Genomic DNA, 55,576 nt, shown 5'->3' with positions numbered 1-55,576 from the left:
GCTGGTGTACCTCGGCAGCGGGGACGTGCTGACGTACGACCCGGTGATCGCGGACCTGGAGCGGGTGGAGCGCAAGCTGCTCGCGCTGTGGGAGGCGATCCGGGAGGCGACGGAGTCGGGTGACTGGCGGCCGCGGGCGACGAAGCTGTGCGGGTGGTGCGATCACCAGGAGGTGTGTCCGGAGTTCGGGGGGACTCCCCCGCCCTATCCCCTGGTCGTGGTTCCGCGTCCGGTGGGGGCCGGGTCGGGGTCCGGGCGCGACGGGGTGGGCGGTGAGCGGGCGCCGGCTGATCCGCGGGCGGTGCTCCCGGCGGATTCCTGATCGTCGGGTCAGGGCAGAATGGGCGGCGTCCGCCGAAGCCGTCCGACGAATACGAGGTGACCTCCGTGGCGATCCGCGTCCTGCTGGTCGACGACCAGCCACTGCTGCGCACCGGTTTCCGGATGATCCTGGAGGCCGAAGGGGACCTGGCGGTGGTCGGTGAGGCCGGGGACGGTCTGCAGGCGCTGGACCAGGTGCGGGCGCTGCAGCCGGACGTGGTGCTGATGGACATCCGGATGCCGCGGATGGACGGGGTGGAGGCGACTCGGCAGATCACGGGTCCGGGGCGGGACGGGCCGGCGAAGGTGCTGGTGCTGACCACCTTCGACCTGGACGAGTACGTGGTGGAGGCGCTGCGGGCCGGTGCGAGCGGTTTCCTGCTCAAGGACGCGCCCGCCAATGAGCTGGTGCAGGCGATCCGGGTGGTCGCGGGGGGTGAGGCGATGCTCGCGCCGAGCATCACGCGCCGGTTGCTGGACAAGTACGCCGGTCACCTGCCGTCCGGCGAGGAGAGCCGGCCGAACTCGTTGGGGACGCTGACGGAGCGTGAGGTCGAGGTGTTGAAGCTGGTGGCCCGGGGGCTGTCGAACGCGGAGATCGCGGCGGACCTGTTCGTGAGCGAGACCACGGTGAAGACGCACGTGGGGCATGTGCTGACGAAGCTGAGGCTGCGGGACCGGGTGCAGGCCGCGGTGTACGCGTACGAGAGCGGTCTGGTGCGTCCGGGCGCCACCCCTTAGGGCCGGGCACGGGGACGGGCCGGCAGCCGCGTGGAGCGGTTGCCGGCCCGTCGCGCGTGGCTCAGCCCTTGCTGATCTCCCAGAAACGGAAGACCGTGGAGGCGTCCAGCGACCACTGCAGGCCGTTCACGTTCTCGCGGGTCACGGCGTACTGCTTGCCCTGCCACAGCGGGAGGATCGGGACCTCCTCGGCGACGATGTCCTGCAGGCGGTTGTAGTCCATGTTCGCCGAGGTGCGGTCGGACTTCGCGGAGGTCGACGGGATGATCGTCCCGGTGATCTCCTTGTTGTCGTAGTTGTTGCGCAGCACGTTGTCCGGGCCGAAGAACGGCTGGGTGAAGTTGTCGGCGTCGGGGTAGTCCGGCACCCAGCCCTTCACGTACACGCCGTACTTGCCGTCCGCGATGTCCTTCTCGTACTGCTCGAACTCGACGGACTTCATGTCGGCCTCGAAGAGGCCGCTGTCATTGAGCTGCTTGGCGATGACCTGGAACTGGTGGTCGGTGGAGGGGCCGTAGCGGGACGGCGTGGAGTACAGGGTCAGCTTGATCTTGCCGTTGATGCCGGCGGCCTTGAGGACGGCCCTGGCCTTCTCGGGCTGCGGGCTGCCGCCGTAGCGGTCGAAGAACGGCGTCGTGTGTCCGGCGATGCCGGCGGGGACGATGGAGTACAGGGGGGTCGCGGTGCCGGCGTACACGTCCTTGACGAGCGCTTCGCGGTCGACGAGGTAAGCGATGGCCTTGCGTACGGGGAGCTTGCCGACGACCGGGTCGCTCACGTTGAAGACCATGTGCTCGACCTCGGCGCCCGTGCCCTGGACGACGTCGACCTTCTGGTCGCCGGTCCTGACGGCGGCGAGGCCGGCGATGTCCTTGGCGGCGAGACCGCGGAAGGCGAAGTCGACGTCGCCGCTCTCCAGGACCGTCTTGAGGGCGGCCTGGTCGCCGTTGAAGAACTTGAGCGTGACGCCGGTGTTCTTGGCCTTGGCCTTGCCGCTGTAGGACTTGTTGACCGAGAAGCTGGCGCTCTTGTCGCTGAACGCGTCCAGCTTGTAGATGCCGGAGCCGACCGCCTTGTTGTCCGTACGGAGCTTGTCGGCCGGGTACTCGCGGTGGTCGACGATGGCGCCGGCGCCCGAGGCGATCTTGCTCGGGAAGGTGGCGTCGGAGTTCTTGAGGCGGAAGGTGACGTTGTTGTCGTCCGGCGCCTCGATGGTGTCGATCGACGACAGCATCACGGCGGGGCCGTTGGCGTCGTTGATCTTCAAGGTGCGCTCGAAGGAGAACTTGACGTCCTTCGCGGTGAGGCTGTTGCCGTTGCTGAACTTCAGGCCGGGGCGCAGGGTGCACTTGTACACCTTGCTGTCACCGCCCTCGAAGGCGCAGGACTGCGCGGCGTCGGGCTCGGGGGTGGTGCCGCCCTTGGGGAAGGCCATCAGCGACTGGAAGACGTTGTTGAAGAGCAGCCAGGAGCCTGGGTCGTAGCCCGAGGCGGGGTCGGTGGACTTCACCTTGTCGGATATGCCCATGACCACGCCCTTGCCGCTGCCGGCGTTGGAGCCATCGGTCGAACCGCAACCGCTGAGCAGCGCGGCGGCGGTGGCTGCGCCGAGCGGGGCCGCCAGCCACTGGTTACGTCTCATCACGCGAACGTCCTTCTCAGTCTTGACGAATCGTTGCGCCGGCCTGCGACTTCCGCTGCCGGTTACCGCCGGTCTCAGCCGCTGACACCTCGGCCGAGCTCCCACAGCTGGAGGTCGGAGATGGCGTTGACCGACCACTCCACTCCGGTGATCCCGTCGCGTGCGGCGACGTACTGCTTGCCCTGCCACAGGGGCAGGACGGGTACGTCCTCGGCGACGATGTCCTGCATCTCCGTGATCGCGGGGGCGGCGACCGTACGGTCGACCGCGCGCCGGGACTCGGGGATGAGTTTGGTGCGCACCGTGGTGTTGGCGTACGGCGTGCCCAGGAAGTTGTCCTGCTCCAGGAACGGGGCGAGGAAGTTGTCGGCGTCGGGGTAGTCGGGGAACCAGCCGAGCCCGTAGGCGGCGTGGTCGCCCTTCTTCTGCGCGGGCCGGAATTCGGCCCACTCGCTGCCCTGGACGGTGATGTCGAAGAGCTGGGTGGAGTTCAGCTGGGCCTTGAGGGCCTCGAACTCGGCCGCGGTCCCGTCGCCGTAGTGGTCGCTGCTGTAGTTCAGCGTCAGCTTGACGGGGGTCTTGATGCCGGCTTCCTTCAGGAGTGCGGCGGCCTTGGGCGTGTTGGCCTCGCCGTACTTGTTGAAGAAGGAGTTGACGTGGCCCGGCACACCGGTGGGGACCAGGGAGTACAACGGCTGCGCGGACTTCCCGTAGACCTTGGAGATGAGGGCGTTGCGGTCGACGGCGGCGGCGAGGGCCTGCCGTACGGACTTGTCCTTGACCACCGGGGCCTCGGTGTTGAAGCCGAGGTAGCGGATCTCCAGGCCGGGCATCGGGACCAGCTTGACGCCCTTGGGGGGCCTGGCGGAGAAGTCGGCGATCTGCGAGGGCGACAGGGTGCGGGAGACCATGTGGACGGAGCCGTCGGCGAGGGCCTTGCCCACGGCGGCGGAGTCCGGGAAGGTGCGCAGTTCGACCTTGCTGTTCTGCAGCTTGAGGTCGCCCTTGTAGTTCGGGTTCTTGCTGAACACGGCACGCACCAGGCGGCCGTCCCTGACCTCGGGCTTCATCGTGTACGGGCCGGAGCCGTCGACGGCGAAGCCGGGGCGCAGCTTGCCGGCCTCGTAGTGCTTCTCGCTGACGATGCCCGCCGCCGGGGTGGAGAGCTTGCTCGGGAAGGTCGCGTCCGGGGTCTTCAGGTGGAAGACGACGGTGTCGGCGCTCTTGATCTCGACGGTGTCGAGGGTGGAGAGCAGCGAGGACGGGCCGTTCTCGTCCTTGATGGCGAGGACGCGGTCGATGGAGAACTTGACGTCCTCGGCGGTGAGCGGGTCGCCGTCGGCGAACTTCAGCCCGGGGCGCAGCGTGCAGCGGTAGCTCTCGTTGCCGGTGTCCGTGAAGCGGCAGTCGGAGGCGGCTTCGGGGACGGGCTGGCCGCCGCCGCGCGGGGTGTGCATCAGCGTCTGGACGGTCTGGCGCAGGATGTTCCAGGCGCCGGCGTCGTAGGCGTAGGCCGGGTCGAAGGGGGCGGGAGCGAAGTCTGCGGCCTCGAACCGGTCGGTGGTTCCGACGACGATCGCTCCGGATCCGGCTCCTCCGCCGCTCGCGCTGCCGCAGGCGGCCAGCGCGGGGGTGAGCAGTCCGGCCGCAGCCGTCAGCACCATGGTCTTGCGGTTCATGCTGGAAGTACTCCCTGTAACCGGCACTTGCTCAAAGCGGCGTAAAGGGCACTTCGCGGCGGTCGCCCGTTCAGGGCGGAACGATCGGGCCGGTGATGTGACGATCGGTCCACGCCGGACCGGCACAGGGGTGTGTGTCCGGGTCGGCTGAGGTGCGGCGCAGTGCCTTCGTCGACATTAGTGGCCTGGGACGGGATGGCTTGAACTGGCAGGACTCGGGACGTAATCGCACGGTGATGGGAGCGGACCGTGTGTTCGCGTGAGGGTTCGCGCAGATGGGGTCAGGAGCTGATCAATGCGGACACAAGGGAAGGCGCCGGGGCCTGCGGATCGTCCCTTAGGGGGCTTTTGGGGTGACCAAGGTCACCCTGAACAATCGCCCCGGAAAGGATGGAATTTCAGCCTCCGGGGCGTCCGGCGGAAGATCCTCCCGTAGGACCCTGAGGCCACCGTGTTCCGTTCGGTACGGAGCGTGCGCGAACAGTGAGCAGCGCGTGGCCGCGTTCCGGGGGCGGCGACGCTCAGTTCAGCGGGCTGATGAGCGAGCGCAGGAACGCGAGGTCGACGTCCTCCAGGGAGCCGACGACCGTGCGTCCGGGGGCGGGGGAGATCAGTCCGACCGAGGGGACGGCCACGACCCGGCAGCCGGCGGCCTCGGCGGCGGCCACGCCGGTGGCGGTGTCCTCGATGACGGCGCAGCGCGAGGGGTGCGCGCCCAGAGCCTGGGCTGCCAGCAGGTACGGGTCGGGGTGGGGCTTGGTGCGCGGCACCTCGTCCCCGGCGACGGTGAGGTTGAACCGGTCGCGCCCGAGGGAGAGCAGCACCCGGTCGATGACGCGGCGGTGCGAGGCGGAGACCAGGGCGGTGGGCACGTTGTGCCGGGCCAGCTCGGTCAGCAGCCGCTCGGCGCCGGGCATCAGCGGAACCCGGTCGGCGATGCGCGCCTCGAAGCGCTCGTTGAGCAGCACGCTCAGCTCGCCGACGGTGATGGCGGCGCCGGTGGACTGGATCAGGAAGGCCGCGCTGCGGCTCATGGGGCCGCCGACGACCACGTCCCGCCAGGACTCGTCGAGCCGGTGGCCCAGCTCGCCGAAGACGTCGACCTCGGCGTCCCACCAGAAGCCCTCGGTGTCGACCAGCGTGCCGTCCATGTCGAGCAGCACCGCCTGGAGGGCGGAGTCGTCGGCCGTACGGGCGACGGGGGCGGGAACGGTGCTCGTCATGCGCACACCTCTCGGAAGGGACGAGAAGGCCGGTCACCTCTTCCCCGCGGACGTAACCGGGGGAACAGGCGACCGGCCTGGATGGGACCGACAAGTGTACGTCGGTCCGGGTCAGCGTGCGTTGAAATACTTCGCTTCGGGGTGGTGAATCACGATCGCGTCGGTCGACTGCTCCGGGTGGAGCTGGAACTCCTCGGAGAGGTGGACCCCGATCCGCTCCGGCTGGAGGAGGTCGGCGATCTTCGCCCGGTCCTCCAGGTCGGGGCAGGCGCCGTAGCCGAGCGAGAAGCGGGCGCCCCGGTACTTGAGGTCGAACATGTCCTCGACCTCGGAGGGGTCCTCGCCGCCGAATCCGAGCTCGGCGCGGACCCGGGCGTGCCAGTACTCGGCCATGGCCTCGGCCAGCTGGACCGACAGGCCGTGTAGTTCCAGGTAGTCGCGGTAGGAGTCGGCTTCGAACAGCTTGGCCGTGGCCTCGCCGATCCTCGATCCGACGGTGACGACCTGGAGGCCGACCACGTCGGTCTCGCCGGACTCCTCCGGGCGGAAGAAGTCCGCGAGGCACAGGCGGCGGCCGCGGCGCTGGCGCGGGAAGCTGAACCGGGTCCGCTCGTTGCCCTGCTCGTCCAGGATGATCAGGTCCTCGCCCTTGGAGACGCAGGGGAAGTACCCGTAGACGACCGCGGCCTCCAGGAGGTTCTCGGTGTGCAGCTTGTCGAGGAGGCCGCGCAGCCGCGGGCGCCCCTCGCTCTCGACGAGCTCCTCGTAGGTCGCACCGCCCGCGCGGGCCTGCTTGAGGCCCCACTGGCCCTTGAAGAGGGCTCCCTCGTCCAGCCAGGAGGCGTAGTCCTTGAGCGGGATGCCCTTGATCACGCGGGTGCCCCAGAACGGCGGGGCGGGGACGGGGTTGTCGACGGCGACGTCGGAGCGGCCTCCCGCCTCCTGCGGCTCGTCCACCTGGTGCACGGGCGTGTCCCGCTTGGCGACGCGGCGCTGCTTGAGCTCGGGCAGCGAGGCCCCGGGGACGCCGCGCTTGACGGCGATGAGGGCGTCCATGAGGCGCAGGCCCTCGAAGGCGTCGCGGGCGTAGCGGACCTCGCCCTCGTAGATCTCGTGGAGGTCCTGCTCGACGTAGGCGCGGGTGAGGGCGGCGCCGCCGAGGATCACCGGGTAGTCGGCGGCCAGCTTGCGCTGGTTCAGCTCCTCCAGGTTCTCCTTCATGATCACGGTCGACTTCACGAGGAGGCCGGACATGCCGATGACGTCGGCCTTGTGCTCCTGCGCGGCTTCGAGGATCGCGGAGACCGGCTGCTTGATGCCGATGTTCACGACGTTGTAGCCGTTGTTGGTCAGGATGATGTCCACGAGGTTCTTGCCGATGTCGTGGACGTCGCCGCGGACGGTGGCGAGCACGATCGTGCCCTTGCCCACGTTGCCGTCGGCGTCGGCGACCTTCTCCATGTGCGGTTCGAGGTAGGCCACGGCCGTCTTCATGACCTCGGCGGACTGGAGGACGAAGGGCAGCTGCATCTGGCCGGAGCCGAACAGCTCGCCGACGACCTTCATGCCCTCCAGGAGGGTGTCGTTGACGATGTCGAGGGCCGGTCGGGTCCGCAGGGCCTCGGCGAGGTCGGCGTCCAGGCCGTTCTTCTCGCCGTCGACGATGCGGCGCTGGAGGCGCTCGTCCAGGGGCAGGGCGAGGAGCTCCTCGGCGCGGCCGGCCTTGAGCGACGTGGTGTTGACGCCCTCGAAGAGGGCCATCAGCTTCTGCAGCGGGTCGTAGCCCTCGGTGCGCCGGTCGTAGATCAGGTCGAGGGCGGTGCCGACCTGCTCCTCGTCGAAGCGGGCGATCGGCAGGATCTTGCTCGCGTGGACGATGGCCGAGTCCAGTCCGGCCTTGACGCACTCGTCGAGGAAGACGGAGTTCAGCAGGACGCGGGCCGCCGGGTTGAGGCCGAAGGAAATGTTGGACAGGCCCAGCGTGGTCTGGACCTCCGGGTGGCGGCGCTTGAGCTCGCGGATCGACTCGATCGTGGCGACACCGTCCTTGCGGGACTCCTCCTGGCCGGTGCAGATCGTGAACGTCAGCGTGTCGATGAGGATGTCCGACTCGCGGATCCCCCAGTTGGACGTCAGGTCCTCGATGAGGCGTTCGGCGATGGCGACCTTGTGCTCGGCGGTGCGGGCCTGGCCCTCCTCGTCGATGGTCAGCGCGATGAGCGCGGCGCCGTGCTCCTGGGCCAGCCGGGTGACCTTGGCGAAGCGGGACTCCGGGCCGTCGCCGTCCTCGTAGTTGACCGAGTTGATGACCGCGCGGCCGCCGAGCTTCTCCAGGCCGGCCCGCAGGACGGGAACCTCGGTGGAGTCCAGGACGATCGGCAGGGTGGAGGCGGTGGCGAAGCGGCCGGCGAGCTCCTCCATGTCGGCGACGCCGTCGCGGCCCACGTAGTCCACGCACAGGTCGAGCATGTGCGCCCCCTCGCGGATCTGGTCGCGCGCCATCTCCACGCAGTCGTCCCAGCGGCCCTCCAGCATGGCCTCGCGGAACTTCTTCGAGCCGTTGGCGTTGGTCCGCTCGCCGATCGCCATGTACGAGGTGTCCTGGCGGAACGGCACGCTCTGGTAGAGCGAGGCGGCACCGGGCTCGGGCCGCGGGTCGCGGGGGGTGACGGCCGTGCCGCGGACCCGCTCGACGACCTGGCGCAGGTGCTCGGGGGTCGTGCCGCAGCAGCCGCCGACCAGCGAGAGCCCGTAGTCGCGGACGAAGGTCTCCTGGGCGTCGGCCAGCTCGGGAGCGGTCAGCGGGTAGTGGGCGCCGGCCTTGGTCAGGACGGGCAGGCCCGCGTTGGGCATGCAGGACAGCGGGACGCGCGAGTGACGGGCCAGGTGGCGCAGGTGCTCGCTCATCTCGGCGGGGCCGGTCGCGCAGTTCAGGCCGATCATGTCGATGCCCAGCGGCTCCAGCGCGGTCAGCGCGGCGCCGATCTCCGAGCCGAGCAGCATGGTGCCGGTGGTCTCGACGGTGACGGAGCAGATGAGCGGGACGTTCAGGCCGAGTGCCTCCATGGCGCGGCGGGCGCCGATGACGGAGGCCTTGGTCTGCAGGAGGTCCTGGGTGGTCTCGACGAGCAGCGCGTCGGCGCCGCCGGTGAGCAGGCCCTCGGCGTTGATCTGGTAGGCGTCACGGATCTTCGCGTACGTGATGTGGCCCAGGGTGGGCAGCTTGGTGCCGGGGCCGATGGAGCCGAGGACCCAGCGCTGCTGTCCGGTGGCGGCGGTGAACTCGTCGGCGACCTCGCGGGCGATGCGGGCGCCGGACTCCGAGAGCTCGAAGTTGCGTTCGGCGATGTCGTACTCGGCGAGGGCGGCGAAGTTCGCGCCGAAGGTGTTGGTCTCGACGCAGTCCACGCCCACGGAGAAGTAGGCCTCGTGCACCGTTCGGACGATGTCCGGGCGGGTGATGTTGAGCACCTCGTTGCAGCCTTCGAGCTGCTGGAAGTCCTCCATGGTGGGGTCCTGCGCCTGGAGCATCGTTCCCATGGCTCCGTCGGCCACGACGACTCGGGTGGCCAGCGCCTCCCGGAGGGCGTCGGCCCGGGTCTGGGGATCGGCGGGCGGGTTCGGCAACGAGGCCATGGATGTGCTCCCTGGGATGCGACGGCTGTCGGCTTTGCACCCCCTCGGTGTCAAGGGTGCACGCGGTCAGGGTAACCGCGGGGCCCCCGCCCCGGGGCGGGTGTCCCACGTGGCGGACTGCATTCTGTGGCGGGGGTCCGTCGGCGGTCGCCGGGGCGACGGTGCGCCGAAGACCGGACCAAGTCTGCACGAGGTCGGCATCGACCGATAGTGTTCAGCATTGTCGAACTACATCTGTCGAACCACATCCACCTGGTCAGTACGGACAGAACGTCAGCAGGAGGCTGCACGATGGCACGGAACATCCAGTCGCTCGAACGAGCAGCTGCGATGCTGCGGCTCCTGGCCGGCGGTGAGCGCCGGCTGGGACTCTCCGACGTGGCCTCCTCCCTGGGACTGGCCAAGGGCACGGCGCACGGCATCCTGCGCACGCTGCAGGCCGAGGGCTTCGTGGAGCAGGACCCGGCCTCCGGCCGCTACCAGCTGGGCGCGGAGCTGCTGCGCCTGGGCAACAGCTACCTCGACGTGCACGAACTGCGGGCCCGCGCCCTGGTGTGGACCGACGACCTGGCCCGGGCGAGCGGCGAGAGCGTGTACGTGGGCGTGCTGCACAAGAGCGGGGTGCTGATCATGCACCACGTGTTCCGGCCCGACGACAGCCGCCAGGTGCTGGAGGTGGGGGCCATGCAGCCGCTGCACTCGACCGCCCTGGGCAAGGTGCTGTCCGCCTATGACCCGGTCGCGCACACGCAGGCCGTGGAGGTGGAGCGCGAGGCGTTCACCCCCCGGACGGTCACGGACGCCGCCGGCTTCGAGGAGGTGCTGGACCTGACCCGGGCCCGCGGCTGGGCCTGCGACGTCGAGGAGACCTGGGACGGCCTCGCCTCGGTGGCCGCGCCCATATACAACCGCCGCCGGATGCCGGTCGGCGCGGTGGCCGTCGCGGGCGCCGTCGAGCGGATCTGCGGCGAGGACGGGGAGCCCCGTGCGGCCCTCGTGGCGTCCGTGCGGGACTGCGCGCGCGCTGTTTCACGCGATCTCGGCGCGGGCCGGTTCTAGACCAGCACAGACCGTTCTCGGCCACACCTTGGCCGCATTCTGCCCACTTTTCGCCATATCGCGGCTATGGGATGGCTTGATTTGGTCGATCGCACCGCGCGGTAACGATCCGACACTTTGGCCCGACCAACCCTTGACGCGTTCTTCACCTGGGCGGAAAACTGCCGTTCATCGGTCGGCATTGTCGAACACCTACCGGCAATACGCGTTAGGGTGTGACAAGGCCAAGGACCGGTGCAGCACTCACCGAGTGCGCGGACCCACCGGAGGGACCCGGTGTCCGCCCACCCCTGTAAGGCAAAGGAGTCGCGGGTGTCCAGCTCCGACATCTTCATCGGCGAGACCATCGGTACCGCCCTGCTCACCCTCCTCGGTGGCGGCGTGTGCGCCGCCGTGACACTCAAGAGCTCCAAGGCCCGCAACGCGGGCTGGCTGGCCATCACGTTCGGCTGGGGCTTCGCCGTCCTGATCGCGGCTTACGTATCCGCGCCGCTCTCCGGCGCCCACCTCAACCCGGCGGTCACCGTCGGCATCGCGGTCAAGGACGGCGCCTGGGGCGACGTTCCGGTCTACTTCGCCGGACAGCTGCTCGGCGCGATGCTCGGCGCGGTCCTGATGTGGATCACCTACTACGGCCAGTTCCGCGTGCACCTGTCGGACCCCGAGCACATACGTGACGCGAAGCTCGGTCCCGAGGACCCGCACCCGCACGACCAGGCCGGCCCGGTCCTGGGCGTCTTCTCCACCGGCCCCGAGATCCGCAACGTCGTGCAGAACCTGGCGACCGAGATCATCGGCACGGCCGTCCTGCTCTTGGCGATCCTGACCCAGGGCCTCCAGGACGACGGCAAGGGCCTCGGTGTCATCGGCGTCCTGATCACCTCCTTCGTCGTCGTCGGCATCGGCCTCTCCCTCGGCGGCCCGACCGGCTACGCCATCAACCCGGTGCGCGACCTCGGCCCGCGCATCGTCCACGCCCTGCTGCCGCTTCCCAACAAGGGCGGCTCGGATTGGGGATACTCCTGGATCCCGGTGGTCGGCCCGCTCGTCGGTGCCGCCCTCGCCGGTGGTCTGTACAACATCGCGTTCGCCTGATCAGCATCGGCAGGGATCGCAAGATCCGCACCGCTTCCCTGATTCCGCCTACTCACCAGACCTGCCAGGAGCAGCCATCATGACCAGCAGCACCGGCCCCTTCATCGCCGCGATCGACCAGGGCACCACCTCCTCCCGCTGCATCGTCTTCGACCGCGACGGCCGCATCGTCGCCGTCGACCAGAAGGAGCACGAGCAGATCTTCCCGAAGCCGGGCTGGGTCGAGCACGACGCCACCGAGATCTGGACCAACGTCCAGGAGGTCGTCGCCGGCGCCATCACCAAGGCCGCCCAGGACATTCCGGGCTTCACCGCCGCCGACGTCAAGGCCGTCGGCATCACCAACCAGCGCGAGACCACCCTCCTGTGGGACAAGAACACCGGCGAGCCGGTGCACAACGCGCTGGTCTGGCAGGACACCCGCACCGACGCCCTGTGCAAGGAGCTCGGCCGCAACGTCGGCCAGGACCGCTTCCGCCGTGAGACCGGCCTGCCGCTGGCGAGCTACTTCGCCGGCCCGAAGGTCCGCTGGCTGCTCGACAACGTCGAGGGCCTGCGCGAGCGCGCCGAGGCCGGCGACATCCTCTTCGGCACCATGGACTCGTGGGTCATCTGGAACCTCACGGGCGGGGCCCAGGGCGGCGTGCACGTCACCGACGTCACCAACGCCTCGCGCACCATGCTGATGAACCTGCACACCCTGGCCTGGGACGACAAGATCGCCGAGTCCATGGGTGTCCCGCTCAACGTCCTCCCGGAGATCAAGTCCTCCGCCGAGGTCTACGGCCACGTCAAGGACGGCGTGCTCGCCGGCGTCCCGGTCGCCTCGGCGCTCGGCGACCAGCAGGCCGCGCTCTTCGGCCAGACCTGTTTCGCCGAGGGCGAGGCGAAGTCCACGTACGGCACCGGCACGTTCATGCTGATGAACACCGGCGACAAGATCATCAACTCCTACAGCGGCCTGCTGACCACGGTCGGCTACCAGATCGGCGACTCCAAGCCGGTCTACGCGCTGGAGGGCTCCATCGCCGTCACCGGCTCGCTCGTCCAGTGGATGCGCGACCAGATGGGCCTGATCAAGTCCGCGGCCGAGATCGAGACCCTGGCCTCCTCCGTCGAGGACAACGGCGGCGCGTACTTCGTGCCGGCCTTCTCGGGCCTGTTCGCCCCGTACTGGCGCTCCGACGCCCGCGGCGTGATCGCCGGCCTCACCCGGTACGTCACCAAGGCACACATCGCCCGTGCCGTCCTGGAGGCCACCGCCTGGCAGACCCGCGAGATCACCGACGCCATGACCAAGGACTCGGGCGTCGAGCTCGCGGCCCTCAAGGTCGACGGCGGCATGACCTCCAACAACCTGCTGATGCAGACGCTCTCGGACTTCCTGGACGCCCCCGTGGTGCGTCCGATGGTCGCCGAGACCACCTGCCTCGGCGCCGCCTACGCCGCCGGCCTGGCCGTCGGCTTCTGGCCGGACACCGACGCCCTGCGCGCCAACTGGCGCCGCGCGGCGGAGTGGACCCCGCGGATGCCCGCCGAGCAGCGGGACCGCGAGTACAAGAGCTGGCTCAAGGCCGTCGAGCGGTCCATGGGCTGGGTCGACGACGAAGACGCCAGCTGACCGCACGGCCGGCGCAATCGACGAGTAAGTAGGAGTCAAGGGATATGAGCAGCCTGCAGAGCGTTCCCGCACTGGGTTCGCACCCGACCGCCGGCTCGAACGCGAGCCGTGCCGAGACCCGTGAGCAGCTGGCCAAGGCCACGTACGACCTGCTCGTCATCGGCGGTGGAATCCTGGGCACCTCGGTGGCCTGGCACGCCGCGCAGTCGGGTCTGCGGGTCGCCATGGTGGACGCCGGCGACTTCGCCGGCGCCACCTCCTCGGCCTCCTCCAAGCTGGTCCACGGCGGTCTGCGCTACCTGCAGACCGGCGCGGTCAAGCTGGTGGCCGAGAACCACCACGAGCGCCGGGTGCTGGCCAAGGACGTGGCCCCGCACCTGGTCAACCCGCTCACCTTCTACCTGCCCGTCTACAAGGGCGGTCCGGTCGGCGCCGCGAAGCTGGGCGCCGGCGTGTTCGCCTACTCGGCGCTCTCCGCCTTCGGCGACGGCATCGGGAAGGTCATATCGCCCGCCCGTGCCGTCGCCGACAACCCCGGTCTGAAGACGGACAACCTCAAGGCCGTCGCCGTCTACTACGACCACCAGATGAACGACTCCCGCGTCGCCGTCATGACGGTCCGCGCGGCCGTCGAGTCCGGCGCCGTCGTCCTCAACCACGCCGAGGTCACCGGGCTGCGCACGACGCGGGGCCGGGTCACCGGCGCCGAGCTCAAGGACCGTCTGGACGGCAGCGAGTTCGGGGTCGACGCGCGGGTCGTGCTCAACGCCACCGGCCCGTGGGTGGACCACCTGCGGCGCATGGAGGACAAGCACGCGATGCCGTCCATCCGCCTCTCCAAGGGCGCGCACATCGTGATGAAGCGCAAGTCGCCGTGGAAGGCCGCCATGGCCACCCCGATCGACAAGTACCGCATCACCTTCGCGCTCCCGTGGGAGGACCAGCTGCTGCTCGGCACCACCGACGAGGTCTACGAGGGCGACCCGGCGGACGTGCGCGCCACCGAGTCCGACATCCAGCAGATCCTGGACGAGGCGGCGTTCTCGGTGAAGGACGCCGACCTCGACCGCTCCCTGATGACGTACGCCTTCGCGGGCCTGCGGGTGCTGCCCGGCGGCCCCGGCGGCGTCGAGAAGGCCAAGCGCGAGACCGTCGTCTCCGAGGGCGCGGGCGGCATGCTGTCGGTGGCCGGCGGCAAGTGGACGACGTACCGTCACATCGGCCGCGTGGTCATGGACAAGCTGGCGAAGCTGCCGGGCAGCCCGCTGACCGAGGACATGGAGCCGGTCAAGTCGCTCGTGCGCCGGGTCCCGCTGCCCGGTGTCGCCAACCCGAACGCGGTCGCCCACCGCCTGCTGGTGGACCGTGAGCCCGGCAGCCGGATGGACCCGCTGACCGCGCGTCACCTGGCCTCGCACTACGGCTCGCTGGCCTTCGACATCGCGCGCATCGCGAACGAGGACCCCGAGCTGGCCCAGCGCATCCACCCGGACGGTCCGGAGATCTGGGCGCAGGTCGCCTACGCCCGGGACAACGAGTGGGCCGAGACGGTCGACGACGTGCTGCGCCGGCGCACCACGGTCACCGTCCGCGGCCTGGACGACGCCGCCGTGCGCGCCCGGGTCGAGGAGATGCTGAGCCGCAAGGCGTAGCTCTCGCGCAGGTGGGGAAGAGGGGCGGTTCCGAAGGGAACCGCCCCTCTGTCGTGGGCTGTGGCTCGCGTCGTCCCAAGGCTTAGGCTGACCCACGTACGCAAGGGGAACTTCGGAAGGAGACCTGGGTGATCGAGCTTGAGGGCGTGCCCGAGCTGATCGACCCGGTCATGGTGGCCGCGTTCGAGGGCTGGAACGACGCGGGTGACGCGGCCTCCGGTGCGGTCGCGCACCTGGACCGGGAGTGGAAGGGCGAGGTGTTCGCGGCGCTCGACGCCGAGGACTACTACGACTTCCAGGTCAACCGGCCGACGGTGTGGCTGGACAACGGGGTACGGAAGATCACATGGCCGACGACACGGCTCTCGGTGGTCCGGATCGGCGGCGCGAAGCCGCGCGACCTGGTGCTGGTGCGGGGCATCGAACCGTCCATGCGGTGGCGGTCGTTCTGCAACGAGATCCTCGGCTTCGCGCACGAGCTGGGCGTGGAGATGGTGGTCATCCTGGGCGCGCTGCTCGGGGACACCCCGCACACGCGGCCGGTGCCGGTGAGCGGGGTGACCTCGGACGCGGACCTGGCGCGGACGCTGGACCTGGAGGAGACCAAGTACGAGGGCCCGACCGGCATCGTGGGCATCCTCCAGGAGGCGTGTACGCACGCGGGTGTGCCGGCGGTGTCGCTGTGGGCGGCGGTGCCGCACTACGTGTCGCAGCCGCCGAACCCGAAGGCGACGCTGGCGCTGCTGAACCGCCTGGAGGACCTGATCGACATCCGCATCCCCCTGGGCGAACTGCCGGAGGACGCGCGGGCGTGGCAGCTGGGCGTGGACCAACTGGCCGCCGAGGACAGCGAGGTGGCGGAGTACGTCCAGACGCTGGAGGAGGCACGGGACACGGCCGACCTGCCGGAGGCGTCGGGCGACGCCATCGCCCGCGAGTTCGAGCGGTACCTGCGGCGGCGTGACCCGGCGGCGGGCCCGGAGGGGGGTCCGGGCGACGGGTCGTACCTGCGGGACACCACCAGCGGCCTGACGCGCCCGCCGCGGCGCAAGCCGGACCCCGCCGGGGAGGAACCCCAGCCCCCGCCGCCGGCTCCGCCGGAGGAGGACACCCCGGAGTCCCCGGAGGCGTAGCCGTCCGGCGGCCCTGCTACCGGGGCGCTGCCGTGAGCAGCCCTGCTACCGGGGCGTCGACCCCGGTCCTCACGACGCCGGCGGGGCCGGGTTGCCCGGAGGGCAATTCCGGCCCCGCCGGCGTTCGAGGCGCGGGGCTCGGGGGCATCGCCCCCGTGCACGGGCCGCGGACGGCTACAGGGCCACGCCCAGCAGCGCGTCCACCGTGCGGGACACCAGGCCCGGGGCCGACTCGTCGTCGCCGCCGGTGGCGAGCTGGAGCTCGACCCAGCGGTCGACGGCCGCCAGCGCGGCAGGCGCGTCGAGGTCGTTCGAGAGGGCCTCGCGGACCTCCTCCACCAGCGCGTCGGCCGCCGCGCCGTCCGGCCGGGACACGGCCGCGCGCCAGCGCTCCAGGCGGGCCACCGCTTCCGCGAGGACCCCGTCCGTCCACTCCCAGTCGGCCCGGTAGTGGTGCGACAGCAGCGCCAGGCGGATCGCCGCCGAGTCGACGCCGGCCCGCCGCAGCGCGGAGACGAAGACCAGGTTGCCCTTGGACTTCGACATCTTCTCGCCGTGCAGACCCACCATGCCCGCGTGCACGTACGCCCTGGCCATCGGGAACTCGCCCGTCAGCACCTGCGCGTGCGAGGCACCCATCTCGTGGTGCGGGAAGGCCAGGTCAGACCCGCCGCCCTGGATGTCGAAGCCCATGCCCAGGTGGTCGAGGGCGATCGCCACGCACTCGATGTGCCAGCCGGGCCGGCCGCGGCCCAGCGAGCCGCCGTCCCAGCTCGGCTCGCCCGGACGCGCGGCCATCCACAGCATCGGGTCCAGCGGGTTCTTCTTCCCCGGCCGGTCAGGGTCGCCGCCCCGCTCCGCCGAGAGCAACCGCATGGCCTCGGCGTCGAGGTTCGAGACCCCGCCGAAGTGCGGGTCGGACCCGACCGAGAAGTAGACGTCGCCGTCCAGCTCGTACGCCGCGCCCGCGTCCCGCAGCCGCTCGACCAGCGGCACGATGCCCGGTATGGCCTCGACGGCGCCGATGTAGTGCTGCGGGGGCAGCATCCGCAGGGCGGTCATGTCCTCGCGGAAGAGGGCCGTCTCGCGTTCGGCGAGCTCGGTCCAGTCGTGGCCGTCGCGCAGCGCCCGCTCCAGCAGCGGGTCGTCCACGTCCGTCACGTTCTGGACGTAGTGAACCTGCCGCTTGGTGTCGAGCCACACGCGCTGTACGAGGTCGAACGCGTTGTAGGTCGCCGCGTGACCGATATGGGTCGCGTCGTACGGAGTGATGCCGCAGACGTAGATACGGGCGACGGGACCGGGGGCGAGGGTGATCGTCCCTTGGGTCGCGGTGTCGTGGATCTGGAGGTCGCGGCCCTTGCCGGGCAGGGCGGGGACCTCAGAAGCGGGCCAGGCATGCATGCGTCGAGCCTAACCGGACGGATGTTCCGGAAACGAACCGGACCAGCACTGTTGTCCTGATCGGCCCTCTTGCGGTCCGGCCTGATCTGTGCGTGTCCGACATGGCTGGTTCAGACCGGTGGCCAGGGGATCGACGGCCACTGCCCGGAGGGCTCCGGATGCGTTCCCGTGCGCAGCAACTGCGCCACCCGGCCCCGTACGGCGGTCAGCTCCACGGCTGTGATCAGTTCCGCCAGGCGGGTGGCGAGCGGCGCTCCGTCGGCCAGCTCGGCGTCCAGCGCGACCAGCACGTCACGCGCCTCGTCCGTGAGCGGCTCCCCCGCCCAGCCCCACAGCAGGGTGCGCAACTTGTCCTCGGTGTGGAAGGTCACGCCGTGGTCGATGCCGTAGAGCCGCCCGTCGGACGCGGGCAGCAGGTGGCCGCCCTTGCGGTCGCCGTTGTTGATCACGGCGTCGAGGACGGCGATGCGGCGCAGCCGGGCGTCGTCGGCGTGCACGAGCAGGGCGGTGCGGCCCTCCCCGACCTCGGCGAAGGCGACGGGCTTCCAGCCCTCCCCCGCTTCCTCCCCTTCGACGAGTCCGAGCAGTCCCCCCGTCGACGCGTCCTCCTCGGCGGCCTCGATCCACTGCTGGACCATGCCCTCGCCGTAGGGTCCGTCGCGCAGCACGGTCGCGGGCACCAGCCCCCAGCCGGTGGCCTCGGAGACCAGGTAGGCGGCGACCTCGCGCCGGGCCAGGTTGCCGTCGGGGAAGTCCCACAGCGGCCGTTCGCCCTTGACCGGCTTGTACACGCAGTCGGCGCTCGCGCCCCCGTGCGTCACGCTGCACAGCAGGACGGCGTTCGAGGCCTCCCGAATCCGGCCGACGACCGTCAGCTCACCCTTGGCGAGCAGCTCCTCCAGCTCCCCCGCGGCGGTCACGCCTGGCGCCGGTAGCCGTTCTGGCGCGGACACACGTGGCCCTCGGGGTCCAGCGGCAGGCTGCACAGCGGGCAGGGCGGGCGGCCCGCGTTGACCACGTCCAGGGCGCGCTTGGCGAAGGCCCTGGCCTGGGCTCCGCTGAGGCGGACCCGCAGCATCGGCGGGCCGTTCTCCTCGTCCTGGAGCAGCCGCTCCTCGGCCTCGGCGAGGTCCTCGTCCGACTCGGCGTCGAGTTCCACCAGGGCCTGCGCCTCGACGATCATGCGCTGCTCCTCGCCGTCCCAGGCCAGGGCCATGGTGCCGACGCGGAACTCCTCCTCGACCGGGACGTCCAGCGGCGCGGTGTCGGCGGCCTCGGCGGGGGCCACGGCCGGGACCGGGGCGTTGCCGCCGGTACGCCGTACGACCTCGTCCAGCAGCTCGTCCATCCGCTCGGCCAGCGCCGCGACCTGGGTCTTCTCCAGGGAGACGCTGGTGACCCGGGGGCCGGAGGAGGCCTGCAGGAAGAACGTACGGCGTCCCGGCAGACCGACCGTGCCGGCCACGAAGCGGTCCGGGGGGTCGTAGAGGAACACCTGACGGGGCACGTCCAGTCTCCAAGTCTCGGCGGCAGAGGCGGGTCTGCGCGTGCGGGGCGCCCGTTGCGGGCCAGTCCACCCTACTGCGCCGTTCGATCACGCCGCGCCCGCACCGCCTCCCACGACGGCGTTCCCGCCGTCCTCCGCCGCCCGTTCCGCCGCCGCCGCTCCGGAGGTCCCGGCCTCCGGGGTGCGGGCGCCCTCGGCCGGCACCAGCGAGCCGAAGTCCCCGGTGTCGCCGAGCCGGAAGACGAAGGGTCGGGTCGGTGTGTACCGGACGGCCGTGACGGAGCAGGGGTCGACGTGGATCCGCTGGAACAGGTCCAGGTGCATGCCCAGGGCGTCCGCGACGAGGGACTTGATGATGTCGCCGTGCGAGCACATGAGGAAGACGGCGTCGCTGCCGTGCTCCTCCTCGATCCGCGCGTTCCACTCCCGTACGGCTTCCACGGCGCGCGCCTGCATGGCGCGCATGGACTCGCCGCCGGGGAACGCGGCCGCGGACGGGTGCTGCTGGACGATCTTCATCAGCGGCTCGTCGGCGAGTTCGGAGAGTTTGCGGCCCGACCAGTCGCCGTAGTGGCACTCGCCGATCCGCTCGTCCGTGTGCAGGGCCAGCTCCGGCCGGGCGGCGAGCAGCGGGGCGAGGGTCTCCCGGCAGCGCTGCAGCGGGCTGGTGACGGCGGCGGCGATCGGCACCCCCGCCAGCCGGCCGGGCAGCGCGGCGGCCTGGGCGGCGCCGCGCTCGTCGAGGGCGACTCCCGGGGTCCATCCGGCGAGCAGTCCTGCGGTGTTGGCGGTGGACCGTCCGTGTCGTACGAGGATCAGAGTGGCCATGGCGCCAGCGTATGCGGTGCCGTCCGCGTGCGGGCCGGCCCGGGGCAGGGGAGAATGCCCGCGTGATCGTCGACTGCGCGATGTACCGCAACGGCCGCCGTAGCGAGGGACCGGAGGACTTCTCGGACGCCCTGGAGCTGGCGCGGGCGAGCGGTGACGCCTTCGTGTGGATCGGTATGTACGAGCCCTCCGAGAAGGAGTTCGAGCACGTGCGGCGGGAGTTCGGGCTGCACCCGCTCGCCGTGGAGGACGCGCTGAACGCGCACCAGCGCCCGAAGCTGGAGGTGTACGACGATTCGCTGTTCGTCGTCCTCAAGCCGGTGCTCTACGACGACCATGCGGGCACGGTGACCGCGGGCGAGCTGATGGTGTTCATCGGCGACTCGTTCGTGGTCACGGTCCGGCACGGCGAGGGGGCCCCGCTCGCCGCCGTGCGCCACCGGTTGGAGCAGGACCCGGAGGTGCTCGGGCACGGCCCGACGGCGGTCCTGTACGCGGTGTCCGACGCGGTGGTGGACCACTACATCGAGGTGGCGGCGGAGCTCCAGGTGGACCTGGAGGAGCTGGAGGCGGACGTCTTCGCCCCCAGCGGCTCGGACACCAAGAACACCGCCGCCCGGATCTACGCCTTCAAGAGGCAGGTACTGGAGTTCCGCCGGGCGACGAGCCCGCTGATCCAGCCGATGGACCGGCTCGCCTTCGGGAACGTGCCCTTCGTCCGCGAGCACGCGCAGCCCTTCTTCCGCGACGTGGCCGACCACCTGACGAAGGCGAACGAGTACGTCGAGGGCCTGGACCGGCTGCTGTCGGACGCGCTCTCCGCGCACCTGGCGCAGATGGGCGTCCGCCAGAACGACGACATGCGCAAGATCTCGGCGTGGGCGGCGATGGCCGCGGTGCCCACGATGGTGGCCGGGATCTACGGCATGAACTTCGACGACATGCCGGAGCTGCGCCAGCCCTGGGGCTATCCGGCGGTGCTGGTGCTGATGGCGAGCCTGTGCCTGGGCCTGCACCGGACGTTCAAGCGCCGGGGCTGGCTCTAGCGCCGCCCGGCGCCCGTAGCGGCGCCGGGCGGCGCCGGCCCTACGCGAACTCGGCCGAGGTGAGCGGCGCGCCGCCCAGGGCGTTGCGCCGTTCGGGGACGCGCAGGCTCACCATCCGGTGCCAGCCGCTGAATCGCTCGTAGGCGTACATGCCCCGGATGCCGGCCGCGAGCGCCGCCGCCTTCGGGGCGGGCCAGTCCAGCAGGCGGCCCATGTGGCCCATGACGGCGAGGCTCACGTCGCGGTAGACGCCGATCTCGACGAGGGCGCACTCGCGCAGCACCCGCTGGATGGTGCGGCCGTGCCCCTCCCGGGCCAGGCGCAGCAGCTCCTCGTGGCAGTACGCGAGGTGGTTGTCCTCGTCGTGGCTGATCATGCGGATGGCCTTGCCGACGTCGGGATGGTCGCCGAAGTGCTTGACCAGCATGTCCATCTGGTCGGCGGCCCGCTGCTCGGTGACGCGGCTGTGCGAGAGGTACACGACGATGTCGCGCTCGCTCAGCGGCCGGTCGCCGCGCAGTCTCTCGTGCGGGAGGCCGATGCCGGCGCGCTCCAGCAGCATCGTGTAGTCGGTCTCGGGCGGTACGGGCACGGGTGGCAGGCCGCGCTTGCGGAGCAGGGCGTTGAAGATCCGCCCGTGCTTGTCCTCGTCGGCGCCGTGCCGGGTGATCTTGGGCGCGAGATCGCGCATGGAGTCCGGCACCAGCGCGGCGATCCGGGCGTTCTCCCAGCCGCCCTGGGCCTCCCCGCCGGCGGCGATGGAGCAGAACAGCTGGAAGGAGTCGTCGTTGTCGACGATCTCCTGGAACAGGCTGCGGGCAGAGAGCATGCAACGAGTCAAACGCGGCTCTCGGGAGCGGGCAACCGATGGGACGCACGACTCGTCCGAATGAACGAAAACGGAGGAGGGAACCGGGTGCGTAACCCGGCGGGTCCCCCGGGCGTTGTTGGCTGTGTCGGCCGTGGCGGGGAAGACCCCCGAGCCCCCACCACGGCCGCAGACTTCCGCCGGGTGCGCCTACGCGACGCCGGCGGCCTCCAGGGCCTCCGTGCCCGCGCGCAGCGCGGCGATCCGCTCCTCCAGGGTGAAGCCGGCCGGCGCGAGCGTCAGGGTGGTGACCCCGGCCTCGGCGTAGGCCCGCATCCCGTCCGCGATCCGCTCCACCGGGCCGAGCAGCGTGGTGGAGTCGATGAGCGAGTGCGGGACGGCGGCGGCCGCTGCGGCCTTGTCGCCCGCCAGGTACTTGTCCTGGATCTCGGCCGCTTCCTTCTCGTAGCCCATGCGCTGGGCCAGCTGGTTGTAGAAGTTCTGCTTCCGGCTGCCCATGCCGCCCACGTACAGGGCGGTGTACGGGCGGAACATGTCGGCGAGCGCGTTCACGTCCTCGCCGAGGGCCAGCGGCACGGTCGGGCAGACGTCGAAGCCCTCCATCGTCAGCCCGGCCTTCGCGCGGCCCGCCCGGATGTGGGTGAGCGCGGTGGCCTCCAGGTGCTCGGCCGCCGGGAAGATCAGGAGCGCGCCGTCGGCGATCTCGCCCGTCTGCTCCAGGTTCTTCGGCCCGATGGCCGCGATGTAGAGCGGGATGTGCTCGCGCTCCGGGTGCACGGTGAGCTTGAGCGGCTTGCCGGGGCCGCCGGGCAGCGGCAGGGTCCAGTGCTCGCCCTCGTAGGAGAGGCGCTCGCGGGTCATCGCCTTGCGGACGATCTCGACGTACTCCCGGGTCCGCGCGAGCGGCTTGTCGAACTTCACGCCGTACCAGCCCTCGGACACCTGCGGGCCGGAGACGCCGAGGCCGAGCCGGAAGCGGCCCTTGGTGAGGGAGTCGAGGGTGGCGGCCGTCATCGCGGTCATCGCGGGCTGGCGGGCCGGGATCTGCAGGATGGCCGAGCCGACGTCGATCCGCTCGGTCTGGGCGGCGACCCAGGCGAGCACGGTCGGCGCGTCGGAGCCGTAGGCCTCGGCGGCCCAGCAGACGTCGTAGCCGAGGCGGTCGGCCTCCTGTGCGACGGCGAGGTTGTCGGCGTCCATGCCCGCACCCCAGTAGCCGAGATTGATGCCGAGCCGCATGTGTCGTCCCCTTACCGGTGTACCCATCAGTAACGTTGGTCTGCGGGGACTGTAGCGCGCCAGGGTCTCGCGCGGCAGTGCCCCAGTACTCTCAGCGCTCATGGAGCAGAGGCATCTCGGCCGCACCGGACTGCGCGTTTCCCGGATCGGCCTCGGCACCCTCACCTGGGGCCGCGACACCGGAGAGGAAGCCGCCGCCGAGCAGGTCAGGACGTTCTGGGAGGCGGGCGGCACCCTCGTCGACACGGCCGACGTGTACGGCGGCGGCGAGGCGGAGTACCTCCTCGGGCAGTTGGTGCGCGGGCTCGTGCCGCGCCGGGACCTGGTGATCGCCACCAAGGCGGGCGGCGTGCCGGACCCGGACCGGCGGTACGACTGCTCGCGCGGGCACCTGCTGGCCGCGCTGGACGCCTCGCTGGACCGGCTGGGCACCGACTACGTGGACCTGTGGCAGGTACACGCCTTCGATCCGTGGACCCCGCTGGAGGAGACCCTCCAGGCGGTGGACCTGGCGGTGAGCAGCGGCCGGGCGCGGTACGCGGGGGTGTCCAACTTCTGCGGCTGGCAGCTGGCGAAGGCCGCGACGTGGCAGCTGGCGGCCCCCGGCACGCGGACCCGGCTCGCCTCGACGCAGATGGAGTACTCGCTGCTCCAGCGGGGCGTGGAGCGGGAGGTGCTGCCGGCCGCGCTGGACCTCGGCATCGGGCTGCTGCCCTCCTCCCCGCTGGGGCGCGGGGTCCTGACCGGCAAGTACCGGGACGGGACCCCGGCGGACTCCCGGGGTGCCTCGGAGACCCTGGCGGCCTTCGTGGACCCGTACCTGGACCAGGCGGCCGGCCTGATCGTGGACGCGGTGGCCACGGCGGCCCAGGGGCTGGCCGTGACCCCGCTCCAGGTGGCCCTGGCATGGATCCGCGACCGGCCGGGAGTGGTCGCGCCGATCGTCGGCGCCCGTACGTCGGCGCAGCTCGCGGCGGCGCTGTCGGTGGAGGCCCTTAGTCTTCCGGAGGAGATCCGCCGGGCGCTGGACGACGTGTCGGCGCCCGTGCACCGCTACCCCGACCAGGACTGGAGCACGTTGTGAGTACGGACCGCCGAGCTGCCGATACCGCTGCCGCGGAACCCGGCGAGGCCGGGTACGAGGCCCCGGGCACCGAGCCCACCGCCGCCGCCCCCGGCGGTCCGACCGCGGAGCCCGCGCCGACGGGGCCCGGAGCGGCCGGCGACGACGCCGCTCCGCACCCCCGGCAGGGCGCCGGCGAAGCCGAGCCCGGCCCGGCCGAGGGCGCGGGGGCCGAAGCAGATGCCGCCACCCGGCCCGGCGCGGCGGAGGGCGCCGGCACGGCCACGGGTGACGGAGCGGAGCCCGAGGGCGCCGGTGACGGCGAGCCCGGCCCGGCCGAGGGGGACGGCGCCGCCCGGCCCGGACCGGCCGAGGGCGTGGACATGGGCGACGGCGCGGAGCCCGAGGGGGACGGTTCTGACGAGCCCGGCCCGGCCGAGGGGGACGGCGCCGGCGACACCCAGGCCGGGCCGGCCGAGGGCGCGGCGGCGGGGGCCGAGCCGGCGCCGCCCGCGCTCAGCGAGGCGGCGGCCGAACTGGCCGCGCAGAAGATCGAGCGCGAACGCATCGCCCGCCGCAAGGCGGAACGCCAGGCCCCGGTCGAGGCGGGCGCGAAGCTCAGCGGGACCGCGGCCGACCTGCTGGCCGCCGTACGGGCCGTGGAGAGCGGCGCCGAACGCCCCACCGCGTACTTCGACGAGGCCCCGGCCGCCCCCCGCAGGCCCGCCGCCACGCCCCCGCCGCAGCCCCGCGCTCCCGCGCACGCACCGGCCCCCGCGCCCGCGCGGGCCTCCGCGCCCTCCGCCGCCGCCCTCGACGCCGTACGGGCCCTACTGGCCCGCGGCGGGGCCCCCGAGGCCTTCGCCGCTCCCGCCGCGTCGGTACTGGGCGAGGACGCGGCCGAGCAGCTCGCCGAGAACCCGTGGCTGCTGCTCTCGCTCCCCGCCGTCCGCCCGACCCAGGCGGACGCCTTCGCCCGGGCGCTGCTCGGCCCCGTGGCCGGACCCGGGGACGAACGCCGCAGCGCCGCCCTGGTGGGCTGGCTGCTCGCCCAGGCGGGTCTGAAGGGCCACACCGCGCTGGAGGCACCCGTACTGCAGTCGGCGCTGGCCCAGTACGCGGTCCCGGACCCCGCCGGGGCGCTGGAACAGGCCGTCGGCGAGGGCTCGGTGCTGGTGTTCCACGAACCGCCGGCCACGCCGGCGGCAGGCGGTACGGGCACCGCCGCTCCGGGCGCCTCGGCCGGGAGCGACGAAGCGGGCGCCCCCGGCGACACCGACGACGCCGCCGGCGCCGAGCAGCCCGTGCGGGTCCTGGTGGGCCTGGAGGGCTCCGCCATGGCCGAGGAGAGTCTCGCCGACGGCCTGGCCCGGCTGGCCAACGCCTTCGACGCGCCGGCGGACTGGGACGAGGCGGCCGGGGCCGCCCCGAATCCGTCCGCCGCCGCGCTGATCCGCGCGGTCGCGGGCCACGGCCTGGTCACCCACACCGGGGGCGAGACGGCCCGGGCCGAGCCCCTCGCCCTGCTCGCGGCCGCGCACCGGCTGGGGCTGCGCGTCTGCCTGGCCGCCCACGCCCCCTCCGAGGGGTCGGTGACCACGGCCGGACTGCTCTCCGGGACCGAGGGCCCCGGACGGGACGCGGACGGTCAGTTCGCGCTGGACCTGCTCGTAGTGCTCGACGCCCCGCAGCTGGACGTGGAGACCGCGGCCGCGCTGGTGGAGTCCGTCCCGGACGGGGCGCGGCTGGTGCTCTCCGGGGACCCGTCGGTGCTCGGGTCCGCCGGGGCCGGCCGGGTGTTCGCCGACGTGCTCGCGGCCCGCGTCTGCCCGCAGGTGGTCTCCCGGACCCCGGACCCCGGACCACTGGGCGAGCTGGTCTCGGGCGTCGGGATCGGGGAGCTGAACCAGGTCGACGCCCCCGGCAAGGAGATCGTCATCGTCCCGGTGCAGGACGCGGGGGAGGCCGTGCACCGCTGCGTGCAGCTGGTGGCCGAGTCGGTCCCGAGGGCCTTCGGCATCGCGGCGGACAGCGTGCAGGTCATCACCCCCGGCCACGCCGGCTCCGCCGGGACCCGCGCCCTGAACGCCGCGCTCAAGGAGCGGCTGAATCCCGGTCCGGGCCGCTTCGGCGGCTTCGATCCCGGCGACCGGGTCGTCCACGTGCCCGCTCCCGGGCGGGCCCTGCCGGCCCGGGTGGTCTCGGCCGACGCGCAGGGGCTGCACCTGGACCGCGCGGGCGCGCGGGTGGTCGTGCCGAAGGAGCTGGTGGAGGCGCAGGTGCGGCACGGCTGGGCGGTGACGGCGCACCAGGCCGTCGGTGCGCGCTGGCCGGCCGTGGTCGTCGTCCTTCCGGGCGACGCGGCGCAGGCCCTGTCCCGGGACTGGGTCTACACCGCCTTCGGGCGGGCCGAGCGTCACCTGTCCGTGGTGCACGGCGTCGACCAGGCGCTGCCGCGCGCGGTGGCGGAGGTGCTGCCCAAGCCGCGGACCACCCGGCTCACGGGGCTGCTGGCGGGCCTGGGCGCGGCGGCCCGGGAGCAGCCCGAGCAGCCGCAGCAGCCGCAGTAGCCGCAGGCGCCGGAACGGCACCGGGTCCCCCGCCCGAGGGAAGGGGGACCCGGAACGGGCGGGATCAGGCCGGCGTCAACCCGGACCGCGCGGTCTCACCCTGTTCGTCGCTCCCGTCGCCCTCCTCGAACTCGTCGATCTCCTCGTCGAAGACGGAGCTGACGTCGAACCGGTGCAGGACGTCCTGCGGATCGGTGTGGCCGAAGGGCGAGTTGAGCCACTCCCCCGGCTCCGCCGCCTCCTCGGAGGCCGCGATCCAGAGGGTGGAGTCGCCCTCCTCCAGCCCGAAGTCCTTGGAGCGGGAGGCGATCTCGTCGGGCTCGTACTCGCCGAAGAGCACGCCGAGGGCGCCCGCGGTACCTCCGTCGTGGACGAGCTCGGCATCCCGGTCGTGCGCGGCGACGCGTTCGGCCTGCGCGATCAGGCGCGGCGGTTCCACCACGGCGTAGTCGCGGCGGATGAGCACGCTGAAAGCGGCGGGCTCGGCGGGGCCGGTGTACGGTACACCGTCCTCCGGCGTGGGGATCTCGAAGGGGGTGACCTCGTCGTACCGGTCGTAGAGGAGTTCGTCGTAGTCCTCGGCGGCGGCGGCGAGATCGTTGAACGCGGCGTAGACGTCCGGGTCCTCGTCCCCGGTCCTGCGCTCGACCGCGGCGAGGTGGCGGTCGAGCGCGGCCTTGACCGCCTCGGCGGCGGCGCGTACCTCGGCAACAGTGGGCAGAGCGGCATCAGACATAAAGCAGACGCTATCCGTAGCAGGGCTGTGCCCGCACAATAGATGCGATGCCGGAATACGAATTTGTCGACGTGTACGTGCCCCGCGGCGTTCCTCGCAAGGAGGCGACCCGCCTGCTGACCGACCATGCCGAGTACGGGAACTGGGAACTCGACCGGCTGAGCCTGCACCGGGACGGCAGTCGCCGCGTGCGGCTGCGCCGCCGGATCATCCGCCAGGTCCGGGGGACGTGGTGACGCGGGCCCCGGGAGCGGGGCCCGCGTCGTGAAGGCCCGTCAGGCGGCGTTGCGGGCGCGGCGGTAGAGGACGCTGCCGGCCAGCAGCAGGCCGCCGGCGAGCGGGAGTCCCGCCGTCAGCACGTCGCCGGAGCCGGTGGCGGCCAGGCCGGGGCCGGGCGTACCGGGGCCCTGGCCGGGCCCGCCCGGGGTGCCGGGGGTGCCGGGGGTGCCCGGGGTGTTTCCGCCCGGCGTTCCCGGCGTTCCGGAACCGGGGTTCTCCGTCCCCGGCGTGCCCGGCCCACCGGGGTTCCCGGGGTTCTCTCCACCGGGTCCGCCCGGGTTCCCGGGGTTCTCACCGCCCGGCCCGCCCGGGTTGCCCGGGTTCCCGGGGTTCCCCGGGTGCTGCGGGTGCTCCGGGTGCTGCGGGTGCTCCGGGTGGTCGTCGCAGGGTTCGTCCCCGCCGCCGGGGTGGCCCGGGTGGCCGGGGTTCCCCGGGTGGCTGGGGTTCCCCGGGTGGCCCGGCTTATCGGGCTTGCCCGGCTTGCCCGGCTTGCCCGAGAGGTTGGAGCAGTGGTTCCCGAAGGCCGGGTTCAGGCCTCCCACCACCGTCGCCGTGTTCCCGCAGGCGTTCACCGGAACGTCCACGGGCGCCTGCACGTTGTTCCCGGACAGCAGGCCCGGGGAGTTCGCGGCATGTCCCGAGGCGCCCGAATCCGCCTGCGCGTGACCCCCGCCCAGGGCTAGGACACCGCCCGCGGCGGCCATGGTGATCAGGGTCTTCCTGGTGACCTGTGCCGGTCGTCTCATCTGTACTCGTCCCCTGGTGTGTACGTGTCGCGCATTGCTCGGCGGCCCGGCCGTACCGGTCCCCCGCCAGGTACGCCGAAGCGGAAGAACGGGCCGGAAAGCCCGGCGGCCCCGGAACGCTGGCATGCGTCCCGGGGCCAGAACTTCAGATGCGTCAGGCGTTGACGCAGGTGTTGCCGAAGGCCGGGTTCAGCAGGCCGATCACGTTGACCGTGTTGCCGCACACGTTCACCGGAATGTGGACGGGGACCTGGACGACGTTGCCGGACAGGACACCGGGCGAGCCGATGGCCGCACCCTGGGCACCCGCGTCGGCGACAGCCAGACCCGCACCCGCGAGAACCAGGCCACCAGTGGCAGCCGCAGCGGCGACAACCTTCTTGATCATTGTTCCTCCTAGTAGGCAACTGCGGTCCCAGCCGCGGACCGCACCACCTGTAACGAGGAGGGATCACCGGGGCTACGAGCGTATGAGTGCATTCACTCTTCCCAGTGGATTGCGCACACCTCTTCGATTCTCAGGCGTTGATCTCAGGCGTTGTCGATGAATCGGTCCAGGACCCGCACGCCGAACGTGAGCCCGTCGACCGGCACCCGCTCGTCCACGCCGTGGAACATCCCGGCGAAGTCGAGCTCCGGCGGCAGCTGCAACGGGGCGAAGCCGAAGCAGCGGATGCCGAGGTCGTCGAAGGACTTCGCGTCCGTGCCGCCGGAGAGCATGTACGGAACCGCCCGCGCGATCGGGTCCTCGGCCTTCAGTGCGCCCTGCATGGCGTCCACCAGTCGGCCGTCGAAATCGGTTTCCAGCGCCTTGTCCCCGTGCACGTCCTCGCGCTTCACGCGCGGGCCGAGGATGCGGTCGAGGTCGGCGAAGAACTCGTCCTCGTACCCGGGCAGGAAGCGGCCGTCGACGTGGGCCGTCGCCTGGCCGGGGATGACGTTGACCTTGTAGCCGGCGCCGAGCATCGTCGGGGCGGCGGAGTTGCGCAGGGTCGCGCCGACCATCTTGGCGATGCCGCCGAGCTTGGCGAGCGTGGCGTCCATGTCGTCCGGGTCCAGCGGGGTGCCGAGCGCGTCCGAGAGCTCGTCCAGGAAGGACCGTACGGTCTTCGTCACGCGCACCGGCCACTGGTGGCGGCCGAGCCGTCCCACGGCCTCGCAGAGCTCCGTGATGGCGTTGTCCTTGTTGGTCATGGAGCCGTGGCCCGCAGTGCCCTCCACCGTGAGCCGCATCCAGTGCATGCCCTTCTGGGCGGTCTCCACGAGGTAGAGCCGGAGGTTCTCGTTGACGGTGAAGGAGAAGCCGCCGACCTCGCCGATCGCCTCCGTGACGCCCTCGAACAGCCCCGGGTGCTTGTCGACGAGGTGCCGCGCGCCGTAGATGCCGCCGGCCTCCTCGTCCGCGAGGAAGGCCAGCACGATGTCCCTGGGGGGCTTGCGGCCGCTGCGCATCCGGTCGCGCACGACGGCCAGCGTCATCGCGTCCATGTCCTTCATGTCGACGGCGCCCCGGCCCCACACGCAGCCGTCGGCGATCTCGCCCGAGAAGGGGTCGTAGGTCCAGTCGGCGGCGTTGGCCGGAACCACGTCCGTGTGCCCGTGGATCAGCAGCGCCGGCCGGGACGGGTCCTCGCCCTCGATCCGCGCCACGGTCGAGGCGCGGCCCTTGTGGGACTCGAAGATCTGCGGCTCCAGCCCCACCTCCGCGAGCTTCTCGGCGACCCACTCGGCCGCCTTCCGTTCGCCGGGGCCCGAATGGTCCCCGTAGTTGCTGGTGTCGATCCGGATGAGGTCCCGGCAGAGGTCGACGACCTCGTCCTCGCCGGTGACGGTCCTGCCCGCGCTCGACTCGCTCACGCTGCTTCCTCCCACTGATCAGTACCGAACTGCCTCCATCCTCCCGCTCGCGGCCGCTCTCCCCAAGGGCGTTCCCCGGCCGAAGGGGGGGTGATCGGGGACCCCGGAATGTTTGGTAATGTTTTCCACGTCGGAACGGCCCGCGAGGGACGCGAGACAGACACCTTGTCCGGGTGGCGGAATGGCAGACGCGCTAGCTTGAGGTGCTAGTGCCCTTTATCGGGCGTGGGGGTTCAAGTCCCCCCTCGGACACCAACAGAAGGACCCCGCCTCGGCGGGGTCCTTCTTCGTGTGCGCCGCCGTCGGCGCGGAGGCCGGGACGCCCGTACGGGCCCCGCGGACGGGGCCCCGTACGGGCGCGGGTGGTCAGTCGCGGGCGGCGGCGAGCTCGGCCACGCGGCCGCGGACCAGGAACCAGCCGCCGACCAGGGCGGCGCCGATCAGCGGCACGAACATGACGGTGGTGCGGCCGACGCCGCCGTCGCACCACATCAGGACCAGGACCGCGGCGAGGAAGACGAGCGTCACGATCTGCGTGTACGGGGCCCAGGGCAGGCGGTAGGAGGGGCGCTCCAGGCGGCCCTGCCGCGCGCGGCGCCAGAAGTGGAGCGAGCAGAGCATGACCATGGCCCAGGTGCCGAGGATGCCGAGCGAGGCGAAGTTCAGGACGATCTCGAAGGCCTCCTCCGCCATGAAGTAGTTCAGGACGACGCCCGCGACGCCGAAGGCGGCGGTGAACAGGACCCCGCCGTAGGGCACCTTGCCCTTGTTCATGACGCCGGTGAACTTCGGTGCGGAGCCGGCCAGGGACATGGAGCGCAGGATGCGGCCGGTGGAGTACAGGCCGGAGTTCAGGCTGGAGAGGGCGGCCGTCAGGACCACCAGGTTCATGATGCCCGCTGCGCCGGGGACGCCCAGCTGGTCGAAGACGGTGACGAAGGGGCTCTGGTCGGAGCTGTACGCCGTGTACGGGAGCAGCAGCGCGAGCAGGACCACGGAGCCCACGTAGAAGAGGCCCACGCGCCACATGATCGAGTTGATGGCCTTCGGCATGATCTTCTCGGGGTTCTCGGTCTCGCCGGCGGCGACGCCGCAGAGCTCGACGGAGGCGTACGCGAAGACCACGCCCTGGATGACAAGGAGCATCGGCAGGACGCCGGAGGGGAAGAGCCCGCCGTTGTCGGTGACGGTGGACAGGCCCGGGGTGTGGCCGCCGATGTCGTGGCTGGTGGCGACGAGCCAGATGCCGACGATCAGGAAGACCACCAACGCGGCGACCTTGACCAGGGAGAACCAGAACTCCATCTCGCCGAAGTACTTCACCGAGATCAGGTTCGCGGTGAGGACCACGGCGAGGGCGATGAAGGCGAGGACCCACTGCGGGACGTCGGTGAACAGCGACCAGAAGTGGGCGTAGGTCGCGGCGGCCGTGATGTCGGCCACGGTGGTCGTGGACCAGTTCAGGAAGTACAGCCAGCCGGCCGTGTAGGCGCCCTTCTCCCCCATGAACTCACGGGCGTAGGAGACGAAGGCTCCGGAGGAGGGCCGGTAGAGCACGAGCTCGCCGAGGGCGCGGACCACGAAGAAGGCGAAGACGCCGCACACCGCGTAGGCGATCGCGAGGGAGGGGCCGGCTCCGGCGAGGCGGCCGCCCGCGCCGAGGAACAGGCCGGTGCCTATCGCCCCGCCGATCGCGATCATGTTGATGTGGCGGGACTTGAGGTCCTTGCTGTAGCCCTCGTCACCGGCGTCGACATGGCGGGAAGACGCCGGGGCGGGAGCCTCGGTCAAGGTGCGGTCACTCATGTATGACTTCGCCTTCGTGGGTGTGGGGCAGACAGGGCCGGACCGCCGCGCAGGGGAGCTGGGTGGTGTCACCTGGGTGTCGGTCCGGTCGATTCGATCGCCCCAGGAGAACACGGGGCTCCGCTGCCCGCCAAAATGAGGCCCTGTGCACCGCAGCCCCCGACGACCTTGGAATCCGGCGTCAGGGGCTGCGTAGAGGCTGGAAAGCGAGGTCAGTCGCCCGAAGTGGCCTCTGCCGCCTGGTCGAGTCGGAAGGCCTCGTTGCCCAGGCCGATGCGGGCGTGCACCTCCGGGCGGCGGCTGCGCAGCAGCAGGCCGTACCCGAGGCCCGCCACGACGGCGGCGCCGATGACGGCGGGCAGGGCCCAGCTGAGCGCGGAGCCCTCCTCGGCGCCGACCAGGACGCCGAAGTCCTTGACGGTGTAGACGGCGATGGCCAGGAGCGCGAGCCCGGCGGCGCCGGCCGCGACGAGCCGCCAGACCTGGGCCCCCGCGGTGCCCCGGCGGACGAAGAACGCGATGACGGCGAAGGACGCGGCGGCCATGAGCAGGGTCACACCCAGGGCGCCGACGCTGCCCATCCAGGTGAACAGGTGCAGCACGGGGGCGGTGGGGTCCCCGGCCGGCAGGTCGTCGGTGGCGGCGAAGGCGATGACGACGACGGTGGCGATCACGCTCTGCAGGAGGGAGCCGGTGCCGGGGGCTCCGGTGCCGCTGTTGGTGCGTCCGAAGGCGGCGGGGAGCAGTCCCTCGCGGCCCATCGCGAAGGCGTAGCGGGCGACCACGTTGTGGAAGCTGAGCACGGCCGCGAACATGCCGGTCACGAAGAGGACGTGCAGGACGTCGGTGAACGTCGTGCCCAGCCGGCTCTCGGTGAGCGCGAAGAGCAGGCCGGGGCCGGCGTCCTTGGAGGTGGCGACCACTTCGGAGGGGCCGGTGGCGACGGTGAGGGCCCAGGCACTGAAGGCGAAGAAGAGGGCGGCGAAGCCGACGGCGAGGAACATCACCCGGGACACGACGATGTGCGGCTTGCTGGTCTCCTCGGCATACACCGGGGACTGCTCGAAGCCGACGAAGGCGGCGATGCAGAAGCACAGGGCGGTGCCGAGGCCGGCGCCGGTGAGGGTCTCGGGGTTGAAGGCGTGCAGCGAGAGGCCCTCGGGGCCGGGCTCGGTGAGCGCGGCCACGTCGAAGACGACGACCAGGGCGCACTCGATGAGGAGGAGGACTCCGAGCACCTTGGCGTTGAGGTCGATCTTGAGCCAGCCGAGGGCGCCGGTGGCGGCGACGGCCAGCAGGGCCGGTATCCACCAGGCGAGTTCGATCCGCAGGTAGGTGGCGAAGAGGCCGGAGATCTCGAAGCCGAGGATGCCGTACACGCCGACCTGCATGGCGCTGTACGCGACGAGGGCGACGAATGAGGCACCCGCGCCGGCGGTGGGGCCGAGGCCGCGGGCGATGTAGGCGTAGAAGGCGCCGGCGTTGTGGACGTGCCGGCTCATCTCGGCGTAGCCGATGCTGAAGAGCGCGAGGACGATACCGAGGATGACGAAGAGCAGCGGCTGGCCGACGATGCCCATCACCCCGAAGGTCGTGGGCATGACACCTGCGACCACCATCAGGGGGGCGCTGGCGGCGAGTACGGAGAGCAGCAGGCCGGCGGTTCCCAGGCGGTCGGCGCGCAGGGCGCGGTCCTGGCCCTTGTACGTACGGATCTCGGCCGGGTCGCGGAGCGTGGTGGATCTGCCCGTCGGCATGGCGGTGTCCTTTCGGGGTGGTCGTTCCGGGGGGGGCGGGGCGGCGCCTGTCTGACGTCAGGCGGTGCCGAGGGCCGCGTGGCGCGCGGCGAGGAAGGCCTTGTGCGGATCGCGGTCCGGATAGGACCAGGGGGCGCGCGTGGCGTGGCTGCCGATGCGGTGGAAGAGCGCGGCGGCCTCCGCCGGGCGGCCCTCGCAGAGCTTGGCGTGGGCCAGGAAGTTGAGGTCGACCCGGTTGCGGGGATGGTCCTCCCGCTCCCACTCCAGCCACCAGTCGAAGGCCGAGCGCAGCACCTGGCGGGCCCGGCGGCCGGACCAGTGGGCGGCCGCGGCGTCGGGGGTGTGGCCCCGGGTGGCGGCGAGTACCCGGTAGCGCTCGGCGTGCGCGACGACGGGGAGCACGGCGAGCGGGGAGTCCGCCGGGGACTCCTCGGCGGCCCAGGCCGCGAAGTCGTAGACCTCGTGGAGGGGGTCGTGACCGGAGCCGGGGGCGCGTTCCGCGAGCCTGGCGACCATCAGGTGGTGGGCGTGGTGGTGCTCGCGGTGGCGGGCCCGCACCTGGTCGAAGTGGCGGCTGAAGTCCTCCTCGTTGCCGAAGGCGCGGGAGAGCAGCAGCAGGCCGAGCCAGGGCGTCGGGTCGGCGGGGAGCAGCGCGGCGGCCCGGCGGCAGGCGTCCTCCGCGGCTTCCGGGGTGCCCTTGCGGCGCAGGGCGGTGAAGACGGCGGCGCAGGCGAGGAGGGCGGCGGCGTCGGCGCTCTCCGGCTCGGCGAGGAGCCATTCGCGGGCCCAGGCGGTGGCCGCCGGGGTCTCGGCGAGGACCACGACGCGGTGGCCCCTGCGGTCCCAGTCGTCCCCGGTGGCGACGAGCAGGGAACGCGCCGCGGACCAGCGGCCCTGGGTGAACTTGGCCCGTACGTCGACGAGCTCCGCGTCGCACAGGGCCGAGTCGAAGAGCTGGGCGTCGCGCTTGCGGGCGCGGCCGAGGGGCGGCGGAGGCGGGGACATCCGCGGGTTTCCCTCCAGAACACGGGCGGACGGGCGGAACACTGTGGACGGCGCGGGCCGCGGCCGGAACGCGCGCGGGGGTGTGCGCGGGTGCCGTCGCCTCGGCGGCCGAGGACCGTACCGGCGAGCGGGTCGGATGATCACGCACAGCAAAGCGGTACGCACAGCTCCGCGTCAAGGTCCAGTCCACTGCGTGGCGGGTTTCAACTGCTTCGCCGGTGAGGTGAGTTGGGCCGCTTGTGCCGGTTCGGGAGCCGGACGGGCGACACCGTAGGGTGGGGCCGTGAACGCATACGACGATCTCCCCCCGTACCAGATGGCCTTCCCCGGACCGCTGCGCGACCGGCTGGTCGCGGCGGTACTGAGCGGAGCGAAGACCAGCACCACCGGGCTGCTCGACGCGTACCGGGTGGAGGGCGAGCCGCTGCCCGAGGCGGGGCAGCGCTCGGCCCTCGTGGACTCCGCCGAGCGCCCGGTGGCCGTCCTGGAGATCACGGACGTACGGGTCCTGCCGCTCGCCGAGGTGGACCTGCGGCACGCGCGGGACGAGGGTGAGGGGTACGCGTCAGTGGCCGAATGGCGCTCGTCCCACGAGGGGTTCTGGCACGGGCCGCAGATGCGGGAGCTGCTCGGGGACCCCGGTTTCACGGTCGACGACGACACGATGGTGGTGGCGGAACGTTTCCGCGTGGTGGAGGTCGCGGCCGACGGCGGCTGAACCGCACCGGCGGTACGGGGACACCCGGGCTACCGCCTCCACCCGGCGGGGCGGGCGCTTCCGGTCCCGCCGGGTGTCCCCGTACCGCCCGCGCCGTCAGGCCACCGCTCGGGCCGCGGCGCGGCCCGCCGCGCGGCCCGAGAAGAGGCAACCGCCCAGGAAGGTGCCCTCCAGGGCGCGGTAGCCGTGCACCCCGCCGCCGCCGAAGCCGGCCGCCTCGCCCGCCGCGTAGACGCCGGGCAGCGGCTCGCCGTCCGCCGCCAGGACCCGCGAGGAGAGGTCGGTCTCCAGGCCTCCCAGCGACTTGCGGGTCAGGATCGAGAGCCGGACCGCGATCAGCGGACCGGCCGCCGGATCCAGGATCCGGTGCGGAGCGGCGGTGCGGATCAGCTTGTCGCCGAGGTACTTGCGGGCGCCGTGGATCGACATCACCTGGAGGTCCTTGGTGAAGGGGTTGGCGATCTCCCGGTCCCGGCCGGTGATCACCTCGCGCAGCGCCGCCTCGTCGATCAGGTCCTCCTTGGTGACCGCGTTCATCCCGCGCACCAGGGCGGACAGGTCGCGCTCGACGACGAAGTCCGCGCCGTTGTCCATGAACGCCTTCACCGGTTCCGGTACGGCCTGCCGCGCGCGGGAGATCACGCCGCGGACCGACTTCCCGGTGAGGTCGGGGTTCTGCTCGGAGCCGGACAGGGCGAACTCCTTGCCGATGACGCGCTGGTTGAGCACGAACCAGGTGTGGTCGTGCCCGGTCCGCATGATGTGTTCGAGGGTGCCGAGGGTGTCGAAGCCCGGGAAGAGCGGTACGGGGAGCCGCTTGCCGGTGGCGTCCAGCCAGAGCGAGGAGGGGCCGGGGAGGATGCGGATGCCGTGCCGGGACCAGATCGGGTTCCAGTTCTCGATGCCCTCGGTGTAGTGCCACATCCGGTCCTTGTTGATGTGGCTGGCGCCCGCCGCCTCCGCGATGCCCAGCATCAGCCCGTCGACGTGCGCGGGGACGCCGGAGAGCATCCGCTCGGGCGGGGTGCCGAGGCGGGCCGGCCACTGCGCGCGGACCAGGTCGTGGTTGCCGCCGATGCCGCCGGAGGTGACGATGACGGCCTGGGCGCGGAGGGAGAACGCCCCGGTGGCCGCGCGGCCGCTCGCGGTGCCGCGTACGGCGTCGGAGGGCTCCAGGACCTCGCCCGTCACCGTGTCCACCGCGCCGGCCGTGCGCGCGAGGCCGGTGACCCGGTGGCGGAACCGCAGCTGCACCAGGCCGCGGGCCACCCCGGCCCGGACGCGCCGCTCGAAGGGCTCCACGAGTCCGGGGCCCGTGCCCCAGGTGATGTGGAAGCGGGGCACGGAGTTGCCGTGGCCGTTCGCGTCGTAGCCGCCGCGCTCCGCCCAGCCGACCACCGGGAAGAAGCGGACGCCCTGGGCGTGCAGCCAGGACCGCTTCTCACCGGCCGCGAAGTCGACGTAGGCCTCGGCCCAGCGGCGCGGCCAGGCGTCCTCGTCGCGGTCGAACCCGGCGGTGCCCAGCCAGTCCTGGAGGGCGAGGTCCCGGTTGTCCTTGACGCGCATCCGGCGCTGCTCGGGCGAGTCCACGAGGAAGAGGCCGCCGAAGGACCAGTGGGCCTGGCCGCCGAGGGACCGCTCCGGCTCCTGGTCGAGCAGGATGACCTTGCGGCCCGCGTCGACGAGCTCGGCGGTGGCCGCGAGCCCGGCGAGGCCGGCCCCGATCACGATCACGTCTGCGTCGTACGCCATGGGTGTCCCGTCCTCCGTCGATGGTGGGGCAGATCCTTGGCTACGGAGCGGTAACCAGTCAACAGCGGTGGTTGGATGAACCGTGTGAGTGCCGCTGATGAAGTGCTGGACGTGGTGGACCGGGACGACCGGGTGACGGGGCGGGCCACGCGCGGCGAGGTGTACGCGCGGGGGCTGATCCACCGCTGCGTGTTCGTGCGGGTCCTGGGGCCGGACGGGACGGTCTTCGTCCACCGCCGGACGGCGTCGAAGCTGGTGTTCCCCTCGCACTACGACATGTTCGTGGGCGGGGTGGTGGGCGCCGGCGAGGGCTACCCGCAGGCCGCGCTGCGCGAGGCCGAGGAGGAGCTGGGGGTGTCGGGGCTGGCGCAGCCGGTGCCGTTGTTCAAGTTCCTGTACGAGGGCCCGGGCGGTGCCTGGTGGTCGTACGTGCACGAGGTGCGGTGCGACCTGCCGGTACGGCCGCAGGTGTCGGAGGTGGACTGGTACGCCTTCCTCGGCGCGGACGATCTGGAGCGGCGGGTGGCCGCGGGCACCTGGCCGTGGGTGCCGGACGGGCTGGAGGCGTACCGGCGGCTGGCCGGGTTCCGCGCCCGGGGCGGTCGCGGCGCGGCGGGGTAGCTGCCCGTAGATTGCGCCTGTGATCGACTTCGTCAAAGACGTACGCCTCTGGTTCGCGCCGCAGCGGCTCCGGGACGAGGGCGTGACCCCCGACTACCGGTTCTCGCTCGCCAACGAGCGGACCTTCCTGGCCTGGATCCGCACCGCGCTGGCCCTGGTGGCCGGCGGCTTCGCCGTCGACCAGTTCCTGCCCGACCTGCGATGGGCGGTGCGCGTCGCCCTGGCCGTCGCGCTGCTCGCGGTGGGCGCGGCGTGCGCGGTGCGGGCCGTGAACCACTGGACGCGCTGCGAGCGGGCGATGCGCCGGGGCGAGGACCTGCCGCTGTCGCGGTTCCCGGTGGTGCTGAGCCTCGGTGTGGGACTCGTCGCGGTGGCGATGGTGGTTCTCGTACTGCTGGGCTGGACGTCGGGGTCGTGAGCGTTCCCGGCGAGCCCCGCGACGCCGGGCTGCAACCGGAGCGGACCCGGCTCGCGTGGCGGCGCACGACCCTCGCCTGCTCGGTGGTGGCGGTACTGGCGCTGCGGCAGGCGGTGCGCGGCACCGGGGCGCCGGTGGAGGTGGCCGGGGCCGCGGTGATCTCGCTGATCTGGCTGGCGTTCCTGGGGGTGGCGCACCGCCGGGTAGGGGCGCTGGCGCGGGCCCGGCCGGGGGCGCTGGCGCCCGGGGCCGCCGCGGCGGCGACGGCGTGCACGGTGGCGCTGGCGGTGTTCGCCGCAGCGGTGATCCTCTGAACCGGCAGGCATGCGGGCGGCCGCGCCCCGCGGGCTGTCGTACCGTCCGACGATCAGCGGATCACATGATCGGGCTTTCCCGCGCCGCCGGGATGAAACGGGCGATACCATCCGATCCGCACTAGCCTCGACCCATGACGACCCTGCACCACGAGCACCCGACGCACGAGCACACCCACGGCGCCGACTGCGGGCACCGGGCGGTCCCGCACGGCGACCACCTCGACTACGCGCACGACGGCCATCTGCACCGGGAGCACTCCGGGCACTGGGACGAGTGCGAGACCCCGGGCCACGCCACCCACCAGGGCCACGCGCACGAGCACGGCACGGGCTGCGGGCACGACGCGGTCCCGCACGGCGACCACCTGGACTACCTGCACGACGGGCACCGGCACGCCGCCCACGACGGTCACTACGACGACCACTGACCACGGGCCGCTGACCACGGGCCACGGGCCACCGTCGGCCCCCGGCCACCGACTTCCGATCTCTACCCCCCTCCCCCGCGGCCGCCCCGGCTGGCAGGATGCGATGCGCCTGACGAAGCGACCCCGGGGAGAGCGCCGATGTCCGTCGAAGAGCCGTACCTCGTCCAGCCCGCACCGGGGGTGTACGCGTACGTCCAGCCGGACGGCGGCTGGTGCCTCAACAACGCCGGCTTCGTGACCGACGGCGGGCAGACCCTGCTCGTCGACACCGCCGCGACCCAGCGGCGGGCGCTGGCCCTGCGCGCGGCCGTCGTCGGCGCGGGGGCGCCGCTGCCCCGCACGGTGGTGAACACCCACCACCACGGCGACCACACCTACGGCAACGCGGTCTTCGCACCGGAGGCCCTGATCGTCGGGCACGAGCGCGCGCGGGCCGAGCAGCTCGCCGCGGGCCACCAGCTGGAGATGATCTGGCCTACGACGGATTTCGGCGCGATAGAGATCACCGCCCCCGACCTCACCTACAGCGGGCGGCTGACCCTGCACGTGGGCGGGACGGACGTACGGGTCCTGCATCCGGGAGTGGCGCACACCACCGGCGACTCGATCGTGTGGCTGCCACGGCAGCGGGTGGTGTTCACCGGTGACCTGGTCTTCGCCGGAGGGACCCCGTTCCTGGCCATGGGTTCGCTGGCCGGCTCGTTGCGGGCGCTGGAGCTGCTGCGCTCGCTGGACGCGGAGACCGTCGTTCCGGGCCACGGGCCGCTGACCGACGGTTCGGCCTACGACTCCACCGAGCGGTACCTGCGCTACGTGGCCGGGCTCGCGGCGGCGGGGCGGGAGAAGGGGCTGACCCCGCTGGAGACGGCCCGGCAGGCGGATCTCGGCGAGTTCGCCGCCTGGCGGGAGAGCGAGCGGCTCGTGGCGAACCTGCACCGGGCGTACGCGGAACTGGCCGGGGAACGGGAGGGGGCCCCGCTGGACATCCCGGCGGTGCTCAGGGACATGACGGTGATGAACGGGGGGACGCCGATCCTCTGCCACGCGTAGCGGGACCCGCGGCGACGACGGCGACGGGGGCCGGGACGGCCACGAGGCCGGCCTCGACCTGCGCCCGGTCCGGGACTTTTCGGCTCGGGCTCTGGACGCCATACCGACTGGTCGGCATGATGGCAGCGGCAGGTGTGGGCACGGTAGCCCCGCCCTCCTCTCCCGTCCGCTCCCACGGAGGTGCGCCCATGACGTCAGCCCCGGCCCCGGACCCCGGCCCGGCCGGCCCCCGCGGCCTCGATCTGGAACGGCTGCGGGGCCATTTCGACCGGGTGCGCCCCGGACTCGCGACCGGGCCGCTGCGCGGACGGCTGATCGAGGGCGGCCGGTCCAACCTCACCTACGAGGTCACGGACGGGGCAGCCCGCTGGGTCGTGCGCCGGCCGCCCCTCGGCCACGTACTGGCGACCGCGCACGACATGCGGCGCGAGCACCGGGTCGTCGCGGCGCTGCACGACACGGCCGTACCGGTGCCGGAGACGGTGCTGCTGTGCGAGGACGAGTCGGTGCTCGGAGCCCCCTTCTACGTGATGGAGTTCGTGGACGGGGTGCCGTACCGGACCGCGGACGAACTCGCCGCGATCGGCCCCGAGCGCACCCGGCGGGCGGTCCTGGGCCTGGTCGACACCCTGGTCGACCTGCACGCGGTGGAACCGGGGTCGGTGGGCCTGGGCGACTTCGGCCGGCCCGAGGGCTTCCTCGACCGGCAGTTGCGCCGCTGGGGCAAGCAGCTCGCGGCCTCGCGGGGCCGGGAGCTCGCCGGGATCGACGAGCTGCACGGCTCGCTCGGCCGGGCGCTGCCGGCCTCCCCCGCGCCGACGGTGGTGCACGGCGACTTCCGGCTCGACAACGTCCTGATCGGCGGCCCGGACGACTCGATCCGGGCGGTGCTCGACTGGGAGATGTCGACGCTCGGCGACCCGCTCACCGATCTGGGTCTGCTGGTGATGTACAGCTCCGACCTGGGCCTGAGCGACTCCCCGGTCAGTACGACGAGCGCGGCGCCGGGGCATCCCCGGCCGGCCGAGCTGATCGAGCGGTACGCGGCCCGCTCCGGCCGGGACACCGGATCCATCGCCTGGTACACGGCCTTCGCCTGGTTCAAGCTCGCCGTGATCCTCGAAGGCATCCACTACCGCTACACCCTCGGGCAGACCGTCGGCGCGGGCTTCGACCGGATCGGCGAGCTGGTCCCGGTCTTCATCGAGCACGGACTGACCACACTGCGGGACCGCCAGGACCACCCGATCCGCCACGACCACCCCGTCCGGCACGACCACCCCGTCCGCCAGGAAGACTGAGGCACGCACCCATGGACTTCGCATTCGACGCCCGGACCGAGGAACTCCGCGAGCGGCTGCTCGCGTTCATGGAGGAGTACGTCTACCCGGCGGAGCCCGTCGCCGCCGAGCAGCGCGCGCGGCTGGCCTCGCCCTGGGACACCCCGGCCGTCTTCGGTGAACTGAAGGCCGAAGCGCGGCGCCGGGGCCTGTGGAACCTCTTCCTGCCGGACGCGGAACACGGCGCCGGGCTGACCAACCTCCAGTACGCCCCGCTGGCCGAGATCACCGGGCGCAGCCCGCACCTGGCACCGACGGCGACCAACTGCGCGGCTCCCGACACGGGGAACATGGAGCTGCTCGCCCAGTTCGGGAACGAGCAGCAGAAGAAGCAGTGGCTGGAGCCGCTGCTGGCCGGCGGGATCCGGTCCGCCTTCGCGATGACCGAGCCCGAGGTGGCCTCCTCGGACGCGACGAACATCGAGACCCGGATCGAGCGGTCCGCGGGCGGTTCTGGCGACACGTACGTGGTGACCGGCCGCAAGTGGTTCATCTCCGGGGCCATGAACCCCGACTGCAAGATCTTCATCGTGATGGGCAAGACCGACCCGCGGGGGGCCGATCCGCGCCGCCAGCAGTCGATGATCCTGGTTCCCCGCGACACCCCCGGCGTCGAGGTGCGGCGGGCCATGACGGTCTACGGGTACGAGGACCACGACCACGGCGGCCACGCCGAGGTGGTCTTCGACGGGGCCCGGGTCCCGGCCACGAACCTGATCGGCGAGGAGGGCGCCGGCTTCGCCATCGCCCAGGCCCGGCTCGGTCCGGGCCGGATCCACCACTGCATGCGGCTGATCGGCATGGCCGAGCGGGCCATCGAGCTGATGTGCCGGCGCGCGGTGGACCGTACCGCCTTCGGCAAGCCGCTGGCCGCGCAGGGGGTCGTGCAGAACTGGATCGCGGACGCGCGGGTCACCGTGGAGCAGCTCCGGCTGCTGGTGCTGAAGACGGCCTGGCTGATGGACACCGTCGGGAACCGCGGCGCGCACACCGAGATCCAGGCCATCAAGATCGCGACCCCGCGGGCGGTCGTGGAGATCCTGGACCGCGCGGTGCAGCTGCACGGCGCGGGCGGGGTGAGCCAGGACTTCCCGCTGGCCGAGCTGTGGGCGGCGGCGCGGACGCTGATGCTGGCCGACGGGCCGGACGAGGTGCACCAGCGCTCGCTGGCACGCCGGGAGCTCAAGCGGTACATGTAGCGCCGGGCGGGTCGCGGCCCGCGGCGGGCTTCCGGGCGCGTCGCGGCCCGCGCGGGCTTCCGGGCGACGGGCTCTTGAGCAACGGGGCCGGAGGGTGCCCGGGCTTCCGGGCACCCGTGTCCGCGTCCGTACGCGCTACGGGCGCAGGGCGCGCAGCAGCAGGTCGGCGAGGTGGTCGGCGACCTGCTGCGGCGTGAGGGGGCCGTCCGCGCGGTACCAGGTGGACAGGTGGTGCACCGAGCCGAAGTGGTAGTCCACCACCAGGTCCGCGGGCGTGGCGTCGGAGAACACCCCGGTGCGCTGCCCTTCCTCGACCAGGGCCCGGAAGCGCTCGTGGTAGCGCCGGCGCTCGGCCCGTACCTGCTTGAACTTCTCCGGGCTGAGCTGGTGCATCGACCGGAAGAAGATCATCGCGTCGTCGAGGTTCTCGATGGTGGTCACCACCACGTCGGCGGCGGCCGCCCGCAGCCGGTCCTCCACCGGAGCGCCGGATCCGGCCACCGCGTCCAGCCGCTGCTGCTGGAGCCGCAGCATCCGCGCGTACACCTCGTGGAGCAGGTCGTCCTTGGACCCGAAGTAGTGGTACAGCGCGCCCTTGGTGACTCCGGCCGCCTCCACGATCTCCTGGACCGAGGTGCGGTCGTACCCGCGCTCGGCGAAAAGCCTGGTCGCGACCGCCAGCAGCCGCTGCGGTACCGGGGCTTCGTGCGTGCCTGCTGGCTCCGTGGTCCTGGCCGCCATGGCTCCGACCTTCCCTTCCTCGTCCCTGCCTGGCCGGTGTGACCAGCTGTACGACCGTCCGACTGTTTTCAGCCGCGCTCGTGCAGTTCCCGTCGCAGGATCTTGCCACTGGTCGTCTTCGGAAGGACAGGCAGGATCTCGACCCGGCGCGGGTACTTGTACGCGGCGATCCGCGCGGCACAGTACGCGGACAGTTCCGCCGGCTCGACGGAGGCCCCGGGGCGCAGGCTCACGTACGCCTTCACGCTCTCGCCCCGGTACGCGTCCGGGACGCCGACCACGGCCGCCTCGCGGACGGCGGGGTGGGTGTAGAGCACGTCCTCGACCTCGCGCGGCCAGACCTTGAAGCCGGAGGCGTTGATCATGTCCTTCTTGCGGTCGACCACGTAGAGCCAGCCGTCCGGGTCCATGAAGCCGACGTCGCCGGTGCGCAGTTCGCCGTCCGGGAAGGTCGCGGCGGTGTCGGCGGGCAGGCCCCAGTAGCCGGGCACGACCTGCGGGCCCCGGACGGCTATCTCGCCGGTCTCCCCGAAGGGGACCTCCCCGCCGTGCTCGTCGAGGATGCGGACGACGGTGTCGGCGCCGGGCACGCCGACGGACAGGGTGCCGGAGACGGGGTCGACGGGGGCCTCGCGGTGCGCGGGGACGGAGGCGCAGGGGGCGGTGCACTCGGTGAGGCCGTAGCCGTTGCGGAGGTAGAAGCCGAAGGTCTCGCGCAGGCGTTCGACGAGCGCGGGCGGCAGCGGGGCCCCGCCGGAGGAGACCACCCGGAACGAGGCGAAGTGGTCCGCGGTGGCGTCGGGGTGAGCGGCGAGGGCCATGAAGGCGGTGGCCGGGCCGATGGTGTAGGCGGGGCGGTGTTCGAGGAAGGCGTCGAGGACGACGCCCGCGTCGAAGCGGTGGGCGAGGACGAGGGTGCCGGCGTTGGCGAGGCAGGCGCCGAGCTGGCAGACCATGCCGGTGATGTGGAAGAGGGGTGCGAGGGCGAAGTAGGTGGCGCCCTCGGGCAGGGGGTGGCCGGTGACCTGGCGGACGGCGTTGTAGGTGAGCGCACCGTGGGGGTTCATGGCGCCCTTGGGGGTACCGCTGGTGCCCGAGGTGTAACTGATGAGGGCGGTGTCGGCGGCGGTGAGCCGCGGGTCCGGCGGCGCCGGGTGGCCGCGGCGGGCGGTGGCGGTGAGGTCGGCGGGCCGCACGGGGCGGGCGGGGGCACCGGCGGCGGGACGGGCGGCGGCGGTGTCGGTGGCTGTGCCCGTGTCCGTGCCGGTGTTCGTGCCCGTGCCGGTGCCGGTGCCGGTGTGTGTACCCGTGCCGGTGTTGGTGCCCGTGCCTGCGTCCGCGACCGGGGGGAGCACCCGCGGATCGTTCCTGGTCTGGAAGTCCCGGTCGGAGGCGGTCAGGGCGATCCGTACGGCCGTCCCCGCGACGGCCTCGCGCAGGTACGCCGTCCAGGCGCGGCCGTCGCAGACCAGCGCGCGGGCCCCGGAGTCGCGCAGGACGTGCCCCACCTCGCGCGCCTTGTACATCGGGTTGAGCGGGACGACGACGGCTCCGGCCTTCCAGGCGGCGAGGACGGCCAGGACGTAGTGCGGGGTGTTCTGCAGCATGACGGCGACGCGGTCGCCGCGCCGGACGCCGTGCGCCGCGAGGTGACCGGCGACCGAGTCGGACAGGGCGTCGGCCTCGGCGTAGCCGGTCCGGCCGTCGAAGTAGGCCAGCGCGGTGCGCCCGGGCGCCCGGGCGACGGCCTCGCGGAAGGCGTGCAGCAGGGTGGGGGGCGGCGCGACGGGCGCGCGCTGGGCCGGGCTGAGCACGGCGAGCCAGGGCCGGTCCGCGTACCTCAGGGCGGGCCCGGCCGGGACCGCGGGGTCGATCGGGGCGAGGTCGGCCGGGGCGAGGTCGATCGGGGCCGGGTCGGCCGGGGCGAGGTCGGCGGTCACCGGCCCTCCCACTTCTGTTGGAGATGGCTCATGCCGCCGAGCCAGTGGTCCGTGTCGGTGGCGCGCACGGCGTAGAAGTCCGCCACCTCGGGGTGCGGGAGGATCAAGAACCGGCCCTTCTCCATGCCGTCGAACAGCGCGTCCGCGACCGCTTCCGGCTCGATCGCGGTCGGTGCGAGGACGAGCTCGCCCGCCGAGCCCGCGGCGGTCAGCATGTCGGTGCGCACCCCTTGCGGGCAGATGGCGTGGACCTGGACGCCCCGGTGGCGGTAGGTCAGCGACAGCCATTCGGCGAAGGCGAACGCACCGTGCTTGGTGACACTGTACGGCGCCGCTCCGATCATGGTCAGCAGTCCGGCGGCCGAGACGGTGGACACGAAGCGGCCGCTCCCCCGCTCCAGCCAGTCCGGCAGCAGCAGCCGGGCGGCGCGGACGTGGGCCATGACGTTGGTGTCCCAGGCCGCTTCCCAAACGGCCTCGTCGGCGAAGGCATCACCGCCCGAGGCGAGTCCGGCGTTGGCGCAGTAGACGTCGACCCTCCCGCCGAGGGCCTCGCGGGCCTCGGCCGCGATCGCCGAGGCATCGCCGGGCACCGCGATCGCGCGGGGCCCAATCGCGCCCGCCACGGCGGCGGCCCGCGCCGCGTCGAGGTCGTTGACGACCACGGTGGCGCCCTCGGCCGCGAAGCGGTGCGCGAGGGCGGCGCCGATGCCGCCGCCCGCTCCGGTCACGACGACTCGCTGGCCCTGGTACGCGCTCACGGGGATCACCTTTCGCCTACGGCGCCGGTCTCCGATGACCGGATGGCCGGATGACCGGCAGACTAACCGGTCGGTATGTCGGGACGGAAGAGGTGTGCGCCCTAGCGTGACCGGATGACGCTGTCACGACGCGGGGTGCTGGGACTGGCGGGGGCGCTGGGAACGGCCGGAGGGCTGCTCCCCGCCACGGCCGCCGGGGCGGCTGCTGCCGCCCCCGCGGGTCCCGGCGCGCCCGCGCGGGCCGCGCGGGTTCGGACGGGCTTCGAGCGGCTCGCCGCCGACGGGTACGGCGTACTGGCCGGCCGGCGGGTCGGGGTCGTCACCAACCCCACCGGCATCACCGCGGACGCCCGCCACCTGGTCGACGTACTGCACGCGGACGACCGGGCGGACCTGGTCGCGGTGTTCGGGCCCGAGCACGGCTTCCGGGGGACGGCGCAGGCCGGGGGTTCCGAGGGGGCCTCGCGGGATCCGGCGACCGGCCTGCCCGTGTACGACACGTACGCCACGAGCGGTCAGCGGCTCGCCGACGTGTTCACGGCGGCCGGCGTCGACACCGTCGTCTTCGACATCCAGGACGTCGGGGCGCGCTTCTACACCTACATCTGGACCCTCTACGACTGCATGCGCGCGGCCTCGCTCGCCGGCAAGGCGGTCGTGGTGCTGGACCGGCCCAACCCGGTGGGCGGCCGCCGGGCCGCCGGACCGGTGCTGGAGCGGCCGTACGCGAGCTTCGTGGGCCGGGAGCCGATCGCGCTCGCGCACGGGATGACGGCGGGCGAGCTGGCCCGGCTCTTCAACGGCGAGTTCCTCGCCGACGCCCCGGTGCGGCTGGAGACGGTGGCGATGACCGGCTGGCGGCGGGGGTCCTTCTTCGGGGAGACCGGACTGCCGTGGGTGCCGCCGAGCCCCAACATGCCGACCCCGGACACGGCCCTCGCGTACGCCGGCACCTGCCTGTTCGAGGGCACGAACCTGTCGGAGGGGCGGGGCACGACCACCCCCTTCGAAGTGCTGGGCGCCGAGGGGATCGACCGCGGGTGGGCCGAGGCGGCGAACGCGCTGGAGCTGCCCGGGGTGTGGTTCCGGGAGACGTACTTCGCTCCGTCCTTCTCCAAGCACGTGGGGAAGGTGTGCGGCGGGGTCCGGCTGATCGTGCACGACCGGGAGGCGTTCGATCCGGTCCGGGCGGGGATCGGACTGCTGGTGACCGCGCGGCGGTCGTGGAGCGGTTTCGCCTGGCGCGCGGACCACTGGATCGACCGGCTGACCGGATCGGACCGGGTCCGCACACTGATCGACGCGGGCGCCGGAGTGGAGGAGATCGCCGGCGACTGGTCGGCGGGACTGGCGCGGTTCGAAGCCGTGCGCGGGGAATACCTCCTGTACGGGTAGCCGAGCGCGCCGGGGGTCCGGCCGGACGGGCGCGGCGGCGGGATGCCACTCGGCCGAGGGCGTACGCACGGGCGGCGAGCGCGGAGGGGGACGTCATGGGACACAGGGGTGTCGGGATCGGGGCCGGTCCGTACGCGGAGCTGACCTTCGACTCCGAAGGCGACGCGGACCGGGCCTCCTTGGGCGCGGTGGCCCGGATCGAGGCCACGGACCTGCTGGTCTTCGCGCACGGCTGGAACAGCGACCGGTCCGCGGCGACCCGTCTCTACGACCGATTCTTCGCCCCCTTCCCGGGGCTGGTCGGAGCCGGGGTACGACTGGGGTACGTGGGCGTCGTGTGGCCCTCGATGCGCTTCTCGGACGAGCCCATACCGGACTTCGACCCGCCCGGCGCCCTCACGGGACCCGGCTCCGGCACGGCGCTGGACCCCGCCACCCGGCGGGCGCTCGGCGCGTTCTGGCCCGGGCGCGAGGAGGTGCTGGACCGGGTCGCCGAATTGCTGGAGGAGCGGCCGGAGTCGACGGCTGCCTTCGTCGAGTTCGGCGCGCTCATCAGGGAGCTGGCCGGGGTGGACGCGGTCCCCGCGGGGGCGGTGCCCGTGGTGCCCGCGCTCTTCACGCACGACGTCGTGGAGGTGTGCCGGGCCCTCACCCTCGCCCTGGCCGAGTCGGGGGCGCTGCCCGGGGACGCGGTGGAGCACGGTGTCCCGGCCGGAGCCGGGCTGCGCGGGCCCGGGCCGCGGGGGCTGTGGAACGGCGCCAAGGAACTGCTGCGGCAGGCGACGTTCTACCGGATGAAGAAGCGGGCCGGCGTGATCGGCGAGCGCGGCCTGGGCCCGGTACTGGCGCGGCTGGCGGCCGAGCGGCCGGCGCTGCGCGTCCACCTGATCGGCCACAGCTTCGGCGCGCGGGTGGTGTCCTTCTCGCTGCGCGCGGTGCCGGCCGGGGCCCGGTACGTCAAGTCCCTGACCCTGCTCCAGGGAGCCTTCTCCCACTACGCGTTCACCGACCGACTGCCGCACGACCAGGGCCGGGGCGGCGCCCTGAGCGGCCTCCAGGGACGGGTCGACGGGCCGGTGGTGGCCTGCCACTCGGCGCACGACATGGCCCTGAAGGTGTTCTATCCGCTGGCCTGCCGGACGGCGGGCGATTCGGCCGGTCTGCTGGGTTTCGACGAACGGTGGGGCGCCATCGGGCACGGCGGGGTGCGGGCGGTGCCCGGCGCGCCCCGGCTGAGCCTCGACGCGGCGCTGCGCGGGGGGCTGCCCGCCACCGGTTGTGTGAGCGTGGACGCGGGCTCCGTGGTCCGGCGGGGCGGCGCTCCCTCGGGGGCGCACAGCGACATCTGCCACGAGGAACTGGCCCGGGTCGTGGTCACCGCGGGGCGCATGGGGCGCTGAGTTCCGGCCACGTGCCACCCGCACGCCTCGACCGCCCCCGCATGCGCCCGCACCCTGCCGGGCATGTTGGGCACATCGGCGGAGGTGAAGGTGTGATGGCGGGATTCCGGAGTCTGGCCTACCAGGTGCGGGACGCACGCAACGACAGGGCCCTGCGGCGCCATTCGCTGCGACGCTGCCTGGAGCGGTTCGCGCCGTACGGGCACCGCGCCACGTGGTGGCACCTGTGCGACCGGCACGGGATCGCCCCCGAGGACCGGGGTGCGGATCCGCTGCGGCTGGTCGCCGCGTTGGAGGAGCTGGAGGACGCGCGGGCGGTCTGGTTGGAGTACGAGCGCCAGTTCGCGGAGCGGCGGCGGCGCGAGAAGCACCACGGGCTGCGGCGGCCGGAGTGGGCGTGGGGCGGGAGCGGGGACGCGGTGGTGCGGTGCGCCGATCCGGGGGTGCGGCCGGAGGGGACGCTCGGGGAGGTGCTGCGGCGGCTGGTGCGGGCGCTGGAGTCGGACCCGGGGACGGCGTGCCCGGTGTGCGGGGACACCGAGCTGCGGTGGCCGGGGGCGGTGTCGGGCGTTCCCGGTGTTCCCGGCCCCGGATACCGGCCCGGCGGCGGTCACGGCGCGGGGTGCGGGCCCGGGCACGCTCCCGCTCCGCACGGGCCCGCTCCGCACGGGCCCGCTCCGCACGGGCCCGGTCCCTGGGAGGGGGCATGGGCGTGGGACGGGCCGCTGTGCGCCGGCTGCGGGATCGTGGTGCCCAGACCGGCGCTGGCGGACGTGCCCGCGGCCGGCGCGGCGTGAGACCCGCGCCGCTGGTGTCGCTGAACGGCTCCCGGAGCGCCGCCGCCGGCGCGGCCGTGCCGATGTCCCGGCGGAGCCGGCCGAGTCGGCGGCGGTCGCCGGCGGGGCCGGTGAGGTCCTGGTGCACCCGCGCACCCCGTGCGGCCGGGAGAGCCTCGCGCCCGGGGTCGTGGGGCCCGTACTGGAGGAGCTGCGGGGCGCGGGGGTCGGCGTACCCCTCGCGGTGCCCGCGGGGAGGAGCGAGCCCGACCCCGCCGCACGGCGGGCGCGGGGGCGGTCGTGGACGGTGCTGCCGGACCGGGCGACGGTGGACTTCGCGGAGCCCGGAGCCCGGGGCAGGGGAGCCGGCGGAGGCGCTCATGGCGCGGGGGTGGCGGTGGACGCCGTCGTACGGCTGGGAGGACCCGCCGGACCGGAACCTCCGGCGCGGTTCCTGGCCTGGCCGGTGCGCGATCCCCGGGGGGTCCGGCTCGCGGCCGAGCCGGCGGTGGCCGACCCCGAGCCGGTGGCGGGGCTGCGCGGGCTGCCGCGGTGGGGGGCCTGCCGTACGGGCGGGAGGGCGCCGCCTGGCCGGTGCTGCGGCTCGCCGCGCGGTGCGGTACGGGGGTGCGTACCGGCGTGGGGGACCTACTGCTGCTGCCGGACGGGCGCCCGGCCCGCTCGAACGCGGAGCTGGTCGCGGCGGCTACAGCCGCGAGCCCGTGATCCGTTCGCCGAAGACGTCGTCCGGGTTGGACAGCGCGCAGGTCCGCAGCGACAGGCAGCCGCAGCCGATGCAGTCCGTCAGATGGTCGCGCAGCCGCCCCAGTTGACTGATCCGCTGGTCGAGTTCGGCGCGCCAGGCCTCCGACAGCCGGGCCCAGTCCTCACGGGTGGGCGTGCGCTCCTCGGGGAGCTGGGCGAGCGCCTCGCGGATGCTCGCCAGCGGGATGCCCACGCGCTGGGCGGCCCGTACGAAGGCCACCCGGCGCAGCGCGTCACGGGTGTAGCGGCGCTGGTTGCCGGAGGTTCGCCGGCTGCTGATCAGGCCCTTGGTCTCGTAGAAGTGGAGCGCCGAGACGGCCGCACCACTGCGGGCGGACAGCTGGCCGACGGTGAGTTCGTGGACTCTCTCGGGAATCTGCGGCACCCGACCGAGCCTAGTCGGAGGTCCGTTGACAGACGCCCACGGCCCCCAGCATGCTGAGCAAGCGCTTATTCGTCCGCGACAGGCAGGAGCAGGGCATGGCCGAGCCGAGGGTCTTCACGTCCGCAGAGGAGCTGCACGCCGGGATCGGCGAGCCGCTCGGCCCCAGCGGGTGGCTGGAGGTGGACCAGAAGCGGATCGACCTCTTCGCGGACGCCACCGGAGACCACCAGTGGATCCATGTGGACCCCGAGCGGGCGGCGGGCGGACCCTTCGGCTCCACCATCGCCCACGGCTATCTGACGCTGTCGCTGCTGCCCAGCCTGGTGCCGCAGGTCATGCGGGTCGAGGGCATGCGCATGGGCATCAACTACGGGACGAACAAGGTGCGCTTCCCGGCGCCGGTGCCGGTCGGGTCGCGGCTGCGCTCCACGGCCGTGATCACGGAGGTCACGGAGGCGGGCGGCGGCATCCAGGTGACGGCCACGGTGACGGTGGAGCGCGAGGGCGGCGACAAGCCGGTGTGCGTGGCGGAGTCGGTGTCCCGCTACTACTTCTGAACCGCGCGCCGCGGGCGGCGGATGCGAGGGGCGGGTACGGGTACGGGGGCGCGTGCGGGGCGGGGCCGGGTCAGCGCCGCCGGGCGGTGGTGGCGCCGGGGCGGGCTCCCACCATCCGGAGCACGAGGTCGGCGTAGAGCGCGCCGACCTCGTCGGGGGTGCGCTGCCCGGCCGCGCTGAACCAGCGGGCCACGTCGATGCACAGGGACAGCACGGCGAGGGTGGTGCCGGGGACGTCGGGGACGTCGAACTCCCCCGCCGCGACGCCGTCGGCGAGGATACGGCGCACGGCGGCGTCGCTCCGCCGGCGCAGTGCCACGATTTCGGAGCGGTGCTCCGGAGCGAGAGCGTCGAGCTCGTACTGGACCACGCGCGCGGTGGTGTGATGGGCCGCGTGCCAGCGGACGAAGGAGCGCACCGCGGCGTCGAGCCGGTCGGCGGCGCCGCCCGGACCGTCGGCCGCCGTCGTCAGGATCTCCAGGGCCTTGTCGTGGCCGATCCGGCTGATCCGGTGGAGCAGCTCTTCCTTGGTCTTGTAGTGGATGTAGAGCGCTGCCGGGCTCATGCCGGCCCGGCCCGCGATGTCGCGGGTGGTGGTGGCGTGGTAGCCGCGCTCGGCGAAGGCGTCCACGGCGGCGACGAGCAGCCGCCGCGCGGCGTCGGGGGTGACCTCCGACCACGGCTGGTACCCGGCGGCCGTCTCCTCCGCGCTGTCCATCGCTCACTCACCCTCTTCGCCGTGTCGAAGTGACCACCTTACCGGAGGGTGAGCAAGCGCTTAGCGCTCGCGCGTCGGCTACTTCGGTGCGAACGGGTCGTACTCCGCCATCATCTTCTCCATCCGCGCCTGGTCCACCCGGCTGACGATCCGGCCCACCTCCTGGCGGTCGCGGATCACCTTGGCGAGGGTGAAGGCGGAGGTGGTGAGGTACAGGACGGCGATGCCGAGGAAGGCGCGGACCCAGCCGTCCACCTCCAGGTTGTAGATCCCCACGGCCACGGCGCCGCCGGCGATGCCGAAGGAGGCGACGGCCTGGCCGTAGTACGCCCCCGTGTTCTGCTGCTTGACCGGTGTCTCGTTCATGGGTTGAGCATCGGGCGCGGCGGTCCGGGGGGCATCCGTGTGCGTACTCATCCCGGTACTCAGCCGGGCGGCCTTCGGGGCGGTGGGGTCGGGGGCGGGCCGCCTGGGCGGGCCGGGGGCTGGCCTGGGCGGACCGGGGCGGGTCCGGGCGGCCGGGGCGGGTCCGGGCGGGCCGGGGCGGGTCCGGGCCGGCTGTCAGAAGGCCGAGACCCCGGTGCGGGCGCGGCCGATGAGCAGCTTCTGGATCTGGCTGGTGCCCTCGTACAGGGTCATCACGCGGGCGTCGCGCAGCAGCTTGCCGGCCGGGTACTCGTCCACGTACCCGTAACCGCCGTGCACCTGGAGGGCGTTGCTCGCGGCGCGCACGGCGGCCTCGGAGGCGAAGAGTTTGGCGGTGGAGGACTCGGTGGCGAAGGGCTGCCCCCGGTCGATGAGGTCGGCGACCCGCCAGGTCAGCAGCCGGGCGGCGTCGACGTCCACGGATATGTCGGCGATCAGCTCCTGCACGAGCTGGTGGTGGGCGATCGGCTTGCCGAACTGTTCGCGCTGGGCGGCGTACGCGACGGCCGCGTCCAGTGCCGCCTGGGCGATGCCGACGCAGCCGGCGGCGACCGACATCCGCCCCTTGGCCAGCGCGGACATGGCGACCGAGAACCCCTTGCCCTCGGGGCCGAGCATCGCGGAGGCCGGCACGCGGACCCCGTCGAAGGTCAGCTCGGCGGTGGCCTGCCCGCGCAGGCCGAGCTTCCCGTGGATCTCCCGGCGGGACAGTCCCGGGCTGTCGGTGGGGACGAGGAAGGCGGAGACCCCGCGGTGACCCGGCTCGTCGCCGGTGCGGGCGAAGAGCAGCACGACATCGGCCCAGGTGCCGTTGGTGATGAACATCTTGCTGCCGCTGACCAGGTACCCGTCGCCCTCGCGCACGGCGCGGGTGGTGAGGTTGCCGGCGTCGGAACCGGTGCCGGGCTCGGTGAGGGCGAAGCAGCCGAGCGCGTCACCGGCGCACAGGCGCGGCAGCCAGGCGCGCTTGTGCTCCTCGCTCCCCCAGGAGGCGATGGTCTTGGCGACGAGGCCGAGGGAGACGGAGACGATGCCGCGCACGGCGGAGTCGCCCCGGCCGAGCTCCTCGGTGACCAGGACGTAGGCGAGGTGGTCGCCGCCCGAGCCGCCGTACTCCTCGGGGACGGTCAGGCCGAGGAAGCCGAGCGCGCCGAGCTTCTTCACGATCGCCCGGTCGACGCTCTCGGCGCGGTCCCACTCGGCGGCGTACGGGACGACCTCGCGCTCGGTGAACTCCCGTGCGAGCCGGCGCACCGCGGCCTGTTCCTCGCTCAGTTCCAGATTCACCGGGCACCTCCGGAGGCGCTTTAACTAGCGCCGGTAGTTTATCTCGGCCAGGCCCTACTATGTGGCGCATGGCCAGACCGCGCAAGCCTCTTCTCAGCAGGAGCCTCATCGTCGAGGCGGCGGGTGCGCTGGTGGACGCGGAGGGACTGGAGGCGGTCTCCACGCGACGGCTGGCGGCCGCCCTCGGGGTCAGCGGGCCTTCGCTGTACAACCACTTCCGGACCAAGGACGAAATCCTGGAGGCCGTCGCGGACGCGGTGAGCGCCCGAGTCGACTTGTCGATGTTCGAGGGCCCGGCCTGCGGCCCGGCAAGCGGCGCGGAGAGCGACCGGAGCGGCGTGAGCGACCGGAGCGGCGTGAGCGACCGCACCGACCCGGCGAACGGCCGGGACTGGCGGGCGGCACTGCACGCCTGGGCGCACTCCTACCGGGACGCCCTGTCCGACCACCCCAACATCGTTCCGGTACTGGCGCGCGGACCGGGCCGCCGGCCGGCCGGGCTGCGCCTGGCGGACGCCGTGTTCGGCGCGATGACGGCGGCGGGCTGGCCGCCGGCGCAGGCCACCCGGATCGGCGCGCTCATGCGGTACTTCATCCTGGGCTCGGCGGTGGCCTCGTTCGCGGGAGGTTTCGTCGACGACGAGACGGCATACGACCCGGCCGACTACCCGCACCTGGGCCGAGCCCATCTGCTGGCGGACCGCCGGCGCGAGGTGGACGAGGGCGCCTTCGAGACGGGCCTGACGGCGCTCCTGGACGGACTGGCCCTCCAGTACGAGGCGCTGGAGGGCCAGGAGGGCCCGTAGGGACCGGGAGCCGGGAAAGCCCGAGCGAGCCCGGGGCTCCGGCGCCCGCAGGGGCCCGGGAACCTGCGGGGACCGAGGCCTCGGGGGCTCCGCTGACCGGGCCGGGAGGGCCTAGTGCTGTGGCACTAGAAGACGACCAGCGAGCGGCCTCCCTTGCCCGCGAGCATCGCCTCGAAGGCGGCCGGGATGCCGTCGAGGGTGATGCGGTCGGTGACGAGGGCGCCGAGGTCGAGACGGCCGGCGCGGACGTGTTCGGCGATCACCGGGAGGTCGCGCGCCGGGTCGCTGTTGCCGTAGACGCAGCCGGTGAGGGTGCGGGCGAAGTGGAAGATCTCCAGGGCGTGGAAGGTGACCTGCTGTTCCTTGCCGCCGATCCCCACGACCGTGGTGCGGCCGCCGCGCCGGGTGGACTCCCAGGCTCCGCGGATGGTGTCCGCCCGCCCGACGCACTCGATGGCGACGTCCGCGCCCTGCCCGCCGGTGAGCGCGCGGATCTGCTTGGCGGTGGTGTCGGAGGCGAGGACGAAGTCCGTGGCTCCGGCCGCGCGGGCCAGCTCCTCCTTGGCCGGGGACACGTCGACGGCCACGATCGGGCCCGCCTGTGCGATCCGGGCGGCCTGGAGCGCGGCCAGGCCTACACCGCCGACGCCGAAGACGGCGACGGACTCGCCCGGGAAGACCTGGGCGCTGTGGTGGACGGCGCCGTAGCCGGTGAGGACGGCGCAGCCCAGGAGGGCGGCCTCGGGGAGCGGGATGCCGGCGGGCGCGGGCAGTACGCAGTTGGCCGCGACGACGGTCTCCTCGGCGAAGGCGCCCACGTTCAGCCCGGGGTGCAGCTCGGTGCCCTGCGCGTCGTGCGCGTGGACGGCGCCGACGCCGGTGAGGGCCTTGGCGCAGAGCCAGACCTCGCCGATGGTGCAGTGGTGGCACTCCCCGCAGGACGGGGCCCAGTTGAGCACCACCCCGTCGCCGGGGGCGACGTGGGTGACGCCCTCGCCGACCGCGAGGACGGTGCCCGCGCCTTCGTGGCCGAGGACGGCGGGGACAGGGACCCGCATGGTGCCGTTGGTGAGGGAGAGATCGGAGTGGCAGACCCCGGCGGCGGCGAGCTTCACCCGCACCTGGCCGGGGCCGGGCTCGGGCAGCACGATCTCCCGTATCTCCAGAGGGGCTCCGACGGCGGGCAGGATGGCGGCGCGGACCATGATCGTCGTCTCCGTCTTGTCAGGCTGAGGTACTGGGGCGGGGTGCGGGGGGTGGATGTCACGGCGGGGCGGGTGGACGTTCGGCGGCGGCGCGCCG

51 protein-coding genes and 1 tRNA gene (1 of these 52 only partly in view) are annotated in these 55,576 nt (G+C 72.7%); 26 read left to right on the top strand and 26 right to left on the bottom strand.

What is annotated here, in order from left to right; translation table 11 throughout:
• On the top strand, window positions 1-322 hold the 3' portion of the coding sequence (locus tag ACWFQ8_RS16895; RefSeq protein ID WP_453786987.1) for a RecB family exonuclease. The gene continues 638 nt to the left of window position 1, outside the view; the window shows 322 of its 960 coding nt (coding positions 639-960); its start codon lies off the left edge, out of view; its stop codon occupies window positions 320-322.
• A gap of 65 nt (window positions 323-387) precedes the next feature.
• A complete protein-coding gene (locus ACWFQ8_RS16890; RefSeq protein WP_453786986.1) occupies window positions 388-1,062 on the top strand; it encodes a response regulator in 675 nt (224 codons plus the stop codon).
• A 61-nt stretch (window positions 1,063-1,123) separates the two neighbouring features.
• On the opposite strand, the gene ACWFQ8_RS16885 is transcribed toward ACWFQ8_RS16890, so the two are convergent.
• The 4 genes from ACWFQ8_RS16885 to metH form a co-directional block, all read right to left on the bottom strand.
• Window positions 1,124-2,704, bottom strand: coding sequence for an ABC transporter substrate-binding protein (locus ACWFQ8_RS16885; RefSeq protein WP_453786985.1), 1,581 nt, complete (start codon window positions 2,702-2,704; stop codon window positions 1,124-1,126).
• A gap of 74 nt (window positions 2,705-2,778) precedes the next feature.
• Complete coding sequence (locus tag ACWFQ8_RS16880; RefSeq protein ID WP_453786984.1) at window positions 2,779-4,383, bottom strand: ABC transporter substrate-binding protein; 1,605 nt, start codon at window positions 4,381-4,383, stop codon at window positions 2,779-2,781.
• A 521-nt stretch (window positions 4,384-4,904) separates the two neighbouring features.
• Window positions 4,905-5,606: an HAD family hydrolase gene (locus ACWFQ8_RS16875; RefSeq protein WP_453786983.1), complete on the bottom strand. Its 702-nt coding sequence runs from the start codon at window positions 5,604-5,606 to the stop codon at window positions 4,905-4,907.
• A gap of 111 nt (window positions 5,607-5,717) precedes the next feature.
• Window positions 5,718-9,242: a methionine synthase gene (metH, locus tag ACWFQ8_RS16870; RefSeq protein WP_453786982.1), complete on the bottom strand. Its 3,525-nt coding sequence runs from the start codon at window positions 9,240-9,242 to the stop codon at window positions 5,718-5,720.
• A 291-nt stretch (window positions 9,243-9,533) separates the two neighbouring features.
• Between metH and ACWFQ8_RS16865 the strand changes: the two genes are divergently transcribed.
• The 5 genes from ACWFQ8_RS16865 to ACWFQ8_RS16845 all read left to right on the top strand — a co-directional run bounded on the left by ACWFQ8_RS16865 (window position 9,534) and on the right by ACWFQ8_RS16845 (window position 15,802).
• Complete coding sequence (locus ACWFQ8_RS16865) at window positions 9,534-10,301, top strand: IclR family transcriptional regulator (protein WP_453786981.1); 768 nt, start codon at window positions 9,534-9,536, stop codon at window positions 10,299-10,301.
• 312 nt (window positions 10,302-10,613) lie between these two features.
• Window positions 10,614-11,396 carry an MIP/aquaporin family protein gene (locus tag ACWFQ8_RS16860; RefSeq protein WP_453786980.1) on the top strand — a complete coding sequence of 261 codons (783 nt, stop codon included), beginning with the start codon at window positions 10,614-10,616 and terminating at the stop codon, window positions 11,394-11,396.
• Between the two features lie 79 nt (window positions 11,397-11,475).
• The gene (gene glpK, locus ACWFQ8_RS16855; RefSeq protein ID WP_453786979.1) at window positions 11,476-13,017 is read left to right on the top strand and encodes a glycerol kinase GlpK; all 1,542 of its coding nucleotides are present in this window, start codon (window positions 11,476-11,478) and stop codon (window positions 13,015-13,017) included.
• Between the two features lie 44 nt (window positions 13,018-13,061).
• Window positions 13,062-14,669: an FAD-dependent oxidoreductase gene (locus tag ACWFQ8_RS16850; RefSeq protein ID WP_453786978.1), complete on the top strand. Its 1,608-nt coding sequence runs from the start codon at window positions 13,062-13,064 to the stop codon at window positions 14,667-14,669.
• Between the two features lie 128 nt (window positions 14,670-14,797).
• On the top strand, window positions 14,798-15,802 hold the full coding sequence (locus ACWFQ8_RS16845; protein ID WP_453786977.1) for a PAC2 family protein: 1,005 nt from the start codon (window positions 14,798-14,800) through the stop codon (window positions 15,800-15,802).
• Between the two features lie 174 nt (window positions 15,803-15,976).
• Here ACWFQ8_RS16845 and mshC read toward each other — a convergent pair whose 3' ends face one another.
• The 4 genes from mshC to ACWFQ8_RS16825 form a co-directional block, all read right to left on the bottom strand.
• Window positions 15,977-17,206, bottom strand: a complete 1,230-nt coding sequence (gene mshC, locus ACWFQ8_RS16840) for a cysteine--1-D-myo-inosityl 2-amino-2-deoxy-alpha-D-glucopyranoside ligase (RefSeq protein ID WP_453786976.1) — start codon at window positions 17,204-17,206, stop codon at window positions 15,977-15,979.
• A gap of 110 nt (window positions 17,207-17,316) precedes the next feature.
• Window positions 17,317-18,159, bottom strand: a complete 843-nt coding sequence (locus ACWFQ8_RS16835; RefSeq protein WP_453786975.1) for an SCO1664 family protein — start codon at window positions 18,157-18,159, stop codon at window positions 17,317-17,319.
• The gene (locus ACWFQ8_RS16830; protein ID WP_453786974.1) at window positions 18,123-18,713 is read right to left on the bottom strand and encodes a DUF3090 domain-containing protein; all 591 of its coding nucleotides are present in this window, start codon (window positions 18,711-18,713) and stop codon (window positions 18,123-18,125) included. The genes ACWFQ8_RS16835 and ACWFQ8_RS16830 overlap by 37 nt, the downstream gene beginning before the upstream one ends.
• Before the next feature lie 87 nt (window positions 18,714-18,800).
• A complete protein-coding gene (locus tag ACWFQ8_RS16825; RefSeq protein ID WP_453786973.1) occupies window positions 18,801-19,541 on the bottom strand; it encodes a histidine phosphatase family protein in 741 nt (246 codons plus the stop codon).
• Between the two features lie 11 nt (window positions 19,542-19,552).
• Between ACWFQ8_RS16825 and ACWFQ8_RS16820 the strand changes: the two genes are divergently transcribed.
• A complete protein-coding gene (locus tag ACWFQ8_RS16820) occupies window positions 19,553-20,587 on the top strand; it encodes a magnesium and cobalt transport protein CorA (RefSeq protein ID WP_453786972.1) in 1,035 nt (344 codons plus the stop codon).
• A 40-nt stretch (window positions 20,588-20,627) separates the two neighbouring features.
• Here the strand turns inward: ACWFQ8_RS16820 and ACWFQ8_RS16815 are convergent, their stop codons facing one another.
• Together ACWFQ8_RS16815 and ACWFQ8_RS16810 are read right to left on the bottom strand one after the other, a co-directional pair.
• The gene (locus ACWFQ8_RS16815) at window positions 20,628-21,416 is read right to left on the bottom strand and encodes a ferritin-like domain-containing protein (protein ID WP_453786971.1); all 789 of its coding nucleotides are present in this window, start codon (window positions 21,414-21,416) and stop codon (window positions 20,628-20,630) included.
• A gap of 189 nt (window positions 21,417-21,605) precedes the next feature.
• Entirely contained in the window at window positions 21,606-22,655 is a 1,050-nt protein-coding gene (locus ACWFQ8_RS16810; RefSeq protein ID WP_453786970.1) for an LLM class F420-dependent oxidoreductase, read from the bottom strand.
• A gap of 100 nt (window positions 22,656-22,755) precedes the next feature.
• On the opposite strand from ACWFQ8_RS16810, the gene ACWFQ8_RS16805 reads away from it, so the two are divergent.
• Window positions 22,756-23,739 (top strand): aldo/keto reductase, encoded by a 984-nt coding sequence (locus ACWFQ8_RS16805; protein ID WP_453786969.1) that lies wholly within the window; start codon window positions 22,756-22,758, stop codon window positions 23,737-23,739.
• The gene (locus tag ACWFQ8_RS16800; protein ID WP_453786968.1) at window positions 23,736-26,288 is read left to right on the top strand and encodes an ATP-binding domain-containing protein; all 2,553 of its coding nucleotides are present in this window, start codon (window positions 23,736-23,738) and stop codon (window positions 26,286-26,288) included. The genes ACWFQ8_RS16805 and ACWFQ8_RS16800 overlap by 4 nt, the downstream gene beginning before the upstream one ends.
• A gap of 64 nt (window positions 26,289-26,352) precedes the next feature.
• On the opposite strand, the gene ACWFQ8_RS16795 is transcribed toward ACWFQ8_RS16800, so the two are convergent.
• Window positions 26,353-27,024 (bottom strand): hypothetical protein, encoded by a 672-nt coding sequence (locus ACWFQ8_RS16795; protein ID WP_453786967.1) that lies wholly within the window; start codon window positions 27,022-27,024, stop codon window positions 26,353-26,355.
• Window positions 27,025-27,071: 47 nt separating this feature from the next.
• On the opposite strand from ACWFQ8_RS16795, the gene ACWFQ8_RS16790 reads away from it, so the two are divergent.
• Window positions 27,072-27,260: a DUF5703 family protein gene (locus ACWFQ8_RS16790; RefSeq protein ID WP_453786966.1), complete on the top strand. Its 189-nt coding sequence runs from the start codon at window positions 27,072-27,074 to the stop codon at window positions 27,258-27,260.
• Window positions 27,261-27,299: 39 nt separating this feature from the next.
• Here ACWFQ8_RS16790 and ACWFQ8_RS16785 read toward each other — a convergent pair whose 3' ends face one another.
• The 3 genes from ACWFQ8_RS16785 to ACWFQ8_RS16775 form a co-directional block, all read right to left on the bottom strand.
• Window positions 27,300-28,049, bottom strand: coding sequence for a chaplin (locus tag ACWFQ8_RS16785; protein ID WP_453786965.1), 750 nt, complete (start codon window positions 28,047-28,049; stop codon window positions 27,300-27,302).
• A 154-nt stretch (window positions 28,050-28,203) separates the two neighbouring features.
• Window positions 28,204-28,437: a chaplin ChpH gene (gene chpH, locus ACWFQ8_RS16780; protein WP_069919593.1), complete on the bottom strand. Its 234-nt coding sequence runs from the start codon at window positions 28,435-28,437 to the stop codon at window positions 28,204-28,206.
• Between the two features lie 143 nt (window positions 28,438-28,580).
• Window positions 28,581-29,906 carry a M20/M25/M40 family metallo-hydrolase gene (locus ACWFQ8_RS16775; RefSeq protein ID WP_453786964.1) on the bottom strand — a complete coding sequence of 442 codons (1,326 nt, stop codon included), beginning with the start codon at window positions 29,904-29,906 and terminating at the stop codon, window positions 28,581-28,583.
• 167 nt (window positions 29,907-30,073) lie between these two features.
• Between ACWFQ8_RS16775 and ACWFQ8_RS16770 the strand changes: the two genes are divergently transcribed.
• Window positions 30,074-30,161, top strand: a tRNA-Leu gene (locus ACWFQ8_RS16770).
• Window positions 30,162-30,272: 111 nt separating this feature from the next.
• Here ACWFQ8_RS16770 and ACWFQ8_RS16765 read toward each other — a convergent pair.
• The 3 genes from ACWFQ8_RS16765 to ACWFQ8_RS16755 all read right to left on the bottom strand — a co-directional run bounded on the left by ACWFQ8_RS16765 (window position 30,273) and on the right by ACWFQ8_RS16755 (window position 34,474).
• Window positions 30,273-31,712, bottom strand: coding sequence for an amino acid permease (locus tag ACWFQ8_RS16765; RefSeq protein ID WP_453786963.1), 1,440 nt, complete (start codon window positions 31,710-31,712; stop codon window positions 30,273-30,275).
• A gap of 212 nt (window positions 31,713-31,924) precedes the next feature.
• The gene (locus tag ACWFQ8_RS16760) at window positions 31,925-33,469 is read right to left on the bottom strand and encodes an APC family permease (protein ID WP_453786962.1); all 1,545 of its coding nucleotides are present in this window, start codon (window positions 33,467-33,469) and stop codon (window positions 31,925-31,927) included.
• A gap of 57 nt (window positions 33,470-33,526) precedes the next feature.
• Window positions 33,527-34,474: a hypothetical protein gene (locus tag ACWFQ8_RS16755; RefSeq protein ID WP_453786961.1), complete on the bottom strand. Its 948-nt coding sequence runs from the start codon at window positions 34,472-34,474 to the stop codon at window positions 33,527-33,529.
• A gap of 316 nt (window positions 34,475-34,790) precedes the next feature.
• Here ACWFQ8_RS16755 and ACWFQ8_RS16750 point away from each other — a divergent pair, with 316 nt between their 5' ends.
• The gene (locus ACWFQ8_RS16750) at window positions 34,791-35,192 is read left to right on the top strand and encodes an ASCH domain-containing protein (protein ID WP_453787002.1); all 402 of its coding nucleotides are present in this window, start codon (window positions 34,791-34,793) and stop codon (window positions 35,190-35,192) included.
• 96 nt (window positions 35,193-35,288) lie between these two features.
• On the opposite strand, the gene ACWFQ8_RS16745 is transcribed toward ACWFQ8_RS16750, so the two are convergent.
• Window positions 35,289-36,944, bottom strand: coding sequence for an FAD-binding dehydrogenase (locus ACWFQ8_RS16745; protein WP_453786960.1), 1,656 nt, complete (start codon window positions 36,942-36,944; stop codon window positions 35,289-35,291).
• A 75-nt stretch (window positions 36,945-37,019) separates the two neighbouring features.
• Between ACWFQ8_RS16745 and ACWFQ8_RS16740 the strand changes: the two genes are divergently transcribed.
• The 7 genes from ACWFQ8_RS16740 to ACWFQ8_RS16710 all read left to right on the top strand — a co-directional run bounded on the left by ACWFQ8_RS16740 (window position 37,020) and on the right by ACWFQ8_RS16710 (window position 42,317).
• Window positions 37,020-37,565, top strand: coding sequence for an NUDIX domain-containing protein (locus tag ACWFQ8_RS16740; RefSeq protein ID WP_453786959.1), 546 nt, complete (start codon window positions 37,020-37,022; stop codon window positions 37,563-37,565).
• A gap of 19 nt (window positions 37,566-37,584) precedes the next feature.
• Window positions 37,585-37,983: a YidH family protein gene (locus tag ACWFQ8_RS16735; RefSeq protein WP_453786958.1), complete on the top strand. Its 399-nt coding sequence runs from the start codon at window positions 37,585-37,587 to the stop codon at window positions 37,981-37,983.
• Window positions 37,980-38,297 (top strand): DUF202 domain-containing protein, encoded by a 318-nt coding sequence (locus ACWFQ8_RS16730; protein ID WP_453786957.1) that lies wholly within the window; start codon window positions 37,980-37,982, stop codon window positions 38,295-38,297. Before ACWFQ8_RS16735 ends, ACWFQ8_RS16730 begins: the two co-directional genes overlap by 4 nt.
• 134 nt (window positions 38,298-38,431) lie before the next feature.
• A complete protein-coding gene (locus tag ACWFQ8_RS16725) occupies window positions 38,432-38,728 on the top strand; it encodes a hypothetical protein (RefSeq protein WP_453786956.1) in 297 nt (98 codons plus the stop codon).
• 138 nt (window positions 38,729-38,866) lie between these two features.
• Complete coding sequence (locus tag ACWFQ8_RS16720; protein WP_453786955.1) at window positions 38,867-39,778, top strand: MBL fold metallo-hydrolase; 912 nt, start codon at window positions 38,867-38,869, stop codon at window positions 39,776-39,778.
• 188 nt (window positions 39,779-39,966) lie between these two features.
• The gene (locus tag ACWFQ8_RS16715) at window positions 39,967-41,079 is read left to right on the top strand and encodes a phosphotransferase family protein (protein ID WP_453786954.1); all 1,113 of its coding nucleotides are present in this window, start codon (window positions 39,967-39,969) and stop codon (window positions 41,077-41,079) included.
• Between the two features lie 11 nt (window positions 41,080-41,090).
• Entirely contained in the window at window positions 41,091-42,317 is a 1,227-nt protein-coding gene (locus ACWFQ8_RS16710) for an acyl-CoA dehydrogenase family protein (protein ID WP_453786953.1), read from the top strand.
• A 135-nt stretch (window positions 42,318-42,452) separates the two neighbouring features.
• Here the strand turns inward: ACWFQ8_RS16710 and ACWFQ8_RS16705 are convergent, their stop codons facing one another.
• The 3 genes from ACWFQ8_RS16705 to ACWFQ8_RS16695 all read right to left on the bottom strand — a co-directional run bounded on the left by ACWFQ8_RS16705 (window position 42,453) and on the right by ACWFQ8_RS16695 (window position 45,759).
• Window positions 42,453-43,058: a TetR/AcrR family transcriptional regulator gene (locus ACWFQ8_RS16705; protein WP_453786952.1), complete on the bottom strand. Its 606-nt coding sequence runs from the start codon at window positions 43,056-43,058 to the stop codon at window positions 42,453-42,455.
• A 68-nt stretch (window positions 43,059-43,126) separates the two neighbouring features.
• Window positions 43,127-44,932, bottom strand: a complete 1,806-nt coding sequence (locus ACWFQ8_RS16700; protein WP_453787001.1) for a class I adenylate-forming enzyme family protein — start codon at window positions 44,930-44,932, stop codon at window positions 43,127-43,129.
• A gap of 62 nt (window positions 44,933-44,994) precedes the next feature.
• A complete protein-coding gene (locus tag ACWFQ8_RS16695) occupies window positions 44,995-45,759 on the bottom strand; it encodes an SDR family oxidoreductase (RefSeq protein ID WP_453786951.1) in 765 nt (254 codons plus the stop codon).
• Window positions 45,760-45,873: 114 nt separating this feature from the next.
• Here ACWFQ8_RS16695 and ACWFQ8_RS16690 point away from each other — a divergent pair, with 114 nt between their 5' ends.
• From ACWFQ8_RS16690 to ACWFQ8_RS16675, 4 genes are all read left to right on the top strand, one after another.
• Entirely contained in the window at window positions 45,874-47,154 is a 1,281-nt protein-coding gene (locus ACWFQ8_RS16690) for an exo-beta-N-acetylmuramidase NamZ family protein (protein WP_453786950.1), read from the top strand.
• A gap of 95 nt (window positions 47,155-47,249) precedes the next feature.
• Window positions 47,250-48,554, top strand: coding sequence for a serine-threonine protein kinase (locus ACWFQ8_RS16685; RefSeq protein ID WP_453786949.1), 1,305 nt, complete (start codon window positions 47,250-47,252; stop codon window positions 48,552-48,554).
• 95 nt (window positions 48,555-48,649) lie between these two features.
• Window positions 48,650-49,351, top strand: coding sequence for a hypothetical protein (locus ACWFQ8_RS16680; protein WP_453786948.1), 702 nt, complete (start codon window positions 48,650-48,652; stop codon window positions 49,349-49,351).
• 531 nt (window positions 49,352-49,882) lie between these two features.
• Window positions 49,883-50,056, top strand: a complete 174-nt coding sequence (locus tag ACWFQ8_RS16675) for a 3-keto-5-aminohexanoate cleavage protein (protein ID WP_453786947.1) — start codon at window positions 49,883-49,885, stop codon at window positions 50,054-50,056.
• Here the strand turns inward: ACWFQ8_RS16675 and soxR are convergent.
• On the bottom strand, window positions 50,037-50,480 hold the full coding sequence (soxR, locus tag ACWFQ8_RS16670) for a redox-sensitive transcriptional activator SoxR (protein WP_453786946.1): 444 nt from the start codon (window positions 50,478-50,480) through the stop codon (window positions 50,037-50,039). The two genes, ACWFQ8_RS16675 and soxR, sit on opposite strands and share 20 nt — an antisense overlap.
• Before the next feature lie 95 nt (window positions 50,481-50,575).
• Between soxR and ACWFQ8_RS16665 the strand changes: the two genes are divergently transcribed.
• Window positions 50,576-51,037 carry a MaoC family dehydratase gene (locus tag ACWFQ8_RS16665; RefSeq protein WP_453786945.1) on the top strand — a complete coding sequence of 154 codons (462 nt, stop codon included), beginning with the start codon at window positions 50,576-50,578 and terminating at the stop codon, window positions 51,035-51,037.
• Window positions 51,038-51,107: 70 nt separating this feature from the next.
• On the opposite strand, the gene ACWFQ8_RS16660 is transcribed toward ACWFQ8_RS16665, so the two are convergent.
• The 3 genes from ACWFQ8_RS16660 to ACWFQ8_RS16650 all read right to left on the bottom strand — a co-directional run bounded on the left by ACWFQ8_RS16660 (window position 51,108) and on the right by ACWFQ8_RS16650 (window position 53,468).
• Window positions 51,108-51,755: a TetR/AcrR family transcriptional regulator gene (locus ACWFQ8_RS16660; RefSeq protein WP_453786944.1), complete on the bottom strand. Its 648-nt coding sequence runs from the start codon at window positions 51,753-51,755 to the stop codon at window positions 51,108-51,110.
• 78 nt (window positions 51,756-51,833) lie between these two features.
• Window positions 51,834-52,121: a YiaA/YiaB family inner membrane protein gene (locus ACWFQ8_RS16655; RefSeq protein ID WP_453786943.1), complete on the bottom strand. Its 288-nt coding sequence runs from the start codon at window positions 52,119-52,121 to the stop codon at window positions 51,834-51,836.
• 195 nt (window positions 52,122-52,316) lie between these two features.
• Window positions 52,317-53,468, bottom strand: a complete 1,152-nt coding sequence (locus tag ACWFQ8_RS16650; RefSeq protein WP_453786942.1) for an acyl-CoA dehydrogenase family protein — start codon at window positions 53,466-53,468, stop codon at window positions 52,317-52,319.
• Window positions 53,469-53,536: 68 nt separating this feature from the next.
• Here ACWFQ8_RS16650 and ACWFQ8_RS16645 point away from each other — a divergent pair, with 68 nt between their 5' ends.
• Window positions 53,537-54,274, top strand: a complete 738-nt coding sequence (locus ACWFQ8_RS16645; RefSeq protein WP_453786941.1) for a TetR/AcrR family transcriptional regulator — start codon at window positions 53,537-53,539, stop codon at window positions 54,272-54,274.
• A 125-nt stretch (window positions 54,275-54,399) separates the two neighbouring features.
• On the opposite strand, the gene ACWFQ8_RS16640 is transcribed toward ACWFQ8_RS16645, so the two are convergent.
• Window positions 54,400-55,479 (bottom strand): Zn-dependent alcohol dehydrogenase, encoded by a 1,080-nt coding sequence (locus tag ACWFQ8_RS16640; protein ID WP_453786940.1) that lies wholly within the window; start codon window positions 55,477-55,479, stop codon window positions 54,400-54,402.
• Window positions 55,480-55,576 lie beyond the last annotated feature (97 nt).

It is taken from the genome of Streptomyces sp. NPDC055254 (assembly GCF_053606025.1).
The sequence above is the reverse complement of the archived record's forward strand: the minus strand, read 5'-3'. Positions and strand labels throughout refer to the sequence as shown.

Coding starts and splice junctions, on each gene's coding strand:
- ACWFQ8_RS16755 (WP_453786961.1), bottom strand. CDS start 34,474: ATGTCCCCGCCTCCGCCGCCCCTCGGCCGCGCCCGCAAGCGCGACGCC.
- ACWFQ8_RS16875 (WP_453786983.1), bottom strand. CDS start 5,606: ATGACGAGCACCGTTCCCGCCCCCGTCGCCCGTACGGCCGACGACTCC.
- ACWFQ8_RS16760 (WP_453786962.1), bottom strand. CDS start 33,469: ATGCCGACGGGCAGATCCACCACGCTCCGCGACCCGGCCGAGATCCGT.
- ACWFQ8_RS16645 (WP_453786941.1), top strand. CDS start 53,537: ATGGCCAGACCGCGCAAGCCTCTTCTCAGCAGGAGCCTCATCGTCGAG.
- ACWFQ8_RS16805 (WP_453786969.1), top strand. CDS start 22,756: ATGGAGCAGAGGCATCTCGGCCGCACCGGACTGCGCGTTTCCCGGATC.
- ACWFQ8_RS16810 (WP_453786970.1), bottom strand. CDS start 22,655: ATGCGGCTCGGCATCAATCTCGGCTACTGGGGTGCGGGCATGGACGCC.
- ACWFQ8_RS16885 (WP_453786985.1), bottom strand. CDS start 2,704: ATGAGACGTAACCAGTGGCTGGCGGCCCCGCTCGGCGCAGCCACCGCC.
- ACWFQ8_RS16715 (WP_453786954.1), top strand. CDS start 39,967: ATGACGTCAGCCCCGGCCCCGGACCCCGGCCCGGCCGGCCCCCGCGGC.
- ACWFQ8_RS16745 (WP_453786960.1), bottom strand. CDS start 36,944: ATGGCGTACGACGCAGACGTGATCGTGATCGGGGCCGGCCTCGCCGGG.
- ACWFQ8_RS16660 (WP_453786944.1), bottom strand. CDS start 51,755: ATGGACAGCGCGGAGGAGACGGCCGCCGGGTACCAGCCGTGGTCGGAG.
- ACWFQ8_RS16815 (WP_453786971.1), bottom strand. CDS start 21,416: ATGCTCTCTGCCCGCAGCCTGTTCCAGGAGATCGTCGACAACGACGAC.
- ACWFQ8_RS16740 (WP_453786959.1), top strand. CDS start 37,020: ATGAACCGTGTGAGTGCCGCTGATGAAGTGCTGGACGTGGTGGACCGG.
- ACWFQ8_RS16690 (WP_453786950.1), top strand. CDS start 45,874: ATGACGCTGTCACGACGCGGGGTGCTGGGACTGGCGGGGGCGCTGGGA.
- glpK (WP_453786979.1), top strand. CDS start 11,476: ATGACCAGCAGCACCGGCCCCTTCATCGCCGCGATCGACCAGGGCACC.
- ACWFQ8_RS16820 (WP_453786972.1), top strand. CDS start 19,553: ATGCGGTGCCGTCCGCGTGCGGGCCGGCCCGGGGCAGGGGAGAATGCC.
- ACWFQ8_RS16720 (WP_453786955.1), top strand. CDS start 38,867: ATGTCCGTCGAAGAGCCGTACCTCGTCCAGCCCGCACCGGGGGTGTAC.
- chpH (WP_069919593.1), bottom strand. CDS start 28,437: ATGATCAAGAAGGTTGTCGCCGCTGCGGCTGCCACTGGTGGCCTGGTT.
- ACWFQ8_RS16785 (WP_453786965.1), bottom strand. CDS start 28,049: ATGAGACGACCGGCACAGGTCACCAGGAAGACCCTGATCACCATGGCC.
- ACWFQ8_RS16880 (WP_453786984.1), bottom strand. CDS start 4,383: ATGAACCGCAAGACCATGGTGCTGACGGCTGCGGCCGGACTGCTCACC.
- ACWFQ8_RS16710 (WP_453786953.1), top strand. CDS start 41,091: ATGGACTTCGCATTCGACGCCCGGACCGAGGAACTCCGCGAGCGGCTG.
- ACWFQ8_RS16850 (WP_453786978.1), top strand. CDS start 13,062: ATGAGCAGCCTGCAGAGCGTTCCCGCACTGGGTTCGCACCCGACCGCC.
- ACWFQ8_RS16725 (WP_453786956.1), top strand. CDS start 38,432: ATGACGACCCTGCACCACGAGCACCCGACGCACGAGCACACCCACGGC.
- ACWFQ8_RS16790 (WP_453786966.1), top strand. CDS start 27,072: ATGCCGGAATACGAATTTGTCGACGTGTACGTGCCCCGCGGCGTTCCT.
- ACWFQ8_RS16750 (WP_453787002.1), top strand. CDS start 34,791: ATGGCCTTCCCCGGACCGCTGCGCGACCGGCTGGTCGCGGCGGTACTG.
- ACWFQ8_RS16665 (WP_453786945.1), top strand. CDS start 50,576: ATGGCCGAGCCGAGGGTCTTCACGTCCGCAGAGGAGCTGCACGCCGGG.
- ACWFQ8_RS16685 (WP_453786949.1), top strand. CDS start 47,250: ATGGGACACAGGGGTGTCGGGATCGGGGCCGGTCCGTACGCGGAGCTG.
- ACWFQ8_RS16680 (WP_453786948.1), top strand. CDS start 48,650: ATGGCGGGATTCCGGAGTCTGGCCTACCAGGTGCGGGACGCACGCAAC.
- ACWFQ8_RS16705 (WP_453786952.1), bottom strand. CDS start 43,058: ATGGCGGCCAGGACCACGGAGCCAGCAGGCACGCACGAAGCCCCGGTA.
- ACWFQ8_RS16795 (WP_453786967.1), bottom strand. CDS start 27,024: ATGTCTGATGCCGCTCTGCCCACTGTTGCCGAGGTACGCGCCGCCGCC.
- ACWFQ8_RS16825 (WP_453786973.1), bottom strand. CDS start 19,541: ATGGCCACTCTGATCCTCGTACGACACGGACGGTCCACCGCCAACACC.
- metH (WP_453786982.1), bottom strand. CDS start 9,242: ATGGCCTCGTTGCCGAACCCGCCCGCCGATCCCCAGACCCGGGCCGAC.
- ACWFQ8_RS16865 (WP_453786981.1), top strand. CDS start 9,534: ATGGCACGGAACATCCAGTCGCTCGAACGAGCAGCTGCGATGCTGCGG.
- mshC (WP_453786976.1), bottom strand. CDS start 17,206: ATGCATGCCTGGCCCGCTTCTGAGGTCCCCGCCCTGCCCGGCAAGGGC.
- ACWFQ8_RS16765 (WP_453786963.1), bottom strand. CDS start 31,712: ATGAGTGACCGCACCTTGACCGAGGCTCCCGCCCCGGCGTCTTCCCGC.
- ACWFQ8_RS16655 (WP_453786943.1), bottom strand. CDS start 52,121: ATGAACGAGACACCGGTCAAGCAGCAGAACACGGGGGCGTACTACGGC.
- ACWFQ8_RS16640 (WP_453786940.1), bottom strand. CDS start 55,479: ATGGTCCGCGCCGCCATCCTGCCCGCCGTCGGAGCCCCTCTGGAGATA.